The 56770-nt window shown below is 42.5% G+C and carries 49 protein-coding genes, 15 tRNA genes, 1 rRNA gene, 2 pseudogenes and 3 riboswitches; of the genes and pseudogenes, 50 read left to right on the top strand and 17 right to left on the bottom strand.

All coding sequences use genetic code 11. The features are described 5' to 3' along the window. The first annotated feature begins 189 nt into the window (after positions 1-189). The 17 genes and pseudogenes from rrf to TY16_RS26545 all read left to right on the top strand — a co-directional run. Positions 190-306, top strand: a 5S ribosomal RNA gene (gene rrf, locus TY16_RS08755). A gap of 8 nt (positions 307-314) precedes the next feature. Further along, positions 315-389 (top strand) — tRNA-Asn (locus tag TY16_RS08750). Between the two features lie 4 nt (positions 390-393). Continuing rightward, a tRNA-Ser gene (locus TY16_RS08745) sits at positions 394-484 on the top strand. 19 nt (positions 485-503) lie between these two features. Beyond that, a tRNA-Glu gene (locus TY16_RS08740) sits at positions 504-578 on the top strand. Positions 579-583: 5 nt separating this feature from the next. Then, a tRNA-Val gene (locus TY16_RS08735) sits at positions 584-659 on the top strand. Between the two features lie 14 nt (positions 660-673). Then, positions 674-747, top strand: a tRNA-Met gene (locus TY16_RS08730). 3 nt (positions 748-750) lie between these two features. Next, positions 751-827: transfer RNA gene (locus TY16_RS08725), tRNA-Asp, on the top strand. Between the two features lie 52 nt (positions 828-879). After that, positions 880-955, top strand: a tRNA-Phe gene (locus tag TY16_RS08720). 31 nt (positions 956-986) lie between these two features. Beyond that, a tRNA-Thr gene (locus TY16_RS08715) sits at positions 987-1062 on the top strand. Positions 1063-1068: 6 nt separating this feature from the next. Beyond that, positions 1069-1153 (top strand) — tRNA-Tyr (locus TY16_RS08710). Positions 1154-1158: 5 nt separating this feature from the next. Then, a tRNA-Trp gene (locus tag TY16_RS08705) sits at positions 1159-1232 on the top strand. A gap of 14 nt (positions 1233-1246) precedes the next feature. Beyond that, positions 1247-1319: transfer RNA gene (locus tag TY16_RS08700), tRNA-His, on the top strand. 20 nt (positions 1320-1339) lie between these two features. Further along, positions 1340-1411: transfer RNA gene (locus TY16_RS08695), tRNA-Gln, on the top strand. Positions 1412-1418: 7 nt separating this feature from the next. After that, positions 1419-1493: transfer RNA gene (locus tag TY16_RS08690), tRNA-Gly, on the top strand. Between the two features lie 8 nt (positions 1494-1501). Further along, positions 1502-1576 (top strand) — tRNA-Cys (locus tag TY16_RS08685). A gap of 24 nt (positions 1577-1600) precedes the next feature. Then, positions 1601-1682 (top strand) — tRNA-Leu (locus TY16_RS08680). A gap of 538 nt (positions 1683-2220) precedes the next feature. Continuing rightward, positions 2221-2423 (top strand): annotated as a pseudogene (locus TY16_RS26545) (alpha-glucosidase/alpha-galactosidase); the annotation flags it as partial. A 47-nt stretch (positions 2424-2470) separates the two neighbouring features. On the opposite strand, the gene TY16_RS08675 reads toward TY16_RS26545, so the two are convergent. The 6 genes from TY16_RS08675 to TY16_RS08650 form a co-directional block, all read right to left on the bottom strand. After that, positions 2471-4756 (bottom strand): Ig-like domain-containing protein, encoded by a 2286-nt coding sequence (locus TY16_RS08675; protein WP_052342656.1) that lies wholly within the window; start codon positions 4754-4756, stop codon positions 2471-2473. 402 nt (positions 4757-5158) lie between these two features. Continuing rightward, the gene (locus TY16_RS08670; RefSeq protein WP_043931472.1) at positions 5159-5980 is read right to left on the bottom strand and encodes a carbohydrate ABC transporter permease; all 822 of its coding nucleotides are present in this window, start codon (positions 5978-5980) and stop codon (positions 5159-5161) included. A 12-nt stretch (positions 5981-5992) separates the two neighbouring features. Continuing rightward, positions 5993-7318, bottom strand: a complete 1326-nt coding sequence (locus TY16_RS08665) for a carbohydrate ABC transporter permease (RefSeq protein ID WP_043931471.1) — start codon at positions 7316-7318, stop codon at positions 5993-5995. 74 nt (positions 7319-7392) lie between these two features. After that, a complete protein-coding gene (locus TY16_RS08660) occupies positions 7393-8700 on the bottom strand; it encodes an ABC transporter substrate-binding protein (protein WP_043931470.1) in 1308 nt (435 codons plus the stop codon). Between the two features lie 174 nt (positions 8701-8874). Next, positions 8875-9111 (bottom strand): transcriptional regulator SplA domain-containing protein, encoded by a 237-nt coding sequence (locus TY16_RS08655; protein WP_043931469.1) that lies wholly within the window; start codon positions 9109-9111, stop codon positions 8875-8877. 411 nt (positions 9112-9522) lie between these two features. Continuing rightward, complete coding sequence (locus tag TY16_RS08650) at positions 9523-10194, bottom strand: B3/B4 domain-containing protein (RefSeq protein WP_043931468.1); 672 nt, start codon at positions 10192-10194, stop codon at positions 9523-9525. A 107-nt stretch (positions 10195-10301) separates the two neighbouring features. On the opposite strand from TY16_RS08650, the gene queG reads away from it, so the two are divergent. The 7 genes from queG to yhbH all read left to right on the top strand — a co-directional run bounded on the left by queG (position 10302) and on the right by yhbH (position 17931). Then, the gene (gene queG / locus TY16_RS08645) at positions 10302-11432 is read left to right on the top strand and encodes a tRNA epoxyqueuosine(34) reductase QueG (protein ID WP_043931467.1); all 1131 of its coding nucleotides are present in this window, start codon (positions 10302-10304) and stop codon (positions 11430-11432) included. 88 nt (positions 11433-11520) lie between these two features. Next, on the top strand, positions 11521-12399 hold the full coding sequence (locus TY16_RS08640; RefSeq protein WP_043931466.1) for an amidase domain-containing protein: 879 nt from the start codon (positions 11521-11523) through the stop codon (positions 12397-12399). A 270-nt stretch (positions 12400-12669) separates the two neighbouring features. Continuing rightward, entirely contained in the window at positions 12670-13143 is a 474-nt protein-coding gene (gene trmL / locus TY16_RS08635; RefSeq protein WP_043931465.1) for a tRNA (uridine(34)/cytosine(34)/5-carboxymethylaminomethyluridine(34)-2'-O)-methyltransferase TrmL, read from the top strand. A 63-nt stretch (positions 13144-13206) separates the two neighbouring features. After that, the gene (gene nfsA, locus TY16_RS08630; protein ID WP_043931464.1) at positions 13207-13956 is read left to right on the top strand and encodes an oxygen-insensitive NADPH nitroreductase; all 750 of its coding nucleotides are present in this window, start codon (positions 13207-13209) and stop codon (positions 13954-13956) included. A 405-nt stretch (positions 13957-14361) separates the two neighbouring features. Further along, positions 14362-16257, top strand: a complete 1896-nt coding sequence (locus tag TY16_RS08625) for a PrkA family serine protein kinase (RefSeq protein ID WP_043931463.1) — start codon at positions 14362-14364, stop codon at positions 16255-16257. A 101-nt stretch (positions 16258-16358) separates the two neighbouring features. Beyond that, the gene (locus TY16_RS08620) at positions 16359-16559 is read left to right on the top strand and encodes a hypothetical protein (protein ID WP_043931462.1); all 201 of its coding nucleotides are present in this window, start codon (positions 16359-16361) and stop codon (positions 16557-16559) included. A 205-nt stretch (positions 16560-16764) separates the two neighbouring features. Then, positions 16765-17931 carry a sporulation protein YhbH gene (gene yhbH / locus TY16_RS08615; protein WP_043931461.1) on the top strand — a complete coding sequence of 389 codons (1167 nt, stop codon included), beginning with the start codon at positions 16765-16767 and terminating at the stop codon, positions 17929-17931. A 106-nt stretch (positions 17932-18037) separates the two neighbouring features. On the opposite strand, the gene TY16_RS08610 is transcribed toward yhbH, so the two are convergent. The 3 genes from TY16_RS08610 to TY16_RS08600 all read right to left on the bottom strand — a co-directional run bounded on the left by TY16_RS08610 (position 18038) and on the right by TY16_RS08600 (position 19987). Next, entirely contained in the window at positions 18038-18751 is a 714-nt protein-coding gene (locus TY16_RS08610; RefSeq protein WP_043931459.1) for a hypothetical protein, read from the bottom strand. 90 nt (positions 18752-18841) lie between these two features. Continuing rightward, positions 18842-19408, bottom strand: coding sequence for a hypothetical protein (locus TY16_RS08605; protein WP_043931458.1), 567 nt, complete (start codon positions 19406-19408; stop codon positions 18842-18844). A 12-nt stretch (positions 19409-19420) separates the two neighbouring features. Continuing rightward, complete coding sequence (locus TY16_RS08600) at positions 19421-19987, bottom strand: hypothetical protein (RefSeq protein WP_043931457.1); 567 nt, start codon at positions 19985-19987, stop codon at positions 19421-19423. A gap of 123 nt (positions 19988-20110) precedes the next feature. Here TY16_RS08600 and TY16_RS08595 point away from each other — a divergent pair, with 123 nt between their 5' ends. The 3 genes from TY16_RS08595 to TY16_RS08585 are packed head-to-tail and all read left to right on the top strand — an operon-like array spanning position 20111 to position 21938. Next, positions 20111-20869 (top strand): NRDE family protein, encoded by a 759-nt coding sequence (locus tag TY16_RS08595; RefSeq protein WP_043931455.1) that lies wholly within the window; start codon positions 20111-20113, stop codon positions 20867-20869. A gap of 45 nt (positions 20870-20914) precedes the next feature. Further along, the gene (locus TY16_RS08590; RefSeq protein WP_043931454.1) at positions 20915-21292 is read left to right on the top strand and encodes a PH domain-containing protein; all 378 of its coding nucleotides are present in this window, start codon (positions 20915-20917) and stop codon (positions 21290-21292) included. A gap of 52 nt (positions 21293-21344) precedes the next feature. Next, on the top strand, positions 21345-21938 hold the full coding sequence (locus TY16_RS08585; protein WP_043931452.1) for a class I SAM-dependent methyltransferase: 594 nt from the start codon (positions 21345-21347) through the stop codon (positions 21936-21938). A gap of 1 nt (position 21939) precedes the next feature. Here the strand turns inward: TY16_RS08585 and TY16_RS08580 are convergent, their stop codons facing one another. After that, positions 21940-22968, bottom strand: a complete 1029-nt coding sequence (locus tag TY16_RS08580) for a potassium channel family protein (protein WP_043931450.1) — start codon at positions 22966-22968, stop codon at positions 21940-21942. Between the two features lie 154 nt (positions 22969-23122). Between TY16_RS08580 and TY16_RS08575 the strand changes: the two genes are divergently transcribed. Together TY16_RS08575 and TY16_RS08570 are read left to right on the top strand one after the other, a co-directional pair. Continuing rightward, positions 23123-23866: a hypothetical protein gene (locus tag TY16_RS08575; protein WP_052342655.1), complete on the top strand. Its 744-nt coding sequence runs from the start codon at positions 23123-23125 to the stop codon at positions 23864-23866. A 72-nt stretch (positions 23867-23938) separates the two neighbouring features. Then, positions 23939-24250 (top strand): heme biosynthesis protein HemY, encoded by a 312-nt coding sequence (locus tag TY16_RS08570; RefSeq protein ID WP_043931449.1) that lies wholly within the window; start codon positions 23939-23941, stop codon positions 24248-24250. Positions 24251-24447: 197 nt separating this feature from the next. Here TY16_RS08570 and TY16_RS08565 read toward each other — a convergent pair whose 3' ends face one another. Continuing rightward, positions 24448-25230 carry an alpha/beta hydrolase gene (locus tag TY16_RS08565; RefSeq protein WP_043931447.1) on the bottom strand — a complete coding sequence of 261 codons (783 nt, stop codon included), beginning with the start codon at positions 25228-25230 and terminating at the stop codon, positions 24448-24450. Positions 25231-25334: 104 nt separating this feature from the next. Further along, positions 25335-25435: riboswitch (SAM riboswitch) on the bottom strand. 112 nt (positions 25436-25547) lie between these two features. After that, positions 25548-25649, top strand: a riboswitch (SAM riboswitch). Positions 25650-25829: 180 nt separating this feature from the next. Next, positions 25830-25935, top strand: a riboswitch (SAM riboswitch). Positions 25936-26022: 87 nt separating this feature from the next. Between TY16_RS08565 and fbpA the strand changes: the two genes are divergently transcribed. Continuing rightward, a complete protein-coding gene (fbpA, locus tag TY16_RS25650) occupies positions 26023-26190 on the top strand; it encodes a Fur-regulated basic protein FbpA (protein ID WP_081772934.1) in 168 nt (55 codons plus the stop codon). Between the two features lie 33 nt (positions 26191-26223). Here the strand turns inward: fbpA and TY16_RS08560 are convergent, their stop codons facing one another. Then, positions 26224-26502 carry a hypothetical protein gene (locus tag TY16_RS08560; protein ID WP_043931446.1) on the bottom strand — a complete coding sequence of 93 codons (279 nt, stop codon included), beginning with the start codon at positions 26500-26502 and terminating at the stop codon, positions 26224-26226. 13 nt (positions 26503-26515) lie between these two features. Continuing rightward, positions 26516-27795: pseudogene (locus TY16_RS08555) on the bottom strand (ArsB/NhaD family transporter). A 258-nt stretch (positions 27796-28053) separates the two neighbouring features. Here TY16_RS08555 and TY16_RS08550 point away from each other — a divergent pair. Both TY16_RS08550 and TY16_RS08545 read left to right on the top strand, forming a co-directional pair. Continuing rightward, positions 28054-29208 (top strand): S1C family serine protease, encoded by a 1155-nt coding sequence (locus tag TY16_RS08550; RefSeq protein ID WP_043931445.1) that lies wholly within the window; start codon positions 28054-28056, stop codon positions 29206-29208. Positions 29209-29487: 279 nt separating this feature from the next. Beyond that, positions 29488-31632: an EAL domain-containing protein gene (locus TY16_RS08545; RefSeq protein ID WP_231505587.1), complete on the top strand. Its 2145-nt coding sequence runs from the start codon at positions 29488-29490 to the stop codon at positions 31630-31632. Positions 31633-31998: 366 nt separating this feature from the next. Here TY16_RS08545 and TY16_RS08540 read toward each other — a convergent pair whose 3' ends face one another. Next, entirely contained in the window at positions 31999-33258 is a 1260-nt protein-coding gene (locus TY16_RS08540) for an ATP-binding protein (protein WP_043931444.1), read from the bottom strand. Positions 33259-33475: 217 nt separating this feature from the next. Between TY16_RS08540 and TY16_RS08535 the strand changes: the two genes are divergently transcribed. The 7 genes from TY16_RS08535 (at position 33476) to TY16_RS08505 (ending at position 37739) form a co-directional block, all read left to right on the top strand. Then, complete coding sequence (locus TY16_RS08535; protein ID WP_043931443.1) at positions 33476-33793, top strand: hypothetical protein; 318 nt, start codon at positions 33476-33478, stop codon at positions 33791-33793. Positions 33794-33951: 158 nt separating this feature from the next. Then, positions 33952-34614, top strand: a complete 663-nt coding sequence (locus TY16_RS08530; protein WP_043931442.1) for a hypothetical protein — start codon at positions 33952-33954, stop codon at positions 34612-34614. 12 nt (positions 34615-34626) lie between these two features. Then, a complete protein-coding gene (locus TY16_RS08525; protein WP_043931441.1) occupies positions 34627-34857 on the top strand; it encodes a 4Fe-4S dicluster domain-containing protein in 231 nt (76 codons plus the stop codon). A gap of 16 nt (positions 34858-34873) precedes the next feature. Continuing rightward, complete coding sequence (locus tag TY16_RS08520) at positions 34874-35938, top strand: 3-methyl-2-oxobutanoate dehydrogenase subunit VorB (protein WP_043931440.1); 1065 nt, start codon at positions 34874-34876, stop codon at positions 35936-35938. After that, the gene (locus TY16_RS08515) at positions 35935-36696 is read left to right on the top strand and encodes a thiamine pyrophosphate-dependent enzyme (protein ID WP_231505586.1); all 762 of its coding nucleotides are present in this window, start codon (positions 35935-35937) and stop codon (positions 36694-36696) included. The genes TY16_RS08520 and TY16_RS08515 overlap by 4 nt, the downstream gene beginning before the upstream one ends. After that, positions 36689-37243, top strand: a complete 555-nt coding sequence (locus TY16_RS08510; RefSeq protein WP_043931439.1) for a 2-oxoacid:acceptor oxidoreductase family protein — start codon at positions 36689-36691, stop codon at positions 37241-37243. The genes TY16_RS08515 and TY16_RS08510 overlap by 8 nt, the downstream gene beginning before the upstream one ends. Positions 37244-37397: 154 nt before the next feature. Further along, the gene (locus TY16_RS08505) at positions 37398-37739 is read left to right on the top strand and encodes a cupin domain-containing protein (protein ID WP_043931437.1); all 342 of its coding nucleotides are present in this window, start codon (positions 37398-37400) and stop codon (positions 37737-37739) included. A 102-nt stretch (positions 37740-37841) separates the two neighbouring features. Here the strand turns inward: TY16_RS08505 and TY16_RS08500 are convergent, their stop codons facing one another. Next, the gene (locus TY16_RS08500) at positions 37842-40019 is read right to left on the bottom strand and encodes an MMPL family transporter (protein ID WP_043931435.1); all 2178 of its coding nucleotides are present in this window, start codon (positions 40017-40019) and stop codon (positions 37842-37844) included. A 438-nt stretch (positions 40020-40457) separates the two neighbouring features. Between TY16_RS08500 and TY16_RS08495 the strand changes: the two genes are divergently transcribed. The 4 genes from TY16_RS08495 to TY16_RS08480 all read left to right on the top strand — a co-directional run bounded on the left by TY16_RS08495 (position 40458) and on the right by TY16_RS08480 (position 42773). Beyond that, the gene (locus TY16_RS08495) at positions 40458-41408 is read left to right on the top strand and encodes a sugar-binding transcriptional regulator (RefSeq protein WP_269320340.1); all 951 of its coding nucleotides are present in this window, start codon (positions 40458-40460) and stop codon (positions 41406-41408) included. Between the two features lie 82 nt (positions 41409-41490). Further along, a complete protein-coding gene (deoC, locus tag TY16_RS08490; RefSeq protein ID WP_043931433.1) occupies positions 41491-42165 on the top strand; it encodes a deoxyribose-phosphate aldolase in 675 nt (224 codons plus the stop codon). Positions 42166-42186: 21 nt separating this feature from the next. Continuing rightward, complete coding sequence (locus tag TY16_RS08485) at positions 42187-42357, top strand: XapX domain-containing protein (RefSeq protein WP_043931431.1); 171 nt, start codon at positions 42187-42189, stop codon at positions 42355-42357. A 20-nt stretch (positions 42358-42377) separates the two neighbouring features. Continuing rightward, the gene (locus TY16_RS08480; RefSeq protein WP_043931430.1) at positions 42378-42773 is read left to right on the top strand and encodes a cytidine deaminase; all 396 of its coding nucleotides are present in this window, start codon (positions 42378-42380) and stop codon (positions 42771-42773) included. A gap of 148 nt (positions 42774-42921) precedes the next feature. Here TY16_RS08480 and TY16_RS08475 read toward each other — a convergent pair whose 3' ends face one another. Beyond that, positions 42922-43209 (bottom strand): hypothetical protein, encoded by a 288-nt coding sequence (locus tag TY16_RS08475; protein WP_043931429.1) that lies wholly within the window; start codon positions 43207-43209, stop codon positions 42922-42924. Positions 43210-43380: 171 nt separating this feature from the next. Next, entirely contained in the window at positions 43381-43986 is a 606-nt protein-coding gene (locus TY16_RS08470) for a DNA-3-methyladenine glycosylase (protein ID WP_043931428.1), read from the bottom strand. Between the two features lie 269 nt (positions 43987-44255). On the opposite strand from TY16_RS08470, the gene TY16_RS08465 reads away from it, so the two are divergent. The 7 genes from TY16_RS08465 (at position 44256) to aspA (ending at position 56437) form a co-directional block, all read left to right on the top strand. Next, entirely contained in the window at positions 44256-45860 is a 1605-nt protein-coding gene (locus TY16_RS08465; RefSeq protein WP_043931427.1) for a diguanylate cyclase, read from the top strand. Then, positions 45860-46894, top strand: coding sequence for a HEAT repeat domain-containing protein (locus TY16_RS08460; protein WP_043931425.1), 1035 nt, complete (start codon positions 45860-45862; stop codon positions 46892-46894). Before TY16_RS08465 ends, TY16_RS08460 begins: the two co-directional genes overlap by 1 nt. A gap of 2 nt (positions 46895-46896) precedes the next feature. Then, the gene (locus TY16_RS08455; protein ID WP_043931424.1) at positions 46897-48309 is read left to right on the top strand and encodes a glycosyltransferase family 2 protein; all 1413 of its coding nucleotides are present in this window, start codon (positions 46897-46899) and stop codon (positions 48307-48309) included. Beyond that, on the top strand, positions 48306-51524 hold the full coding sequence (locus tag TY16_RS08450; RefSeq protein ID WP_043931423.1) for a hypothetical protein: 3219 nt from the start codon (positions 48306-48308) through the stop codon (positions 51522-51524). The genes TY16_RS08455 and TY16_RS08450 overlap by 4 nt, the downstream gene beginning before the upstream one ends. Then, positions 51524-51895, top strand: a complete 372-nt coding sequence (locus tag TY16_RS08445) for a response regulator transcription factor (RefSeq protein WP_043931422.1) — start codon at positions 51524-51526, stop codon at positions 51893-51895. Before TY16_RS08450 ends, TY16_RS08445 begins: the two co-directional genes overlap by 1 nt. After that, on the top strand, positions 51882-54740 hold the full coding sequence (locus TY16_RS08440) for an ATP-binding protein (protein WP_081772932.1): 2859 nt from the start codon (positions 51882-51884) through the stop codon (positions 54738-54740). Before TY16_RS08445 ends, TY16_RS08440 begins: the two co-directional genes overlap by 14 nt. Positions 54741-54994: 254 nt before the next feature. Beyond that, positions 54995-56437: an aspartate ammonia-lyase gene (gene aspA, locus TY16_RS08435; protein ID WP_043931420.1), complete on the top strand. Its 1443-nt coding sequence runs from the start codon at positions 54995-54997 to the stop codon at positions 56435-56437. Positions 56438-56770: the final 333 nt, after the last annotated feature.

Here is a 56770-nt window from a genome sequence, read left to right as displayed (position 1 = left end):
AGGTTGATAGGTCAGAGGTGGAAGCGCGGCGACGTGTGGAGCTGACTGATACTAATAGATCGAGGACTTAACCATATTTGATTGCTTCGTGTTCTTCTAATTCTTCTTTTACGATTACCCAGTTTTGAGGGAATAAATTTCCCCTTGAAAAAAATCAAAAAGACATTATAATAATATATGTCTTCATTGTCTGGCGACTATGGCGAGAAGGTCACACCCGTTCCCATCCCGAACACGGAAGTTAAGCTTCTCAGCGCCGATGGTAGTTGGGGCGTAAGCCCCTGTGAGAGTAGGACGTTGCCAGGCTTTAATATTCCGCAGTAGCTCAGTGGTAGAGCAATCGGCTGTTAACCGATCGGTCGTAGGTTCGAGTCCTACCTGCGGAGCCAAAATGGAGAGCTGTCCGAGTGGCCGAAGGAGCACGATTGGAAATCGTGTATACGCTAACCGCGTATCAAGGGTTCAAATCCCTTGCTCTCCGCCATTACATATTTAATAATATTGGCCCCTTGGTCAAGCGGTTAAGACACCGCCCTTTCACGGCGGTAACACGGGTTCGAATCCCGTAGGGGTCACCATAAATGGAGGATTAGCTCAGCTGGGAGAGCATCTGCCTTACAAGCAGAGGGTCGGCGGTTCGATCCCGTCATCCTCCACCATAAGTTTTTATCGTCGCGGGGTGGAGCAGTCCGGTAGCTCGTCGGGCTCATAACCCGAAGGTCGCAGGTTCAAATCCTGCCCCCGCAATACGGTCTGGTAGTTCAGTTGGTTAGAATGCCTGCCTGTCACGCAGGAGGTCGCGGGTTCGAGTCCCGTCCAGACCGCCATTTTTACTTGTAAAAATTGGCGCTTTAAATATGTTGTCAAAAATGGTATTATGGCTCAGTAGCTCAGTCGGTAGAGCAATGGACTGAAAATCCATGTGTCGGCGGTTCGATTCCGTCCTGAGCCACCATTTACTCAAATGTAGTTGTATATTTCATATTGCCGGTTTAGCTCAATTGGTAGAGCAACTGACTTGTAATCAGTAGGTTGGGGGTTCAAGTCCTCTAGCCGGCACCATATGATGGAGGGGTAGCGAAGTGGCTAAACGCGGCGGACTGTAAATCCGCTCCCTCAGGGTTCGGCGGTTCGAATCCGTCCCCCTCCACCATTTATAGGGGTATAGTTTAAAGGTAGAACGAAGGTCTCCAAAACCTTTGGTGTGGGTTCGATTCCTACTACCCCTGCCAATTTTATTTTTATGGCGATTGTGGCGAAGTGGTTAACGCACCTGATTGTGGTTCAGGCATTCGTGGGTTCGATTCCCATCAGTCGCCCCTTTTAATTTTTGCAATATTGGGCTATAGCCAAGCGGTAAGGCAACGGACTTTGACTCCGTCATTCGTAGGTTCGAATCCTGCTAGCCCAGTCATCTTGCGGAAGTAGTTCAGTGGTAGAACACCACCTTGCCAAGGTGGGGGTCGCGGGTTCGAATCCCGTCTTCCGCTCCATTTAGTCCGGCGGCATAGCCAAGTGGTAAGGCAAAGGTCTGCAAAACCTTTATTCACCGGTTCAAATCCGGTTGCCGCCTCCAAAAAGACCAATTTCCTTTTATTATGCCGGTGTGGCGGAATTGGCAGACGCGCACGACTCAAAATCGTGTTCCTCACGGAGTGCCGGTTCGACCCCGGCCACCGGTATCAATAAACAGCAGGAATGTTGTTGTAAAAAGGCTTCCCACTATTTAGTGGGAAGCCTTTTTACTTTTCTTCACACTACAGAATATCCACAAATTGTGTACGGAGGTAGTGTGGAATGAGTAAGAGAAGAAAATTACTATGAATTAAAAATTTGCCAGCAAGGAAACCTATATAACGATAGACCAGGAAGCACTTGTTAAGGTTTAATTATAATCAACGAAGTTAAGATGTTTCGACGTGTCCCTGAATTCTTTATTTTTCAAAATCCACTTTTGATAATTATCCCCTACTTTTTCCAAAATGTTCCATAATCCGAAATGAAGATCATCCGCAATAAAATTGCCCCAATCTAATACTTGCCCCTCTTCTAAAACATCTTTTTATTCACTAGATCCACTCCTGTACAGAAGTTATATTCATAGGCTAAGCTTAGCTGCACCAGCGGATTTACCCAAAACATAAAAATCAGTTCCGTATGCCATAGTAGGATGGATAAACAGTTGGGGACGAGTAATGGAAATGGAAAGGATTTGTACCAATCAAGAAAAAAGCAAAGGAAAAATAAAAGACGCAGCATAATGATATGGTTCGCTTTGAACTAATGAACCATTTTGGTTATTATGTTACCGAATCCTCGGAGCATAATGCCGAGTATCATCCGTACTTTATAAAAGCAGGCACCCGGAGTTAATTAATCGTTTTAATATCCCATTGGATGAAAAAGGTTGGGGCTGTTCCAAAAGTCAGATTAAATGACTTATGGAACAGCCCTATTTAGCTACATTATTTTATTTAGGCTTTTTTCCATTGTTAATGATAATGTGTGGAATTGCAGCCATATCACTTTCATTTCCGGCTTTATCCACAACATAAGCCTTCATCTTATGAATCCCCTTTGTGAGTGATTTTGTTTTAATTACCGCAATACCTGTTTCATCCGCTTCACTAATACCGACTTCTTCGCCTTTATCAATGATGATAACTTTTGCCCCAGGCTCAGTCTCAACCGTTATTTCTGGAGACCTGTTATTGGTTGACAATGGCGCTACTGGGTTCAAAACGGTTGGAACATCTGGAGCATCACTATCTCTTACGTATACAAATAATTCTGCTCCGCGGGCAAAGTAGATATTCCCTTCTTCATCCTTTGCGTAAAGTGAAGCTTTGTCGTCCAAAATTTCTAACTCCCAGTTATCGGGATTGAATTTAAACAATTTACCTAAAGAGGAACCATAGAAGTTGCCATCTTCGTCAAAGTCTAAGAATGGACCTCTCCAAAAATGACTAATTCCTTCCCAGCTATAGCTAAACAACTCTTTGGACTGAAGGACTTCACGGGATTCTGGATCAAATTTAAAAATTTTTCCTTGGGTCATTCCCCATAAATAACCTTCGTCATCAAATTCAAGTGTTCCAATTCCTCTTTCTCCTGGGATCGGAGTCCCTTCGTATACCTTTTCTTTTGTTTCTGGGTCAAAAATAAATAGCTTTGCATCTTCTGCGGTCGGTTTACTATCTAAACCACCATATACGCTTGTACCGCCATAGATTAATCCATCTTTGTATTGGAGAGAAATAATACTCTGATCTTGGACAACATTTCTAAATGTTTCGTGCTCACCTGTAGCTTCGTTTATGATGGATAGTGTTCCACCAAGTACACCATAATCAGGAACAGTCCCTACAAAAACATGGCCATCACCCTCTGCCCAGGCAAATGGGCGATCCTGTTCCATTCCTTTTAATGAAAACAAGACCTTTGGATTGGTTTGCTTTTCAGGCACTGTCGGGTCATGTTCATAAGGTCGTGTTGGATCATATTGATAGATATTGGCGCCAGGATAGACACCTAAATATAAATAATCCTCAGTTGCGATAATACCTTCACCTTGTCCAAATCCAGTGAAACTTGTAATCTTATCATCTGTTGGAGAATAATAGGCAAATCCCCCCGAATGGTAGCCACTGGAATAGATATTTCCATCCGGTCCTAAGGCAATAGAATGAATGCTAATCGGTTGCCCTTCAATTTGTGCTGTGATTTCTTTTGATTGACCGGTGGTTGGATTATAAATCCAATAGGTTCCATTAAAACGCAGGCTTGTTAAATTCAGACCTTCAAAGCCTGGTTCATCGAGTTCAATCCAACCGAACCCTTTGCTGCTCCATGTGTCATTAAGCTCTGTTGCGGATAATTCAAGAGTATCTAAATCATAGGAATGGAGTGTAGTTCCTTTGTGAAAATATACCTTATTATCTTTATCTGGAGGGGAAACCATGCTTCCCTTTGCTTGCGTAATTTCGTCAACCCAAGCTTTATTTACAAGATCATAAACGAGCAGGGAACTAGAATTCGCTAACCGAGTAATTAAATAATCCCCGCGGATATCTACATCATAAGGGGTGCCTTCATCTTGGTTCTCTTCTGGTAGAAGGATTTCAGTTTTCTCTCCGGTGGCCAGGTCATACTCGATTAGGTGTTGCTCGATGCCGACACCAACATAAAGTTTTCCATTATAGACTTGAACATCTCTTGCATATCCTGCACCTTCAGCCATTGTGCCGAAATCTGTAAAAGCATCTGTTTCTGGATCATACATAAATACTTTTCCATTTGGCCATGTACCGCCAAAAATACGGCCTTTTTCATCAGATGTGATTCCCCATGTTGCTGCTTCTGTTTCTGTTGCCCGTCCAAGATCCTCAAGTACATCTGTTTGAGGATCATAACGGAAGAGGTTGGTCGTATCAGCAAGATAAACCAAACCGGAAGGATCGACGGTTATTCCCCAAATTGAGCTTGTGTTGTTTAGCTTATGGCTAGCCATTCTCTCACCAGTAACTGTATTGATCACGTTAAATACCCCGCCAGATGCAACAAAAGTAGCCTTTGTACCATTTGGGCCCTCACCATAAGCACTTGAGAAAATTCCAATTGTGTAATGAGGTACGCCTAATTTTTTCACAAAGCCTTGAGTACCGTTTGTTTCTGCATGAATTTTAATAGGTTGTGGAGTTATAAACATCGAGGCAAGCAAAACAAATGAGACAAGAACAAAAAATACACGTTTCAAATTTAGAACCTCCTTTTCATTTTTAGATTATTTCAAAATATTCCAACTATTATTAAGTATATAAGTGCTGGTTGATTATACAAGTCAGGAGGTTGTCCTTATTTAGACTAAAAGTGAGAGGGTTTCCCGTTGGTGTAAAGTTATTCGAACTATTGGAGGAATTCAATTAATATGAGAAGGATTTGCAAAAGGGGATGCACCCAAAATTGAAAATGGCCATTTGGGGTTTTAAAATGGCATTCGAAATCAATTAACATTAAGATTTTAATTATATCTATTCAAGAAAAAGGGTCTAACCAAGTCCATACTTATAAAGAGGAAGTTAGCGCCGAAGTATTTATCTTCAATTATAAAAAAAGCCTTACTTACTCGAGTAAGGCTTTCTTAATGGCTTTAGTTCATCTACCCTTTCACAGAACCGGAAGTCAGCCCGGAAACAATCTGCCTTTGGAAAATCAATACAAGGATAACAATCGGAATGGTTACAATGACTGTTGCAGCAGTAATATCTCCCCAGGGAACAGTATAATCACTCTGGTAAAGTGAAATTCCTACAGGAACTGTACGAGCCGTTTCTTTAGAGTTAATGGTAAGCGCGAATAAGTATTCATTCCATGCCGCGATAAAGACCAAGATGGCTGTTGTGAAAACGCCAGGAGCGGCGAGCGGAAAGATAATCTTTCTGAATGATTGGAATGGGGTCGCACCATCCATTTTTGCTGATTCTTCCAAATCGAACGGTATTTTTTGAAAAAAGGTAGAAAGCAGCCAGATTGCAAGTGGCAAGCTGAATGTAATATATGGGATGACAAGCCCGATATACGTGTTCCTTATATTAAAGTCAGTTACAAAATTATAAATTGGCGACATGATTGCGATATGAGGGAACATCGAAGACGCCAATACGATACCAAGGATGAGCCCCTTAAATTTAATTGGGAGTCGAGTCAGTGCATAGGCTGCAAAGGATGCAAAAACGATGGCAATCAATGTGGTCAAGCCAGCTACGATAAAGCTGTTTTTCATGTAGGTCAAAAGCGGCCTCGTAGTCAGGGCTGATTCATAGGATTCCATTGTTGGGTTATCCGAAAACCAGGCAAAGGATGAAAAAATCTCGCCAGGCGGCTTAATGGAAGTGAGAAAGACCCATAAAAAGGGAAACATCACAAAAAATATAAACACTATTAAAAATAGAAAAAATGGGATTCCAGCTTTTTTCTTCATTCCTCCACCCTCCTAGTTTTTCACTTTTCCTTCAAAAAGATCCGATCCGATAAATTTGATGTAAATCATACTAATTAAAGCAACGGCAAGGAAAACAATGACGGAAAGAACAGATCCCGCTCCAAAATTTTGCTGCGAGAAAAGAGTTTTATATGCATAAACCGTAATGGATTCTGTCGAGTTCGCGGGGCCGCCGCCGGTGAGTACGTAAATTAAGTCAAACACCCTAAAAGCATCCAGTGTTCTGAATAGCAGCGCGACTAAAATCGACGACTTAAGCAGCGGCAAGGTAATTTTAAAAAACTGCTGAAATTTATTTGCTCCATCCACCTGGGCTGCTTCATATAGGGATGAAGGAATCGTTTGTAACCCAGCCAGCAGGAGCAAAGCCATATACGGAGTAGTTTTCCAGACGTCTGTAAAAATAATTGAGAACATCGCTCCAGCTCCAGTTGTCAGCAAATCACCTGCACTTTCAATAAGATGGAATTTCTCGAAATAGTGGGCGATAATTCCGGATTGTCCATCATATAAATACTTCCACATCATAGCCGATACGGCGGTGGGAATAGCCCATGGAATCAGGACAGCCGCCCTGACAACGCCTCTCCCAAAAAACGCTCTGTTTATGAGCAGTGCAATCATTAAACCGATTACTAGCTCAAAAAACACTGAAACCACTGTGAAAATCGTTGTATTCCAAAGTGATTGCCACATTCGGCCATCCTGAAAGTAGTAGGAGTAATTTTTAAATCCGATAAAGTTGGATTTCAAAATGGAAGCCCTGGTTTCCTTGATTTGCTGTGTTAAATCATTAGCTATAGTGTCCTGTTCACTCCCTAATTCAAGAGAGGCTATCTTTTCTTCAGCTTGATCTAGAGCAGCAGTATAACTTTCGGCACTATCAGATTCAAGCTTTGTAAATTTCAATTCAGAATCAGTTACCGGCTTAAAGGATGCAATCAAATCGTTTACCTGGTCATATTTATTTTTTATTTCATTATCGCTCAAAAGGTTGGTGTGCTGGTTTTCAATATCGTTCTGGACAGCGGATAACGTCTGTTTCACTTCGGGTTTGTCACTATTCCCCGCCAATTCTTCAAGTGAATTCGATAAATAATAATAGTTGTTTGCATATCTCTCAAGGTCAATGTGATCCGTCAGCATTTTTTGTGACCTCGCTGGATCATTCAGGCGATAGTCAAACAAACTGTTCCAAAAAGATTGGGTAATAGGCCAAATGATGATTCCGATGATTAACAGCAAGGAAGGCAGAACCATCATATAACCCAGCTGCTTTTCATTTAGGCTGAAGCCCTGCCCAGGCTTTTTTGACATACCTAACACCTCTCTATACAGGAAATGTATTATTAAAAGAAAAAGGCGGGTGCGCGAAACACCCACCTCCCCGGTTACTTGTTCAAAGCAGCCTCCATTTTTTGCTGCATATTTTTAATTGCTTGTTCAGGAGTTATTTTCTTGGTCAAAGCCTGAGAAATTTCGATTTGCATGATATCCGAAACCTCCTGGTAATTTGGAGTAACCGGACGGGGAACAGCGCTGTGCAAGACATTGACAAATTCTTCATTACCAAACACTGGTGCTGCCTCCTTAACCTTTTCGTCCTCGTAAAGGGCTTTTAGCGTAGGGGCCCTTCCTCCTTCAACAGCGGATATGGTTTGGCCTTCCTTCCCGGTCATCCATTTAACAAATTCCCAAGCGGCCTCTGGCTCATCAGTGTAGCGGTTAATCATTGTCATGTACCCTCCTAGAGTGGAAGCCGAGCCTTTGTCGCCGGCAGGCAGAAGGGCAAAGCCAACCTTATCCAGGACCTTAGAACGTTCCTTGTCAGCTGCTGATCTATACATGTAGGGCCAGTTACGTGCAAGTGCAGTTTGTCCTTCAATAAAGGCTGTTTCAGTTTCAGTTTCCGTAAAGGTCAGGATATTGTTTGGAGTTATCCCGGTATTCACTACCTCTACCATTTTTGTTAATCCTTTTATCGACTCAGGGCTGTCGATGACTACCTTGTTGTTTTCATCAATAACTTGTCCGCCGTAAGAGGCGATGAACTCCATAGCGTTGACCACAAGGCCTTCATACTGGTTTGCCTGGAGAACAAAACCAAATTTTGTTCCTTCCTTGCCCTGCCCATCTTTTGCGGCAGCTATTAGTTCATCCCACGTTTTAGGAGGGGTTTGCACAATGTCTTTTCTATAGTAGAGGAGTCCGGCATCCATGTATTTAGGCATTGCCCATTGTTTTCCGCCAAATTTTCCAGCCTGTACTGTTGCAGGGAAATAATCATCCATTTTAATTCCGTCTTTCTCGATCAACCTGTCCAGCTCTAGGGCGTAATTTGCCTGGGCAAATTCAGCTGGCCAAACTACATCGGCATCAAATACATCAATTTCATCGCTCTGGGAGCTAAAAGCAGTAACGTACTGGTTATGCTGCTGTCCACTATCATTGGGCATTTCCTGGTATTCGACATCAATGTTCGGATGAGCCTTTTCGAATGCCTCTATTAATTTTTCCGTACTGCCGGTTGAATCAGCTCCGCGGGCGTATGTAATCTTAACTTTTTTGTCTTTATTTGCAGAGTCAGATTCTGAATCTTTTCCTGTAGTGTCGGATGAAGATTGGCATGCTGCTAATGATAACGCAAGTGCAGCCGAGGTAAGGGCAGTAAATAGTTTACTCTTACTCTTGTTCGGCATAACTTTCCCTCCTGATATCATGTAATTTTTTTGAAAATGTCCTTACCAATCTTCTTTAACCCTAAAGAAGACAAAATAAACCGATTTTTCCGAAAGTTAGCGGGTGAGGGTTTTAAGTGAAAATAAAAAGAGACCCATAAGCAGTATGGGTCTCTCTAATTCTCATTATGTTGGTCAAGAGTAGTGGTCATTGAAGGCCTTTTCTGCAGCCGCTTCTGATGTGAACAATGCATCATCATCTTCTATTACGTGAAGAGTCTCATTAATAAATAAAGCGAGTGCGTTTGGGTCTTTTGGATGAGGTACAATCTCTGCCGGGCGTATATTAGATACAGTTGGTGTATGAGGATTGTTATATATTACGTATACCTCATCCCCGGCTTTAAGGCTTTGTGGGTCAATCATATCCATACTTGTTCCTCCTTACGTAGTATATGGATAGGTTTGTCCTTAAGGTCCTTAAGTATTCCAGCCAAAACAGTAGAAAGTCTAATGCTATATAGGATATACCGAGGGACCGAAGAACCGAAGAACCGAAGAATACCTCTTCTGCCATTGCACTTGTCTTCTAAATAACTATATGGGTAATAGTACCAGGTTAATAATATTTTATGTAAGGCTTTTCATTCACTATTTTAAGTTGACATGGTTTTGTCATAAATGTATTATAAATATTGTCATTAAGATTTCGACAAAATTCGAGCATTCTTTAATCGGAGTTCCTGATTAAAGCTCCCCTAAAAAGCCAGACAAACTGTTTTCACTAACCATAGTTTACTAACGCAGTGTTTCGTGTAAGACGAGGCATTGCGTTTTTTAATTTTATTTTGATTCGACTATTATAAAATCGCCGTCTCCCCCATGAATTTGAACAAACATTTTCATCAAGGATTCTGTTAGTCTTTGCGCATCGTTATAGTTTGTTGATGGCCGTAAATAAATGAGCTGCAAAGCATTAGTTGTAATTTCTGAAACAGAGGCGCGGCTTGAATCCACAAACGGGCTGCCGAACGGGCCAAGTTGATCAGAGGATACGATTAACTTATCAAGTGAATTTGACCGTCCATTTAGACCTGTATATTCCTCATTTGATTTTCCGAGCCTTACAGAGATATCACCCTTGAGCTGGTCTATATCATAAATACCGATCGGCACTTGATATTGAAGCGAAAAGAAATTATTTAAGTCAATCGCGCTTTGTACCGAAGGAAGAAAATTTTGCTTCCCAATTCGTCTGTACAATGCCTCGACTGAAGGCCTGTATCGGTTTGGGTCTTTTCCAGTTGTTTTAAATATTTGCCGCCATTCTTTCAGTCCATCCAATTCTGCCACCGAAGACCCCTCAAGATCAAAGAAAATAGATTCCTGAAACAGTTGGAGTCTCCCCTTTAGCATTTGTGGTGATTCGCCAACCTTGATTCCGCTATAGAAAATCACCCCTAATTTAAAGTGGGGAATGAGCTCTGATAACTCCTTTGCAATGCGAATTTCCAATCAATACACCTCCAAATATCTGTAAAAATAGTTTATCATATAAAGGATGCCCTATAAAAACAAGCGTTTCATATAGATACAATATCTTGGAAGGGAGGTTGAAACCTTTGGATTACAAAAAACTAAAAGCAGACATAATTGCATATAGCAAGACGATTGGCATAGATAAAATCGGCTTTACGACCGCAGACCCTTTCACAGAGTTAAAGAATAGGCTGATCCGCCAGCAGGAATTGAACTACCAGTCCGGCTTTGAAGAACCTGATATTGAAAAAAGGACCAATCCTGGCTTGCTCATGGACGAGCCGAGGTCAATTATTGCAATTGCGCTGGCCTATCCTTCAAAAATGCATGACCGGCCAATAAGCACAAAGGGAGAACGCAGGGGAATATTCGCCCGTGCTTCATGGGGGCTTGATTACCATCATATTCTCCGGGATAAGTTAAACCAGCTTGAGCAGTTCATTTCTGAACAGGTACCGGGCGCAAGGATGAAGTCTATGGTTGATACTGGTGAACTGGCTGACCGTGCAGTTGCTGAGCGGGCTGGGATTGGCTGGAGCGGAAAGAACTGCTCGATCCTTACTCCTGAATATGGTTCATATGTGTACCTTGGTGAGATGATCACAAGTCTCCCGCTTGAACCTGATTTGCCAATGGAGGAACAATGCGGTTCCTGCACGAAATGCCTGGATGCCTGCCCAACTGGCGCTCTTATACAGGGAGGGCAGATTAATGCAAAGAGATGCATTGCTTTTTTGACTCAGACAAAGGATTTTATCCCTGACGAATTCAGAGACAAGATTGGCAACCGGATATACGGCTGCGATTCCTGCCAGACCGCTTGCCCGGTCAACAAAGGAAAGGACTTTCACTTCCACTATGAGATGGAGGCGGATCCAGAGGTTGCAAAGCCTCTTCTTAAACCGATACTGACCCTGAGTAATAAAGAATTCAAACAGAGGTTTGGTACTGTTGCGGGATCGTGGCGCGGCAAGAAGCCCATACAGCGCAATGCGATTATTGCACTTGGCCACTTTAAGGATGAGAGCGCTATTGGGGAACTTCAAGAGGTTATCAAAAAAGACCCTCGGCCAGTCATGAGGGGAACAGCCGCATGGGCGCTGGGCAAAATTGGCAGCGACGAGGCGAGGGAAATTCTCTCTTCAATGCTTACTATCGAGAAGGATGACGAAGTATTGACAGAGATTGAAAAGGGTCTTGAAATGATAAAATAAATGCAAGGATGGCACATTTGCCATCCTTATTTTTTTGCCTAAAATTGACTCCCTTTTCATATGAATGGTAGGAAAGGGGGCGGCAGAAGTGTTAAATCAATTACAGCAAATGCTCGAAAGAAGGGTCAACGAATTTGTAAGTGAACTTGAAGAATGCAAGGATGAAAAGGCAAGGAGAAAAATACAGTCCTGCATTGAACGGGATGCTGAAATAGTTAAAACCCACGGGTTTGGTCGAATCTGCAAACAATCAAAGGAGGCAGACGGGCAAAAGGTTCTTTATGAGGTGCATTTCCAAAACCTGATAAAGCAAGGCGGAAAGCTTTACATTGAAGAAGAGGTCGAAACGAGAGAAGCTTTCTTTAAGAGCGGAACGTTGTCCAGAGATAGTGAAGTTTTTCCTGTTCAACCAGCTTCAACTATTTCCACGGATTTATCGCTCGACTCTATAAGTGAAGGGGACCGTTCGTCTTATACGTATGACAGGCGGAAGGCGGTACAATACGCAGAGCGCTGGTGGAATTCATACAATCCTGCATTTAAAAAGTTCGAGGTAGATTGTACCAATTTTATATCCCAATGTCTCCATGCCGGCGGAGCGCCTATGAGGGGATACCCCAACCGTGGCCAGGGCTGGTGGATGCGCAGCAATAATTGGAGCTTCAGCTGGTCGGTTGCAAATTCATTGCGCTTGTATTTGGGTACTTCGAAATCAGGGCTCCGGGCGAGGGAGGTATCAAGTCCGGATAAACTGCTGCTGGGTGATGTCATTTGCTATGACTTTGAAGGAGATGGAAGGTATAATCATAACACCATTGTCGTTGCGAAGGATGCAAACGGGATGCCACTTGTGAATGCCCATACGTATAATAGCCGGATGAGATACTGGGCTTATACGGATTCGTCCGCGTATACTCCAAAAATAAAATATAAGTTTTATACGATCGTTGATGACAGCCGCGAATAGTTGTAAGAGGTGGTGGGAGTGGTATAATAACGGAGTAATTCTTTTTGCGGGGTTAGCCTGCAAAAGGTTGTTTTATAATATCAAAAAGTATATCTTTTTAAAAATGTCTAGCTCTAGCGCCTCGCTCCTAATGTACATCGGTCCCCTCGTTCCGATAAGTCAACATTGATTAGCTTCTGCTCATTGTGTTTACTTTATCTCCTTCGAGGTTCTCCAGTCCATACGGTGCTGATCAATGCGCTTGCGCTTTTCTTGTAAGGAGTGAACATCTTGGCTATTCACGTTGTCTTATATCAACCACTTATCCCGGCCAACACTGGAAATATTTCAAGAACATGTGCCGGTACAGGTACATATCTCCACTTAATCCGTCCTCTTGGTTTTTCAACTGATGACAAACAACTGAAAAGAGCGGGACTTGATTATTGGGAGCATGTGAAACTCGTTTATCATGATTCTCTGGATGACTTTTATAAGTCAGCAAGAGGCGGAGAGTTTTTTTATATAACTAAGTTTGGAGAAAAGCCCCATACAACATTTGACTTTAGTGATCCAGAAAAGGAATACTATTTTATTTTTGGCAAGGAAACGACAGGCCTGCCTAAGGAAGTGATAGAGGCAAATTTGGACAGGTGTCTTCGAATTCCGATGAATAGCCATATCCGGTCCCTGAACCTTTCAAATACGGCTGCAATTCTTGTTTATGAAGCATTAAGGCAGCAAAACTATCCTGAACTGTTGTAGGCCTGCCACCCGCGCAGGCTTTTTACATAACAGAATTATCTCTAGTGCAAAGGAGCGTAAATCATGAATCCAATCATTGAGACACTGCTTAACCACCGCTCAATCCGCAAGTTTGAGAACAAGCCATTAACGGACGATCAAATACGCGCCATTGTTGAGAGCGCTCAGGCTGCCTCGACATCGAGCTTCATTCAGGCCTATTCTATTATCGGTGTAAAGGATCAATCGAAAAAGAAACGATTGGCCGAAATAGTCGGAAATCAGGAGTATGTAGAGAAAAACGGACACTTTTTTGTGTTCTGCGCTGACTTATATAGACACTCTCTAATTGGTGAAACACAGGAGCGTGATGTACTCGATTCGATTGAAAGCACTGAGAAATTCATGGTGGCATTAATTGATGCTGCCCTTGCAGCCCAAAATGCGGCGACTGCAGCGGAATCAATGGGGTTAGGAATCTGCTATATCGGTGGGATCCGAAATGACCTGGAAGAAGTGAAGAAGCTGCTTTCGACTCCTGAACGGGTTATCCCCTTGTTTGGTCTTGCGGTTGGATATCCAGCGCAAGCGCCAGGAAAGAAGCCTCGGCTTCCTTTTGAACATATTTATCATGAAGATGGATACGAACAGGACAAAAAGATTTACTTACATCAGCTTGAAGAGTATGATCAGCTTATTTCTGCGTATTATAAGGAACGGACTGAAGGGAAGCGGCGTGATACCTGGTCCAGCCAGATAGCGGGAATGCTGGACCGAAAAAACCGAATGTATATGAAGGAATTTGTACAAAGAAATAAAATGAATTTAAAGTAAAATAAAGAAAAGAGCTGCCTCCAAGGGCAGCTCTTTTCCATTTCCATGCAGTCGTCCGCTTTAAAATAGTATCATTTGGTGAAAAACACCGACTGATTTCTTTTACCTATTTGCTATTTGTTCCCGGCTTATCATCATATCCGGATGTGAAAATAGCTGCGAGGAATGTAACGGTAACGCCAAGAATTAAAACTAGTCTCATGGTATTAATAAGCCCCCTTTGCCCGTCAAGAGATCAAAATAAATAATACAAGACCATTATAGCTTAACAAATCGTTTGTGGAAATGAATTACTATTATTTTTAGCGAGGATATTTCAGGAGGTCAGTTGCATGTTCAAATGGGTGGACGCATAGAGTATAGTAATCGTCTCTGATTTTAGCGACAGGGGGAGGACTTTACACTATGGATATTTTAAGAAAAATCGAGATGTACAGAGAAGAGGAAGAAAAGCTTCGCTGGGAAGGTACCTTCGGAGAGTATTTACAATTGCTGAAAGAGAAGCCATGGGTTGCCCAATCCGCACATTCACGGGTTTATAATATGTTGAAGGATGCCGGAATCGCAAAAGAAAAGGGCAAAAAATCGTATGAATTTTTTAATCAGCAGTTGTTTGGTCTAGAAGAAGCTCTGGAGCGCCTGGTTGAGGAATATTTCCATCCAGCGGCAAAACGCCTGGATGTGAGAAAGCGGATTTTGCTGCTGATGGGGCCGGTCTCAGGCGGTAAATCCACGCTTGTGACTATGTTGAAAAGAGGGCTGGAGGCCTATTCGCATACTGACAGGGGAGCTGTTTATGCGATTAAAGGCTGCCCAATGCATGAGGATCCGCTTCATTTAGTACCGCACTATCTAAGAAAAGACTTCTTTGACGAGTATGGAATCAGGATTGAAGGGAATTTATCTCCACTTAATATGATGCGTCTCCAGGAAGAGTATGGAGGCAGAATTGAGGATGTCCAGGTTGAACGGATTTTCTTTTCAGAGGATAAAAGGGTTGGAATTGGAACATTCAGCCCGTCAGATCCTAAATCACAGGATATCGCCGATTTAACTGGAAGCATCGATTTCTCAACAATTGCCGAGTACGGTTCCGAGTCGGACCCCCGTGCATACCGGTTTGATGGTGAATTGAATAAAGCGAACCGCGGGATGATGGAATTCCAGGAAATGTTGAAGTGCGATGAAAAATTCCTATGGCACCTGCTTTCCCTGACACAGGAAGGTAATTTCAAGGCGGGCAGGTTTGCACTGATCAGTGCTGATGAATTAATCGTTGCCCATACGAACGAAACTGAATACAGGTCGTTCATCTCAAATAAGAAAAACGAAGCACTCCATTCAAGAATCATTGTCATGCCAATTCCATATAACCTAAAGGTATCGCAGGAAGAGAGAATTTACGATAAGATGATTCGTGAAAGTGATGTTGCTGATGTACACATAGCACCTCATACATTACGAGTGGCTGCAATGTTTACGATTCTTACCAGGCTGAAGGAACCTAAGAAGGGCGACATTGACCTTGTTAAAAAGATGAGGCTTTATGATGGGGAAAGTGTAGAGGGATACAATGCCGCGGATGTAGCAGAGTTAAAAAAGGAATACCAGGATGAAGGAATGAGCGGAATTGATCCGCGATATGTTATCAACAGGATATCCTCAACAATTATTCGCAAAGAAATGACGTCCATTAATGCTCTTGATGTCCTTCGCTCGTTGAAGGATGGATTGGATCAGCATCCATCAATTACACCCGAGCTTCGGGAGAAGTATATGAATTATATCTCTCTGGCCAGGAAAGAGTATGATACGATTGCTAAAAAGGAAGTCCAAAAGGCATTTGTCTATTCGTATGAGGAGTCCGCAAAAACACTTATGGATAATTATCTTGATAATGTCGAGGCATATTGCAACAAGTCTAAACTCCGAGACCCGCTTACCGGGGAGGAAATTTCACCTGATGAAAAGCTGATGAGGTCGATTGAGGAGCAAATTGGCATTTCTGAAAATGCGAAGAAGGCTTTCCGTGAAGAGGTGCTGATCCGTATTTCTGCCTATGCAAGGAAAGGGAAGCGATTTGACTACAACTCCCATGACCGTCTGCGTGAAGCGATTCAGAAGAAGCTTTTCGCAGATTTGAAGGATGTTGTCAAAATTACGACATCCTCGAAAACGCCAGATGAGCAGCAGCTTAAGAAGATAAATAATGTTGTCGCCCGCCTGATTGATGAACATGGCTATAATTCAACATCTGCCAATGAACTGCTTAGATATGTCGGCAGCCTGTTAAACCGCTAGCCTATTAAAGTAAAGTTTTAAGTCGGATGCATGTAAATAGCATCCGGCTTATAGTTTATTAAAATGCATATCGGGGAATTAGACGGGTAGAGGTGAGACCAATGGAAAAGGATAAGAAAAATGTAGGCCTTGATAAAGACTATCAACCTAAAAATGGGTCTATGGCACCCGATATGGAAGATATTAAAAATCTGGGTAAACAAATGGAGAATCGCCGTTCTAATCAAGAATTAAAAGAGGAATATGGAAAGAATCCAGATCCAATACAAAATGAAGAAGAAGACGAAAACCTCCGCAACTAACGCGGAGGTTTTTTTGTCAGCTTATATTGTATACCATATATTTACTGTTAATTTTCAAAATAATTTGTAAATTATCTACTGTTTTCGCATAGTATAGAGTAATCAATCATTACTATCATTCATTTTGGGCACCATCATAGTTTATTCATAAAGCTGGAACATGTGAAGAAAAACTTTAAAAAAACTTAATAAGGAGGGGTTTGGAATGATCGATGAGAACAATCACCATTTTGTGATCTCAAAGGAAGATTGGTCCCTCCACCGAAAAGGCCACGATGACCAGCAACGGCATCAGGAAAAAGTCCAGGAGGCAATCCGCAATAATCTTCCAGACTTGATTACCGAGGAAAGTATTATCATGTCAAATGGCCGCGATGTAGTCAAAATACCGATTCGTTCATTGGACGAATACAAAATCCGTTACAACTATGATAAAAATAAGCATGTCGGCCAGGGAAATGGCAAATCCAAAGTAGGAGATGTTGTTGCCAGGGATGGGTCCGGTGACAAAAAAGGACCAGGAAAAGGGCAAGGGGCAGGCGACCAGGCAGGAGAAGACTATTTTGAAGCGGAAGTTTCAATGATGGAGCTGCAGGAAGCGTTATTTAAAGAGCTTGAATTGCCTAACCTAAAGAAGAAAGAACAGCAGGAGCATCAGGTAGAACACATTGAATTCAATGATATCCGCAAGACGGGGCTAATGGGAAATATAGATAAAAAGCGGACGATGATGTCTGCCTTCAAGAGGAATGCGATGTACGGCAAGCCAGCATTCCACCCAATCTACAAAGAAGATTTGAAATTCAAGACATGGAATGAAATTATTAAACCAGATTCCAAAGCTGTCGTCCTTGCAATGATGGACACTAGCGGTTCGATGGGACTATGGGAAAAGTATATGGCTCGCAGTTTCTTCTTCTGGATGACAAGGTTTCTTAGGACCAAATATGAGACAGTTGAGATTGAATTCATTGCCCATCACACAGAAGCAAAAGTTGTATCCGAGGAAGACTTTTTCTCGAAAGGGGAAAGCGGCGGTACCATCTGTTCCTCGGCATACAGGAAAGCACTTGAATTGATCAATCAAAAGTACGACCCGGTGAAATTCAATATTTATCCGTTCCATTTCTCGGACGGTGACAACTTGACCTCGGACAATGCAAGGTGCGTCAAGCTTGTTGAGGAATTAATGAAAGTATCCAATATGTTTGGGTATGGCGAGGTAAATCAGTACAATAGGCATTCGACCCTGATGTCAGCCTACAAGAATATTAAGAATGAAGATTTTAGGTATTATATCCTTAAACAAAAAGCCGATGTATTTAACGCCATGAAGAGCTTTTTCACAAATGAGGAACGGAAATACGCATAACCAATGAGCCAGCCGGAGAGGGCTGGCTCAAAACTTTATCCCGAAAAAAAGTGCAGTTTGGTACACTTCTCGGGGGAGAAATCACGCCCCAACAAAAATAGTTGCATCAAAGAGCCAGCAGCAGGATTGTGTAGGCAATCATTCCTCCAAAAAATGCCCAAAAGTTGCTTTGCCTTTGCTCCGGTAATTCCTCTTTCAATACATTCAATACGATAGCCCCTGCCAGCAAGGCAAAGAGTATTGCAATCGTATCTTTATCGATGCTGCTAAAATAGCCAATAACCCAGCCTGCCAATATAGAAACTGAAAGAAGCCATCGTCCATATGTATCGTATGTTCGCTTATGAGACTCGCGCATGCTGTGATCATTCGCGATAAAATGGACCGCCAATGCCAGGAAAAATGTGAATAACTCCGATAGTTTGCCGCTTTCGCCTCTAATTAATAAATAGCCGATCAGTCCATTGTATAGCGCGAATGATAGGACATGAGTCCAAAATATCCGTTTACTTGCACTCGTTTCTTTTTTTGAAAGGCGGGCCATTCGTTCGAGTCCATAGAACAAAGCAAGTCCAATCATTGATACAAGGTAAACATGGTGCTCAAGAAAGCTTAGTTCCGATTCCAGTCCGGATTCCCTAAGCTCAGACTGATGTTTGTTCAATTCGGGGAGTATGTGGATGAATACATATGCCACAGATACCCCGCCGCCTATTGATAATAGCTTGCTCCTTGGCATGAACCCGAGAAATCCCATATACTTTGAACCAAGGTGGACAGCAGTTAACCCAATAGCAAAAACCAAGCTCCACAAAATCACGTAATCACTATCCCTATATTGTCGTTATAACAACTATTCCTTTAAAGGAGATGAATTAAACTATTTAGATTGCCCAAACAACAGATTGCCTTATCTTCTTGATGAAGTCCTTAATCCAGCCAATACTGCAATTGCTAATCCACCAAGTGCATCTGAAATCAGGTCAATCATTGTATCCTTATTTCCTCCGCCTTGCAGGGTCATTCCGAAAAGTTCATCCGATGTAAATTCATATATCTCCCAAACTACCCCGCCAAAAACAGCAAAGGAAAACACAAAGAGGAATACAAACCATGCCGAAATTTGTCTCCCTGCCTCCCGGTGGATTAACCTCTCATAAATGGCTATCCCAGTGAAGCCGAGAAGTGCCCCGCTCAAACCATGAAGGAAGGTATCCCACCAGCCAAGCCCGTACCAGCCTGAAATGGAACCGAGATATTGAGAGCAAAATAAAAAGATGAGATAAGCAACTACCAGAGGAACGTTAAATTTCCACTTAGTAAAAATACCAAGAATGAGCGGTACAGCCCCACAGCCAATTCCGGCAGCGGCGACAGAAAACTTAAATGATTCTCCTTGCTCGTGAAAGCTAAAAGCAAGAAATGCCATAAATACACAATATAATAAACAAATTATAATAATAAACTTGCGTCCCATTTCAGCACCCCTTTATAGCTTTTCCTTCCTAACAAGTGAATACAGGCTAGCAGCCAGACCTCCAGAGGTACCGGCAAGTAAATCGAGCATGGTATCTTTGTTTCCGCCAAGCTGCATTGTATGGGTAAAGAACAAATCTCCCACATATTCGTAAATTTCCCACAGTACACTTGAGGTAACGGCAAGAGAAATGGTAAACAAACCAAGCAGGAGCTTGGAAACACCAGGGCGAGAACCTTCAGGAACAAGCAATTTGTATAAGGCAATGCCTATGAATACAACCAATATTCCTTTGTAAAGATGGATGGTAGAGTCCCACCATTTATATTTTAAATAAAATGTCGCGATAGAACCCAGAAACGTCGTGCAAAGAATCGCTATATAGTAGCCGATTATGATTGGGATATTAAAGGGATTTCTTTTTGTGAAAAGAAGGAGAACCGGCAGAGCACTTACTCCAAATCCTCCGGCAGCAACCTGCCACCGTGATGAATCTCCTTTGTTGAGATAGTATATGAATAAACATAATGCAGCTAAACAAAAAATCGTTGAAAGACAGATAATTACCTTACGTTTCACTTTCTTATCACCTCTGGAACTATTGTTGTTGTTAGTATCACCATACTGAGTAAAATAATGAGACAATGACTTCCAAATTGGGATACTATTGGTGTAAAGAGTAATGAGAAAGCAGTGATAACGATGTGTTTAATTTTATTTGCCTATAAAGTTCATCCCAGATATCCGTTGATTGTCGCATCCAATCGGGATGAAAGCTACGAACGGCCCACCGCTGCTGCTCACTTTTGGGAGGATCAACCACACCTCCTTGCCGGAAGGGACCTGGAAAAGCTGGGTACTTGGATGGGAGTGACGAAGTTGGGGAGATTTGCCGCCCTGACTAACTTTCGAGACCCTAAAGAGATGAAGGCGACTGGCCAGCTGTCAAGAGGAGAGCTTGTTGCGGATTTCTTGCGGGGAAAAGCTAGTCCTGAGAATTATCTGAAGGCTGCCGCGCAAAAGGGGAGTCTTTACCCTGGTTTTAATTTGCTAGCCGGAGACCAGTCGAACCTATATTATTATTCAAATATTGAAGGTGTCATCCGCGAGGTTCCACCTGGCATACATGGTGTAAGCAATCATCTGCTGAATACACCGTGGCCGAAGGTGGAACGAGGGAAAAAGGGGTTGGAATCCATCTTGGACAAAGAGGGTGCCGCTCTAAAAATTGCTTTATTTCAACTACTAAAAAATACCGACCCCGCTGAAGATGCCGACCTTCCTGATACAGGTGTAGGCCTTGAGCTTGAAAGGATGCTTTCACCGATGTTTATTAGGAGTAAAGGCTACGGGACGAGGTGCTCGACGATCCTGTTGATGGAGGGAGACAGACTTTCTTATACTGAACGGATATATGATCCTAAAGGTAATACAGAAAAGGACTTTTCAATAAACTTTTAATAGGGAATGATATAAAACAAGAAGCTACGCAAAGGAGGCATATAGATGGGATTTTTAGATGGATTGATGGGGAATGCGTCAGAAGTAAGCCTGCCCGAGGTTCAGAAGGAATATGCAAAAGTCCTGGCACCCGGAGAGTCGATTGAAAAAGCTTATAAGCTGCTCCGTGATATGTTTATATTTACGAACCGCCGCTTGATCCTTGTAGACAAGCAAGGGATAACCGGAAAAAAGACCGAGTATCATTCAATTCCTTACCGAAACATTACACATTTCAGCATTGAAACTGCTGGAAGCTTTGATCTTGATGCCGAGTTGAAAATCTGGATTTCAGGAAGCCAGCTGCCGTTACAAAAGCAATTTAATAAAAGCTTGAATATATACGAGCTCCAAAGCGTCCTGGCAGCTTACGTCTTAAAATAATATTGGGGGCGGCGGTCCTAACCGTTGCCTTTTTTCATGAGGAGAAATTGGTATGGGAAAATTATTTCCAGCAATATATGATGCAGCAATGAAGGGATTCGAAGAAAATGCTTTTAAAGTTATCCGAAATGGCCTAATACAAAAAGCGACAGGGAAAGTGATTGAAATCGGGTCTGGTTCCGGAATCAACTTTCCCCTCTATACAAGAGCAGAAAGTGTGGATGCAATAGAACCAAACCCTTATATGATAAAAAGAACGAAAAGCCGACTTGAAAAAGCGAAGGTACCCATCCGATCCCATATGCTTGGCGCGGAGAAACTTTCTTTTCCGGATAACAGCTTTGACACGGTGGTAGCAACTTTAGTCTTTTGTACAATACCTGAGCCCTATCGTGCGCTTGATGAAATTAAGAGAGTTACAAAGCCCGGTGCCAGGTTTCTAGTCTTCGAGCATGTTAGGATGCCCCAGCCAGGGATGGCAAAGGCACAGGAATTGCTGACTCCAGTTTGGAAAAGAATTTGCGACGGCTGCCACTTGGATAGGGATACGCTTTCACTACTAAAAGAACACGAGATCCATATTGATTATGTTCACACATATTACAAAGGATTGTTTCTGACTGTGGAAGGCACGATAATCAAATGATCTATAGTGTTTTATATGTTTTGCTGTCACAGATAACATAAAGCTTTTCATTCATAGGAAGCGATTTGTCGAGCCGGTCAAGAACATTTAAGTTTGAGCCATCAGCTATTAAATGCGCTCCTTTTGACTTAAGTTCTTCATAAGCATCACCATATGTCAGCCAGCCGGATCTTGCCTGGATTTCCCATAAATCATTTCCACCCTCGCCATCCTGTTGGCTTATCAGCTTGGTAATAATCTTACTTGTTCCGCGGCTCTGTGCGGTTTTTGCCATAAGATGGGATACGAAGGTGTGGGAGAGGATGAATTCATCTACCTTTACATGTTGAAAATTACGGACATGCTTATCATTGAGTACTTCGGCAATGGTGTAGATGTTTTCAGAAATTCCTTCATCATAGTTTTCGATACTTGAAGCAATCAACAGTGTTTTTCCATCCGCAAGGTCAGCCTGTTCAATTCCATTAGGGGCAAAAATCATCACGGAAGCTGCGGCCTCCAAATTAGCCTTTTTGAATGTCTCAAAATCTGTAGGGCTGCCATGGATATAATGGACCATCTCGTGATCTATCGGAGATTTGTCTAGTTCATCAATCAAAACAATAGCCTGTTGGGAATTTGCCGCGAGGATTTCCTTGATAGCTTCCTTTGATTTTGATGTCCAGCCAATAACGACATAGTGATTTTTTTCCTTGAAAGCCAACTTTCCTTCCTCCTTCAATAACCTGTATTGGCCGAACGAGTCGGCAATAACTCCAATAACGAGTCCGAAAAGGCCAATCCCCAGTGTGAAAACAACTAACATGACCCAAAGCCTGCCTGCAGCTGTCTGTGCAGAAACATCCCCATAGCCGACAGTGGTCATTGTGGTCATGATGTACCATGCTGCATGCAAGGGAGTAGTAAATGTTTCTGGCTCAATCAGTTGTATGATTAGAGCGTTAATGAGTATGTAGGCAATTGTCCCGAACAATAGTGCCCAATATTTCCGTTTCACAACCTGTGAAAATAATCTCCTCCAGACAAGCATTGATTGCTCCCCCTGCGTATATCTGTCATTTCTTTCAGTATACCATTTCAGTTTTCCTTAAATTGAAAATTTTTTCTAATATAAGGATTATGTGTTGGAAACAGCCCTTTTTGGGAATGGATAAGAAGATTCCGATGTTAGGAGTGCATGATCTTTGACTGAAATATTTATCCATATAGCGGTTCCGATTGAAAAGCCATTCGAAAACTATATCAAAAATTTCAAAGAGAAGGATGCGGAATCCTTCATGTTTGATCAGCCAGAAAGGTTCATTTTGTTTGAAAGGATAAAAGAGGGGCCAGAGGTATTTTTGGCAAGGGACGATCATGGTCAATGGTATTTTATGAGCTATTTTACGTCGAGCAAGCTTACAGGCCTGAAGTGGGCAAGGCAATCGGCACCCCCGTCCTATGTGGAAAAGGATGTTAAACTGCCGCTTGTCGAATTGCTCAGGGAAGAGGGGCTTAAAGCTGCCAATAGTGGGTTTGATAAAGCATTTGCGCATGTTGGTGCGTTCACCAGCAGGATTTCAGAGGTCCAGGCCCATATTCAGGCAAGATTGGCTAATGTTGATGGTGAGGATGACCCGACAGTCGTTACAAACATCCATTTCATCAAGAATTTGTTTAATGGATTGGAGACAAGGTACGTTGCCGGGGCGGAAACCTATTCGTTTGCGACGGTAACTGAAAATGAAGAGTACTTTAAAGATGTACACTTAAACTCGAATGCCTACCTCTATCTTCTTTACTTTGTTTATTTCACCAACTATCAAATCGTTCCATCCAACCAAATGGTGCCTAGGCTTCTCGGTAATCTGTGGGCATCGAAGCAAGCCTTGAACTGTCATTTCAACTCATCTTTATTTGTGTCCGAGCCATTAGATAAAAAAGCATGAAAGCACGCCAATTTTCTTTTTCAAAAAGAAATGCGATAATAGGGTGAAGAGACCCCGGAAGGAGAAATAGGAATGAAAGTTAAAATTAACCGAAATGCCGCGAAGGTTCTTAAACAAATGCTGAAAGATCAGGCGGAAGAAGGTAAAATGTTCCGCGTTATTATTACTCATATGCATGGCGACCATGCTCACTATGATCTGGTCATTGATTCACCTACCGAGCATGATGAAGTTGTGAAGACTGATAAAGATATTGATATCATCGTCGATAAACGCGAAGAATTCCTAGATGGTGTTTGGATCCAGTACTTCTACGTGCCGAAAGAGGAATTTGTTATTACCAACCCTAGCAAAGAAGGCCATGGCCATCACCATCACCATTAATTTTATGCGCCAGGGAAACCTGGCGTCTTTAATTTTTTCAGGAAGTCCTTTTTGTAGAATACCTAAAACATAACCAGTTTCGGTGCCCAATGGCAAGAACGCATCCGTGCCATACTCCGCTTTAGGGTTTCGTGGATTAATCTCTTGTTGACCTGCCAAGATTAATCCGCCAAATTGGGCGCTTGTCAATGTGTTCTTCAGTTAACATGCTCTGTGTCAGTTTTCAGGCAGTTCACAACACTTTCCTCGCTGGTTGCTGCGATAAAAGAGGCAATTTCATCTGCAATAATTCCCTTGTCATTGTCCATCGTAGCGACATGATAGGAATTTTCGAGTGTCACCAGCTTTTTAATTTTCGAGGCAATTGTAGCAAATGCAAAGTCTGAGCTGTAAGGAGGAACGACATTGTCAATTTTCGATTTAATAATGAGCGCAGGGCATGTCACCCTGCCAAGTTTTGATTTGGCTTCTTTTGAAAGGGCAAGCAGGTTTTTAATTGCGGAACGTGGGACTAGTTCATAAGCAATTTCATAAACATCCTGCGCTTTTATATCTGGTTTCCCTTCAGGGATATACCGTTGTTTGCTGTTTGCTTCTGTTTCATAACAGGGAATGTCGAGGGCCGCATTTATTGTGATGATGCCGTCTATTCCGGGTATGGAGGCGGCGCAATACAATGCACTGGCTCCGCCCATGGATTGGCCGGCAACATAAACTTGGGTACAGTTTTTTTGTAAAAAGGATATAGCCTCTTTTACAGAGGTTAGCCAGTCTTTGTAATCATACTGCTCCATATCCAGGTAATGAGTCCCGTGCCCATTGAGCCGCGGGGCATATACTGTAAATCCTTTTTGCCACAACATCTCTCCGACTTCCCGTACGCTTTGAGGAGTACCATTGAAGCCATGGCAAAGGACGATTCCAATCTCACCACTCTCCATATAAAAAGCCTCGGCACCATCGATTACTTTATAGTACATTGCATGTCCCTCCAATAAAGCATTCAATTATAGTAACTTAAACATTTTGTGCTTTTAAAATAAAAACCTCTTTTTGCCTTGGCTGCAAAAAGAGGTAATGACTGTTTTCATCAGTCAAGGCAGCAGCCTTGCTGGTAGGAGCACCTTGCTGAGCAGGTTGCTGTGAAGTCATTGAGCCAGATCTCTCGTTCACTCTTGATAATGTTATTTTGTTTAATTCCTATAGGAATAGTATAGATTGATTTTCGTAAATGTCAATCCTAGTGTTGACTTATTTTGCGTTTCACGGTAAATTGGAATTTAATAATTAAATAGCGTTCTTATCAAGAGAGGTGGAGGGAATGGCCCTAAGAAACCTCGGCAACAGGCCTAAAAAGGTACTGTGCTAAATCCAGCAGGCGAAGCCTGAGAGATAAGAAGAGATTAAACAAACCCTCTTCTATTTCAGAAAGGGTTTTTATTTTTATTTTGCTTTGTTAAAAAGGAATGCGAATTTCGCTCCATGGGCTTCGCTTTCCGTGGAGTCTTCGCGCCTTCCGCTCCAATCAACACTGCTATAAAATCAACATTATCAACTAACAAAGCCAAAAATTAAATAAATTTTATCAAGAGAGGTGGAGGGAATGGCCCTGTGAAGCCTCGGCAACAGGCCTGGAAAGGGTACTGTGCCAAGTCCAGCAGGACATATTTCCTGGAAGATAAGCATACTTTAAATACGTTGCCCTCTTCCTTTAGGATGAGGGCTATTTAAATATATATTTTGTAATACTTTAAGAAGTGGAGGAGAGTCAGATGGTAAAGTTATCCCAACTTGTGGAAAAGCGAAAGGAGGAATTGATTGAGGCACTCATTCTCAGGAATGTCTATAAAACATCGGATCACCAGCACTTATACGACGCACCTTTAAAAACATTGGAGTATGAATACAAGCTTGTTTTGAAAAAGGAGGAAAGTCAATAACCGGGCAGCATAGACTACTGCTGCCCGGTGATATTATTGCCACCTAATTGAATTAATAAGCTTGTGTTTAAACATTTGAAATAAGAAATCTATATAATACTCCTGCTTAAGAGCAACCATGATTTTCCCGTCCAGGCTTGTATGAAAAAAGGCATCCAAAAGGTCATCGTTGTGATAAAAGAAATCACGTACCTGATCAATTTTTCCTAAAACGGCCGAATCCCAAGTTTCAATTGTAAAAACAACATCCTCCCCATCCTGTTCCTCATTTATTAGTAATAAATCTTTTTCGAATTCATATTGTACCTTCACGTATTTTCCTCCTCTAAAGCAGATACCTGAGATAAACATAAATCGTACAAATCACGATCGAAAGAATCATTAGCGGAAAAGCAACAATCATGAACCTAACAAAAGAAATAGGATGCTTTTCTTTTGCGGCCATTCCCGCCACAATGACATTCGCACTAGCACCAATTAACGTTCCATTGCCACCGAGGCAGGCGCCTAAAGCAAGGCTCCACCAAAGCGGTTCAAGATTGGATATTCCCATTGAGCCCATATCTTTTATCATTGGGATCATCGTTGCCACGAACGGAATGTTATCAATGAATGCTGAGGCAATCGCACTAACCCAGAGTATTAAAAGAGAAGCGACTGTTACATCACCGCCAGTCCAGTTGACCAGCCTTTCAGCTATAAGAGAAATTACACCTGTTTCCATCAGGCCGCCAACAAGGACGAATAGACCGATAAAGAAGAAAAGTGTCAGCCATTCTACTTTTTTCATGGAATCTTCGAGATATTCTTCTCCCGTCAAAAGTAGCAGCAGGAAAGCACCCGCCAGAGCAATGGTTGCATTCTCCACATGAATGACCTGATGGAGGAAGAAACCGACGATAGTCAAGGCAAGAACAACCAGCGATTTTTTTAACAAACGGCTATCGGTTATTTCGGCCTTCTCGTTTAAATTCATAATTCCAGACTTTAGTTCATCCGTTGTGGTTAGTGAATTTCGGTAAAGGAATGCGAGTATGGCAATATTCACGATAAGAACAATAATAGCTATTGGAGCCAAGTTAAATATGAATGCTGAAAAGGTAAGTTCCTCGACCGCGCTGCCAAGCATGATATTTGGCGGGTCACCGATTAAGGTTGCGGTCCCGCCAATATTTGAGGCAACAATTTGGGTAATAAGGTATGGCATAGGATTAACCTTCAATTGCCTAGTAATGCTGAAGGTGACTGGAACAATTAAAAGGACAGTCGTGACGTTGTCAAGAAAGGCAGATGCACCTGCAGTGATAAATCCCAATACAACTAATAATTTTAGAGGATCTCCCTTCACTTTCTTTGCTGACCAAATGGCGAGGTAGCGGAACAGCCCGGTCTCAGCAGTGATCGCGACAATGAGCATCATTCCTGTTAAAAGTCCGAGGGTATTGAAATCAATATGATGCAGGGCCGTTCCTGGTCAAGAATGCCCAAGAGAATCATAAGAATCCCACCCGCCATCGCAACGATTGTTCTATGAATCTTCTCCGTCACGATAAACGCGTATGCAATCAGAAAAATCCCGATTGCCAGTATAGTCTGACCTTCCAATATACACATCTCCTGAAATATGCAAATTTTAAAAATATTATATAAAAATTATAATTTACTATTTTTGAAAATACAATCGTCCATCTTACTATGGAAGAATATATTAGTTTTGGTCCAACGATTAATAGGGAAGAGATAATGTGACGAATTGGCCGCTTCAATAGACTGTTCCTTTTTGCAGATAGAGTACACCACTTTATAAAAGTTGAGTACTACCTGCTCGTCTATTAAAGCAAAATTACGGAAGGAGTCGAGGAAATGAAGGATAGAGAAAGGAACGACAAAAAAATAAGCTGGCTATGGCCGGGCTTAATAGGGATGGCTCTAGGCATTTTGTTAATCTTATCATTAAATGGGAAGTTTTTTGAAACAGAAGCGGAAAAGGCCGCACCGCCTTTACAACTTGCGGAATCTGCAAAGGCAGATGATGATAATCGTGAATCAGAGGTAACAGCAGCTGTAAAAAAGGCAAAGGATTCAGTCGTCAGTGTAGCGAATTTCCAGGGAGGCAACATATGGGAAGGAAATACAGTGGCCAAAGCAGGTTCTGGCTCTGGTGTCATTTATAAGAAAGATGGTTCAAAGGCATTGGTTGTAACCAATCACCATGTTATTGAAGGAGCATCCCAGCTTGAAATCACTTTAAACAACGGCAATAAATTACCTGCCGAATTGCTGGGGTCTGACCCTCTAACAGATATGGCCGTCCTTTCTGTTGATGCGAGTGAAATTGAAGATGTGATAGAATTGGGCGATTCAGAAAACCTTCTGCCAGGTGCTTCTGCAATTGCGATTGGAAATCCTCTGGGCTTCCTTGAAGGTACTGTAACAAAAGGGGTTATCAGTGCATCTGAGCGAACAATGCCTGTCGATATCGATCAAAATGGAGCGGTTGATTGGCAGACTGAGGTTATTCAAACTGACGCTTCCATTAATCCGGGAAATAGCGGCGGGGCCTTAATTGATATTAATGGTGAGCTAATCGGAATCAATTCTTCAAAAATTGCTCAGGATGCTGTAGAGGGAATTGGTTTTGCCATCCCTATCCATGTTGCATTGCCGGTATTGGAGGATTTGGAACAACACGGTGAAGTCAGAAGGCCGTATCTAGGTGTTGGACCAGTCTCACTTCAAGATATACCATCACAATATTGGGAAGAAACCCTTAGGCTTCCGGGCAATGTCACAGAGGGAGTTATCATCATGGAGGTAAGTCCAGGATCCCCAGCGGCTGAAGCAGGTCTTCAAAAACTGGACGTTATCGTTGAAATTGAAGGAAAAAAGATAAAAACTGTTCCGGATTTACGCAGTTTTCTTTATAAAGATGCAAAATCGGGTGATACGATTGACATCACATTCTACAGGGGCGGAGACAAGCAGGAGGTTAAAGTTACACTAGAGAACGGAAACTAGGGTTTAAGAACAGGAGATTAGTTAGCCAGGGCCGGACAAGCCCTGGCTTCTATTATGGATAGAACTATATAAGTAAAAGAATTGGAGGAGTGCAGGTGCGGTAAGGGCAAAAGATATTGTCTCTTTTCATTAATTTGTAAAGACATCCACAGTTTATGTTTATTCTCCCATTATAAAATATGAGTATAGCAATTTATGCTTTTAGATATGAATGAGGGTTGCTAATCCGATAAGGACTTATTACATACTACAGAAACTAGAAACGAGGCAGGGCAGCCTATGACAATGAACAAACAAATACTGGTAAAAAGCCAAGTTAAACTAACATATAACGATTTGCTTCGCCGTGTCATTGAATTGGAGAAAAAAGAGAAGGAGCTGGCAAGAAAGCTAAAAGCCAGTGAAGCCTTGCACTTAAAAATCCTTGATGCTTTGCCTATGAACATTTTTTTGGAGGACAAAGAGGGCCGGACGTTATTTGGGAATGAACAGGTGCTTAAGGTTCACGGAATGACACTGGAGGAACTGAAAGGAAAAACTGTTTTTGATTTTTTTCCACCTCATATTGCTGAGATAAATAAGCAGAATGACCTTGAGGTCTGGAAACAGGGTACCCTCATTACAAAGGAAGTGCCTGTGGATTTTCAAGGAGAAGAAAGGATGATGTTTACTGGAAAAACGATCATCCATACCGAACATGACGATTTTCTGCTTGGATTTGGTCTAGATATTACTGACAGAGTGGAAGTAGAGGGAAAACTTCGTGAAAGTGAGGAGAGGTTCAGGAATGTTGTAGATCAGGCTGCTGATAGCTTGTTCCTGATTACTCTCGAGGGGAATTTTGTAAACGTAAATCGGGCAGCTTCTTACCTGCTGGGGCTCTCACAGGAACAGTTGCTTGCAAGGAATGCAGGAATGCTATTTGGAGCTCTCCCGGGAAAAATGGCTGGGATAGTGAAGGGCATTCATCCTGATTTATCATGCCAGTTTGAAGATAGGGTTGCAGCAGTGAATGGAGAGGAAATTCCAGTTGATATTAATATCAGACTGATTGAAATAGGGGATACCCCTCTGTTTCTTGCCCTCTGTAGAGATATCAGAGATAGGAAGAAATCTGAAGAAGCAGTTAAACATATGGCATTTCATGATGCTTTGACCGGACTGCCAAACAGATGGTTCATCGAGTCATTTATTAAGGGATATTTTGAAGAACTGGCTAAGGGTCAGTTAGGTTTTTTATTGTTGGATCTCGATCATTTTAAAATTATTAATGACAGCCTTGGACATCAGGCAGGAGATCTTCTGCTCAAAAAGGTAGCAAACAGGCTCCAGTCGGTATGCGGCCAGGGGAATATTGTTGCGCGGTTCGGCGGAGATGAATTTGTAGTCCTGATGCCTGGCATCCACTCTACGGAAGAAACCTTCTTAGCCTGTGAAAAAATCACCTCGATTATGGAGCATCCATTCTCGCTTAACGGACAAAAGTTTTCAGTGACAACTAGCATTGGCATTAGCATAAGCCCAAATGATGGCAATGACATGAATAGTCTGTTCAAAAGAGCTGACCTTGCTATGTACAAGTCAAAGGAACATGGCCGAAATGGCTACAAGCTTTATGATCCTTCAATGGACATTCAGGCAATGGAGAGAATGCAAAAGGAAATTATGCTGAGGCAGGCACTTGAAAAAGAAGAGTTTGTGCTTCATTACCAGCCCAAATACAATATTGAAACGAACACAATTTACGGGATGGAAGCCCTCATTCGCTGGAAGAGGGACGGAAAGAATCTTCTATATCCCGATGAATTCGTAGATGTGGCTGAAGAAACAGGCCTGATCGTTCCTATTGGTGAGTGGGTGCTAAGGGAAGCATGCCGGCAATGCAAGGAGTGGCACAACATGGGGTTTGAGGAAATGTCGGTAAGTGTCAATCTATCCCCACTCCAATTCCAAAAGCAAAATCTGGTGAAACTCATTGATGAAATTCTTGAAGAAACCGGCCTGCCACCTCATTCACTCGAAATAGAGCTAACTGAATGTACTGTTATGAAAGACCCGAAAGCTACCGCGCAAGTGCTTAATTTTTTGAAAGAATTGGGTGTTTCAACCGCAATAGATGACTTTGGAACCGGATTTTCTTCCTTAAGCTATTTAAAGCATTTTCCCATAAATGTGTTGAAAATTGATAAATCCTTCATCTTTAACCTTGAACGGGATAATGAAAACGCCTCAATAGCTACAGCCGTTATTTCACTTGCTCATAGCCTGAAGCTGAAGGTAGTGGCAGAGGGTGTAGAAACCAGTGAGCAGCTCGAGTTTTTAAAAAGCGGGTTATGCGACTATGCTCAGGGATATTTTATTAGCAAGCCTCTGGAACCAAAATCAGCAATGAAATTTTTAATGAAACTATTAATCCCAGTATAAATATCACTAAAAAACAGAAGGCAGGCCACTATACACGTGTGGCCTGCTCTTATTTTTGTATATTCGGAAGGTATCTCCGAAGATGCATCGAACGAAATTACGCGGTAGCATAATGAGGATTTTCGAGAAGCGCGTACGCGAGCGCAAATTTCAGGCCTCCCTACAAATCAGGCACGAATGTGCTGTCACTCTTCGTGATTCCCATCCCCCTGCAAGTAATGGAATATTTACCGAAAAATTGTTCCCCTCACATACTTATCATGAAAGAGGTTTTAAAATAATTCACCATATTGTACGAGACATATGGCTAATCTGTGGATATCCAAAAAAAAAAGCATCCAAAAGGATGCCGAGAAAATGAAATACTTAAACTACACTTTGAGACGGCAAGATAACTGTAATATCTGTACCCTTGCCAAGTTGACTTGTTGCCTGGATTTTGCCTCCCATTGATTGGACAATTCGCCAGACTACCATCATTCCGAGGCCCGTACCTTCTGTTTTGGTGGTAAAGTACGGTTCTCCAAGTCTGTTTAACTGGTTTTGATCCATTCCACAGCCATTATCTTGGAAGGTTATTTCAATGGTATTGCCCTTCCTCGTTAGACCTATTAAAACTGTACCCCCATCCGGCATTGATTCGATAGCATTCTTTCCTAGATTCACAAAAACCTGGCGGATTTTTCTCCGCTCACAATCCAGCAGGATTGAATCGTGTGCCTCGGTACGTATTAATACACTGTGCATATTAGAATATGGCTGAAGTATTTCTTCGAGCCAGTGAAGCTCATCTGTTAAATTTACACTCTCTTTTTGTTCGGGGTATGGATTAGCCAGCACTAAATAATCGTCTATGATTTCCGTAGCACGGTCAATTTCTTTAATGGCAATTTTTATATACCTTTCACGGTCTTCCGAATCAAAACCGGGTTCCTGAAGTAATTGTAAAAAGCCTCTCGAAACAGCAAGTGGATTCCGGATTTCATGTGACACGCTTGCAGACATTTCGGCCATTGTTTGAAGTTTAGCTGCTTTAATCAATTCCTCCCTCAATTGCATGTTTTTTATTATATATTCAAAGATTAATGAAACGAGCAGCATGCCGGAAAGCTGTATTCCCATAAACGTATATACAAAAACCCCATAAATGAGAGGGACCGTTGCTATACTTTTCGCAAGTGCTAAGGCCATGGCCGAAAAGAATACTGATAGCCCTGTAATAGTCATCACTTTCATGGTCAGGCCTAACTTAAAAAACAAATGATGGAACCAGGGGACGACAAGGTAAATGGATAGTGAGACTAGCAGATATGATTGGAAGCCTTCGCCGCCTAGAGTAAAACGAAAGAGCAGTGGAAGTATAATAAGGATTATGCTATTTTTATACCCCAGATAAAGACAACCTAGAATGATTGGAATTTGTCTAAGGTCAAAAATAAAACCGCTAACTAAATGCACAGGGAACATCATACAAAGAATCGCAGAAAATGCAGCAACAAGGTTTCCTATGATGGTCCTGTTCCGGAGGTTTAACCTAGTCAATTTTTCGCCAAGCGTACTTACAAACAATAATGGTAAAAAAGTGATGAAAAATATATTAAGAAGCAAATCTTCAAGGATTGTCACGACTCTCTGCCTCCGTTTCCAAACCTGAATTAGTTTTCACCTATAATACTCTAATAATAGTGGAATTAATAAGTGAACCCCATCTTTTTTTTCATAAATTTAAAAATGACATAAATTTGCCAAAAACATATGAAGAAAATACGAAAACCTACGTTTTATTGGTCCAACATTGTGGAAGTTTTTTATAATGGACATATCAAATACGGAGGTGGAATGGATGAACATCACCACAATCATTGAATTGGAAAACCGTGAAGTTGAAGATATGGCACGTGGCAGGCTGGTATTCTCACAGGAACAGGTTGATCTAAATATAGTTGAAACATGCGTCGAGTACTTTGAATCAGAAGATACAAAAGAAGAAATTTCAACAGAGGATGCAATGCAAAGGGTGTTTGAGCACCTGAAGGAAGTTGGTGTCATTCCTTCTGAGGTTGAAGATTTTTCATTTGAAATGCCTTCCTGCGGACAATTGAAAAAAGCGGAATCAAGTTACGACATTCCCCAAAAGGTAATATTGACTTATATGAGCTAAGAATTGCTGTGAAAGATGGTTCCTTGTAGGGGAACCTTCTTTTTATGTCTTCTTTTGGTGTGATAAAGGTCAAAGCCAGGAATGAATGATTGATTTATAATGACGGTGAAGAAGTTTAATTTTTTTGGAAGCGTTTACATTAATGGAGGCTGGCGTAAATGAAACTAGATTCGAGAATTACGATTATGGCCGGTCATTTTGGGAGCGGGAAGACTGAACTAGCTTTGAATTTTGCGTTAAGGGGGAAGGGCAGGATAGCGTTAGCAGACCTTGATGTCATTAATCCGTATTTTCGTTCACGGGATATCACTGCCGAGTTGCAGAAAAACGGAGTGGAACTGATAGGCCCTCAAAAGCGATTGGCAAGCTCGGATTTGCCAATCGTCTCCGGTGAATTGTATAGAGTGATTCATGACGACTCTTACACAATAATTATTGATGCTGGAGGGGAAAAGGACGGGGCAACTGTTCTTGGCCAGTATTATCATGAATGGAAAAATATTGATATTTCAATGGTCTTTGTCCTGAATGCCAAACGGCCTTATGTCAGTAACCTGGAAGGGGTTATTGAAGCAATTAGAGGAATTGAAAAGGCAGCTAGAATTCGGGTAAGTGCCATCATCAATAATACTAATCTTGGTGTAGAGACATTACCCGCAGATATAGTGGCTGGTAAAAGCCTTGCTCAAGCTGTCTCAAGCAAGCTCGGAATCTTATTTTTGGGGAGTGCCGTTGAGCGAAGGCTTACTCACAATCCTGAGTTGGCTGGGATTGACGATATTGTTATGATCGACCGTTTTATGAAATTGCCGTGGGAATAAGGAGGAGAACGTATGGAGCCGAGGGTTGTGTTTAACGAGCACTATTGCAAGTCCTGCAGTTTGTGTGTAGAAGTCTGCCCTGTAAATGTTATTTTTCTTGCTGTCTACCTGAATGGGAAAGGATACCGCCCCGCAACGGTAACCGATCAGGAAAAATGCATCAGTTGTGCGAAATGCGGACAAATCTGTCCGGATGGGGTCATTAGTGTATACAGGCCTGATAAGAAGCGGGCAACTGTTTAGGAAAGGGGTTCCGAATATGGCAAAGGTTTTAATGAAAGGCAATGAAGTGATTGCAGAAGCCGCTGTTCATGCGGGCTGTAAGTATTTTTTCGGATATCCTATTACTCCGCAGAGTGAACTAGTTGCCTATATGGCGAGAAGGCTCCCTGAAGTAGGAGGGTTATTCCTCCAGGCTGAAAGCGAAGTAGCAGCTATCAATATGGTTTACGGTGCTGCAGGTACCGGTGTCAGAGTGATGACGTCTTCGTCCAGCCCGGGTTTCAGCCTGAAGCAGGAAGGAATATCTTACCTTGTTGGCGCGGAACTTCCAGCGGTAATTGTCAACGTTGTTAGGGGCGGCCCTGGACTTGGGAATATCCAGCCAGCGCAATCGGATTATTTTCAAGTAACAAAAGGCGGAGGCCACGGAGATTATAATACACCTGTGCTTGCACCAGCTTCCTTGCAGGAAATTGTTGACTTGACACAGGAAGCCTTTGATATTGCCGATCGCTACCGAACACCGGTCATCCTGATGGGCGATGGGATGCTCGGACAGATGATGGAGCCGGTCGAATTCACTGAAAGAGTTGAACGGGCGTTGCCTGAAAAAGATTGGGCGACAACAGGAACAAGAGGAGATGGCCCCCGGAGAGTGATTACCTCGCTGGAATTGGATGCAGAAGGTCTCGAGCTCAGGAATATCGAGCTTCAAAAGAAGTTCGCGTCAATCAAGGAAAACGAAGTGCGCTATGAAACGTATTTGATTGAGGATGCCGATTTTATTGTGACGGCATTTGGTACGGTTGCCAGAATTGCTACAAATGCAATAAATAAAGCACGCCAGCAGGGGATTAAGGTAGGGCTGATCAGGCCAATTTCACTATGGCCATTTCCTGATGCCCCTTTCATTGCAACGAGAAATCGTGTCAAAGCCTATCTATCTGTGGAGATGAGCGCCGGGCAAATGGTTGAAGACGTCAGGCTTGCAGTTGAGGGCAGGGCGCCGGTAGAGTTTTATGGGAGAAATGGTGGAATTGTACCGACCCAGGAAGAGATATTTGGAAAAATTGCCGAGCTGGCAGATAGGATTTCGGTATGAGCATGAAAACAGTATTTGAAAAAACGACTGGTTTAACCGACAATCCGACTCACTATTGCCCCGGCTGTACACATGGAATCATCCACAGGGTTGTAGGCGAGGTTCTTGAAGAGATGGATATCCTTGAAGATACAATCGGGGTTGCGTCGGTTGGCTGCTCGGTTCTTTCGTATGAATATTTCAATTGTGATATGACACAGGCAGCGCACGGGCGTGCCCCCGCGGTTGCAACCGGTATCAAACGTGTGCTGCCCGGCCGGTTTGTTTTTACCTATCAAGGCGATGGCGATCTCGCTTCAATCGGTATAAGCGAGGTCATCCATGCTGCGGCAAGGGGAGAAAACATAACCGTCATCTTTGTCAATAATGCTATTTATGGAATGACAGGCGGCCAGATGGCTCCAACCACACTGATTGGACAGAAAACCGCAACAAGCCCGTTTGGACGTGATAAAGCCTTGCAAGGTTCCCCTATTCGGGTAAGTGAGATGCTGGCGACCCTGGATGGGGCGGCATACATCGAACGAGTTTCATCCCATGATGTGCCAAATATCATTAAAACAAAGAAGGCAATCCGCAGAGCCTTTGAAACGCAGAAAAATGGCCTTGGCTTTTCACTTGTCGAGGTGTTGTCGACGTGCCCTACAAACTGGGGGCTTGACCCGAATGAATCGCTCGATTGGGTCAAGGAGAAGATGGTTCCAGTCTATCCGCTTGGTATTTACAAGCAGGCTGAAGGGGGGAAATCTGATGCTTGAGGAAATTATCATTGCTGGTTTCGGTGGGCAGGGTGTCATGTCCATGGGCCAATTAATTGCCTATGCCGGAATGCATGAAGGCAAGAATGTTTCCTGGCTGCCTTCCTATGGACCAGAGCAAAGAGGCGGCACGGCAAACTGCGCCGTTGTTGTGAGTGATGAGCCCGTAGGTTCTCCACTAGTCAGTGCTCCGTCAGCTGCAATTGTCTTGAATATCCCATCCTTCGAAAAATTTGAGCCCAAAGTAAGGCCTGGCGGTTTGCTAATTGTTAATAGTTCATTAGTTGGACTAAAATTTACCAGAAACGATCTCACCATTATTGAAATCGATGCGACGGCCATTGCCAATGAACTTGGCAATGGCAAGGTTGCCAACATGGTTTTGGTGGGGGCTTTTGTTGAATGGACTGGGATTGTCTCGGATGAAGCGGTGATTGCTTCTTTAAAAAAGGTACTATCTGAAGAAAAACACTCACTTATCCCAGTAAATAAGTGTGCGCTGGACAAAGGAGCCCTTATTGCGCAAGAAAAATATATGAACATATAATTCCATTCAGCCAGGGCAATCAACTGCTCTGGCATTATTTTTTTATAAGAGGGAAAAAGAAGCACAGTACGACCGTGATTTACCTCACTAAATATCCCGCGGTAATGAATTAGTATGAGGGTAAGAAAAAAATCTTGAAAACGGAGGCGCTATAATGGAAAAACAATCACTGTCATCTTACATTGAATACAGCGAAGAGAAGTTTACGAAGAGAATCATTTTTAAAAAAGGGGAAAGCACTGCGTTTGTCCTGAACTTCAACCCCGGCCAGCAGCTTCCTCCCCATAAGCATCCAGGAACGGAAGTATTCCTGTTTGTGGTATCTGGAAACGGAACATTCATCATTGATGGAGTTGAGCAGGAAGTATCGGCTAACGACGTGATTCATTGCGGCGGCGATGAAATGATGGCATTCAATAACAATGGTAATGAGCCGGTCAGCCTTTATGTCATTCTCAGCAAAGTACCTTCACAAGAGTACGCGAAAAATATTTAATCCTTTGTTTTAACCCAAGATTATACCCATCCAGCAGGTTAAAGATCCTTTAATCAAACATGCCAGCCCTTTATACGAGGGCTGGCATATTAATTTTTTTCATTAAGATTCGTTTTGTACTGTCTTCTTCCCTTTTCCAAAAAACCACCAGTTCCAGTCGCCGAGCAGCTTCATCAGTGATGGTACCAGCACCATCCGGATTATGGTTGCATCAATGAAGATGGCAATTGCAATCCCGACTCCAAGTTGTTTGACCGGCATAACCCCAGTGAAAGCAAAGGCCCCTGTTACCACGATCATAATCGCGGCGGCTGATGTTATGATTTTGCTCGTTGTCGTTAATCCCAATATTGTTGCCTTACTGTTATCCTTTGTCTCAAGATAGTATTCCTGGATTCTTGATATCAGAAATACTTCATAGTCCATCGACAGACCGAATACGAGGGAGAAGACGAATACCGGCAAAATTAATGCGATGTCAACAGGCTCCATTCCAAAATGGCCCTGCTGGAAAATATAAACGACAATCCCAAATGTCGAGCTTAGGCTCAGCATATTCATCAGGATAGCTTTTATTGGAATTAGAAGGGAACGGAAGGCAAACATGAGAATAATAAAAGTTGAAATGAAAATTAGAAAAAGACCATACGGTGCCTTTTCGTATATTTCATCAAAAATTTCTTGCTCGAATTTGATATGGCCGCCAAAGCTGGTTTTCAATTCAAAGTCTTTTTCTGCCCATTTACTAACCCACTCCCGCGCATTCCCTGAATGCTCGTCAGCCTTAAGGAAAACATCAATCATCATTTTATCGCCACTAATATAGTAATCCTCCAGTGCCTGCAACTGTTGTCTCTGTTCACCAGTCCCTGAAGAGGAAAACTGGAATTGATTATACTCTTCTGCACTTGAGAAGCCAGCAGCACTAAAGAAGGATTCAACTGAGTCAACGAGGGAGTCATTCTCCAGCTCTGAAATGATAGACAACGCTTTATCAAGATTATCTGTTTCATTCATATTCCCATCTGATTCAAAAACAACGGTAACTTTTTGATAATCGCGCTTACCCTCGGGTTGGAACTGTTTCCTGAAGGTCTCATAAGCAACCCTTGACTCATAGTTAGCTGGAAGCGAATCTGTCCCTGGTATGACGAGTTTCATTTCGCGTGCCGGCATAAGGAACAGCAATAAGATTGTAAACGCCGCGAGCATCATTATGACAGGGTGTTTCATTACAAAACGCGCAAATTTATACCAGCCGGCTCCTTGATTCCTGCCCGGCTTAAGGATCGTAAACCGATTGATTCTCTCTCCCAACAATGAAAGGAAAGCAGGCAAGAATGTAATCGCGCATAAAGCCGAGACGAACACCACGGCCATACCGCCAAGAGCGACGTTTTGAAAAATATCGATCTGAATGAATAATAGGCCGGAGAGGCCAATGAATACACATAAAGCAGAAAATATGATTGACCTTCCTGCGGTTGCCACCGTTATTGCAATACTATCCTCGACAGAATGTTTCTTTAATTCTTCCTTGTAACGATTTATCATTAGCAAGGCAAAATCAATACTTAACGCGAGGCCAATCATAGGAACTATATTTAAGATAAAAATGGACAAATCTGCAGTATAGCTGAAAAAATACATAATCCCCATCGCTGTTAGGATTGAAACAATTCCGATGATTAGGGGGATTGAAGCAGCGACCAGGCTGCCAAATGCGAGGATTAGTACAATCAGGGCGATTGGGAGCCCAATCATTTCTGCTTTGGCAAGGTCTTTCTGGCTGGCTTCATTCAAATCTTTAACAATGACCGGTTCTCCAGTTAGCTTAACGGTCATGCCATCATCGTCCTTGAGTCTTGTTTCCAGTTCATTTATTTCATCTGAAAGGCTGCCTGCATCGGTATCAAAGGAAATCACCCCATAAGCATAATTGTCCTTTATCATTCCTTGCCCTTCAAAAGGGGAAGTCAAGGATGCCGCAGGGCCATAGTCTTCGAGACGGGAAAATGTATCATTTATGTAATTTTTCCATTCAGTCTGTTCCACTCCTAGCTCTTTTTCAAAAAGGAGCAGGATTGTGGACTCGGGTTGGGAAAAATCCTGTTCAAGTATAGCTCTAGTTTCATTATATTCCCCATCAAATTCAAAGCCGTTGCCGCTTAGTACTGTAGGCAGCTTAATTGCAAATATGGCAAATAAGATAATAGCAATAATCCAAACGGTTAGAATCGCAAATTTATACTTGCCCGTCAATCTCCCCAGCCGCTCCATAGTCAAACCTCCTCTAATCTATCCTTTTACTTTATCCCACTCTTAACGGGCAGTAAGCCTCCCACTAACCATCCGTGGAAGATCACCCCAGATGGAAGATTCACTTTATCCCACTCTTAACGGGCAGTAAGCCTCCCACTTTAGACTTCTAAAAAAACCTAAAGAAGATAAGTGGGAGCTTAACTGCCCCTAAAGGTCCGATTGGTTCATCTAACCATCCGTGGAAAATCACCAAGATGGAAGATTCACTTTATATTTTGTCATAGTTGCCGGTGAAAGTAGACTTTGAATTTGACAAATTTTTATATTCTCTTACCCCTTCAGCAAATCCTAAATCTTTAAATATGTTCAATATCTATTAAACAAATGTAAAAAGAATGGTTGATCGAGAAGTAATTTGGTACTATATAAGCATAAAGAAGGATGCAGGTGATGGATGTGGAAAAAGATAAGATAACCAAAGCGATAGAGGCAGCAAAGCTATATTATCTACTGGATTATAACCAAAACGAAATATCTAAGGTTCTAGGTGTATCGCGTCCCACTGTTTCACGGCTCCTTCAGCTGGCAAAAGATGAGGGCATTGTCCAGATAACGATTAAGGATCCGGTAGAGAATATTGAAAATCTGGCCGCGGCTCTAGAGAAAAAATTCGGTTTGAAAAAGGCCGTGGTCGTTTCTATTCCACAGTATGAGGGAACGGTAATAAAAACGTTCCTGGGTGAAAAGGCTGCTGGTTATTTGTATGAAATTGTAAAAGATGGAGATATTATCGGAGTGACCTGGGGAACAACCATCTATCATGTGGCTGTTGAACTGAGGCAAAAGGCTCTGAACAATGTGAAGGTTGTTCAGTTGAAGGGTGGTGTCAGCCACTCGGAAACCAATACGTATGCCTCCGAAATACTATATCTTTTTGGAAAAGCCTTTAATACCGCTCCTCATTACCTGCCTCTTCCGGCAATTGTTGATCATCCCGTCGTAAAGCAGGCAATGGAAGCAGACCGCCATATTAAGAGGATCCTGGAACTTGGCAGGAAGACGAATATAGCTCTGTTTACGATTGGACCAGTGAAAGAAGAATCACTTTTATTTCAGTTAGGCTATTTTTCAGAAGATGATTTAAACTCCCTTTACGGCAAGGCTGTCGGTGATATTTGTTCCCGGTTTTTTGACATCGAGGGGAATGTTGTTAATGAAAGCTTGAACGAAAGAACACTTGGCATCAACCTGGAGGATTTAAAAAAGAAGGAATATTCAATCCTTGTTGCAGGCGGGCAGAATAAAGTGGAAGGCATCTTTGGCGCATTAAACGGCGGCTTTGCCAATGTGTTAATTACAGATCAATTTACGGCTCAATTCTTGCTCGATAAAAAAGTTCAAAAATAATTACGTACATTTGTTCAATTATAAGGTTACATTTGTTCAGATTTTTGTTATAGTAATAGTGTAAGTAAAAGGAGGAATTAACATGGTTCAAAATATTGCAGCAATGATTGATCATACATTATTAAAAGCAAATGCTACAAAAGCGGAAATTACAAAATTGGCAGAGGAAGCACGTGAGTTTAAATTCGCTTCAGTCTGTGTCAATCCAACATGGGTGAGGACGGCAGCAGAATTGCTGGCAGATTCTCCTGAAGTAAAGGTATGCACCGTCATTGGTTTTCCTCTTGGAGCCAGCACACCAGAAACAAAGGCATTTGAAACAAAGAATGCGATTGAAAATGGTGCGACTGAAGTGGATATGGTCATTAACATAGGCGCGTTGAAGGATGGAAACGACGAGCTTGTTGAGCGCGATATCCGTGCCGTTGTTGATGCCGCGAAGGGAAAAGCGTTAACTAAGGTTATCATTGAAACTTCTCTTCTTACTGATGAAGAAAAGGTGCGGGCTTCCAAGCTTTCCGTTAAAGCAGGAGCAGATTACGTTAAGACTTCTACCGGTTTTTCCACAGGTGGTGCCACAGTCGAGGATGTTCGCTTAATGCGTGAAACCGTGGGACCAGAAATAGGTGTCAAAGCCTCGGGCGGAGTGCGCAGCCGTGAAGATGCTCTTGCAGTAGTCGAAGCAGGCGCGACAAGAATTGGCGCCAGTTCTGGTGTTGCAATAGTAAATGGTGAAACAGCTTCTGGATCATACTAACAAACGATTTGAGGTAGTAATATGAGAGAGGTTTTGCTAGCATTGATAGCAGGAATGGCAGTAGGTCTCCTTTTTAAATTTCTGAAGCTGCCCCTGCCTGCACCACCTGTTTTTTCTGCAGTGGTCGGGGTATTTGGTGTTTTCTTCGGCGGTGTCGTGTATGAATGGCTTATCAAAATTATCCAAAACTGACGTGTAGGGGGAACCGCAACATGGATGAAAAAGAATTGATTCAAGAGGCCATAAAAGCGAGAGAATTCGCATATATTCCGTATTCCAAATTCGGGGTAGGGGCGGCACTTTTGTCGAAGGATGGACGGGTGTTCCATGGCTGCAACATTGAAAACGCGGCTTATTCAATGGCCAACTGCGGCGAGCGTACAGCAATTTTTAAAGCTATTTCTGAAGGTGTAACGGAGTTCACTGCTTTGGCTGTCGTTGCTGACACTGACAGGCCTGTGCCTCCGTGCGGAGCGTGCCGCCAGGTCATTGCCGAACTGCTTGGGCCTGATGTCGATATCATTCTTAGCAACCTCAAAGGTGATGTATTGAGGGTTCGTTCCGAAGACATCCTTCCAGGAGCATTTATGCCAACCGACCTTGGCTAATAGAAGAAGATCCCTTTAAACTAGAAAATCTAAAGTATCGACCATAATACCAAAGTAATTAGCGTCATATTACCTAAATATAAAAGACATAAAGACATAATGAAACGCAAGGTTGTTTTTTAACCTTGCGTTTTTAGTGTTGAAAAATTCATTTGTTATTTTTCTTTGCCTCGTGGTAAAGAGCCACAATAACATCAATGTTATTATCAATAATGTTCAATCGTTCTCTAGAAATCTGTGACCATTCACTAGATAGATGTCTCGCCGAAATGATATGTCTGATGCTGAATGTATAGGTGTGGTGTAATTCTGAAATCACATAGCTAATACCTGCAGTAGGTTCCTTGCTCACAATGCTTTCGATATCATTCTTTAACCAGTCTGGTGCAACCTCAATAGATTTCTTCAACAGCTGTTCATACTCTTGGTTAAACATAACTTCTCCTCCTAATATAAGTTTGTACATGCTTTATATCATACATCATTTACATACAGACTTCTAAGGGAAGCTTTGAATGTATGACTAATCATTATTATTTTTCATTTAAATTACCTTACTTAGTCACGTAGTGTGGAAACATTCGGTTTACCAGGCCTTTAAAAATGCTTACCCTTTTCTTGATACAAAACGGTTATCCGTTATCCAGAATCGCCATGGGTAATCGCGTGCCTCTCCTGAATTTTCGATTCCAACCCTCTTGCCTTGTGATATGGAGGTAGGAATGTAGCCCCTGGCAATTAAAAGTGGAGGTTCGGTAAGTTTTCTTCCGTAATCCCTCATTGTAATACCCATAGCTTTTGTGAGCTTTCCGGGTCCATTCGTCAAATTGCGCCTGTCTTCCACGGAACGCCTGCTTCGCATTAAACCCTCTCCATAACACGGTTCGATTGCTCTTATTAAGACTGCTTCCGGGTTGCCCGCACCCCCGCTCACAACATTGACGAGGCAATGTGTATGCATTACATATGTGTATGCCCTTCCGGATTCGGCAAACATTACTTCCGTTCGCTTTGTCCTCCGGTTCATGTAGCTATGCGCTGCCTGGTCACCAGGGCCAATGTATGCTTCAGTTTCGACAATATAGCCGGCCGCTAGTCCTTCAGTAGAATGATATGCAAGTATGCAGCCCAGTAATTTTCGTGCCAATTCAAGGGTTGGCTGGTTGAAAAATTCATCGGGTAATGGTTCAAGATCAAAATCGAAATGATTCATCCAGTTTCTCCTATTCATTAACTTCATTTTTAAACCTTCCCTTTATGAGGTGAAATTAATCTTAACTCACCAATTGTGTTTAAGACTATTCATCTCCCTGAAGTCATAATAAAAACTTGTTCACTAAATCTTCAAACTTAGGCTTCTTTTAGTAAGAGCTTGTTATTGTTTCACCTTTCGGCAACAAATAAACTAATATGTAGATAGTGTTATCTATAAATAGACTTTATTCGATTTTTTCCATAAATGCGATTGTTGGAGTTGGTATGATGGATACTAAAAAATATGCAAAGCTAATTTTTGAAAAAGTGAAGAATCAAGTGGTTGATTGGTTTGATGTTAGAGAAGTAAACCTTCCTGATGATGATGAACTCTTCCGGTTTCTTCATTCGATAAAAGGGACTGCCGGAACTGTCGGGCTTACCAGCCTTGCGGACATGGCTGATACCATGTTGGAAGATGTCAAAGAAGGCGGAAAGAAGCAATGGAAGCGAGAGCAATTGCGAGATTTTCTCTTTAATCTAATCAGCTATGTTTATGAACAGGAAAATATCTCGGATAAAAAGGGGAATAGTATTGGCGAAAGCCTGCCAATTATCCAGATCATTTCTGAGGATATTTCTGAAATTGTCCTATTAAAGGAGTCGTTGGAAAAACAGGGCTGGATGGTTATGGGTTATACCAGCTATGAACAAGCAATAGACAGCCCATTTAATTTTAAACCGGATTGCATGGTTATAGAGATAAGCGGAAAATCCGGGCTGTCAGTTCTTGATGAACTTAAAAACAACGGAGGAAAGCAGTACATTCCCAAATTAATTGTAAGTTCATTTAACAATGTAGAAACGAGGATCGAGGCTTTTCGCAAAGGCGCCGATGATTTTCTTGAATTCCCCTATGATTTGGAGGAACTGCAGGTCAGGATTGAACGCCAACTTGAAAGGAAGAGGCTGTTTGATGAATCAGCACTCCTTGATGAACTGACAGGCCTATACAACAGAAGGTTCTTGAAGGATACATTTTTAAGAAAAATAAACTCACTTTCACGGACAAAAAAAGGTTTTTGTTTGGCCATTTTGGATCTGGATTATTTTAAAAAGATAAACGACCGGTTCGGGCATCCTATAGGTGATAAAGTCCTTTTAGGTTTTGCGGGGTATATAAAGGATAGCATTCGAGGGACGGATAGTGCGTTCCGAATTGGCGGCGAAGAATTTGCACTTATATTACCCGATACGGATATCGAAGAGGCACAGCTGCTGGTAGAGCAGCTTCTGGAAGGCCTATCCAGCTACGGAATCAACCAGTCTGGCCAGTCTATATCCATATCTTTTTCCGCAGGTGTTACCGTGATTAATAAGGAAATCACATCACTTGAGGAGGCATTCGCAGCGGCAGACCAGGCGTTGTACAGGGCAAAGGAAATGGGCAGGTCCAGGATTGAACCAGCTATCCAGGAAGGAAGCGAAGTATACAAAAAGACTCTTTTTGTTTCAATCATTGATGATGATGCCATTATAAGATCACTGCTGGCAAAGGTATTGGAACGGATGGATGCTGCGAACTTCCAGCTTGATATCAAGTTATTTGAAGATGGGAGAAAGTTCTTTGAGGTAGACAGGCTTCATGCTGAAGGCGAGCATTTCATCATCCTTGATGGCATAATGCCGGTGATGGATGGAATTGAGGTCCTCCAAAAGGTCAGAAAAGAAAGTGGAGGAAGGCCTGTTAAAGTACTTATGCTGACTGGCAGAAAAAACGAGTACGATATCGCCAGAGCGTTAAGCCTTGGAGCGGATGATTATGTTACAAAACCCTTCAGTATCACCGAGCTTGAAGCAAGAATAAAGGTCCTGATCCAGAGGCAGTATTAATGGCTGTTGAACTGTATTATCTTTCAGTCCTGACAGCTGTGTTCATCGGTATCCTGTTTTTCATACTTTTGTATTTATCCGTCCGAAAATGGTCAGCAAACAAAAAACGTAGACAAATTGAGGATTTTAAGGAAAGTTACAATCCGCTTTTATTTGAATATATAACAACAGGTGAAATTTCAAGAAAGCTTGTTCCTCGAACTGATATTGAAAAAAAGGCTGTCGAGGAAATCCTGGCACGCTATACCGAAATTCTTGAAGGTGAAGAGGAAAGGAAGAATCTAACCAAGCTCGCATGTCTTTATTTAACTGATTATTACCGGGATAGACTTAAAAGCCGGAAGTGGAGTTCAAGGATGAATGCCCTTTATTATATAGAGGATTTCAAGATGGACTCTTTGTTAAAGGATATATTCACCCTGCTTGGAAAAAAGCGCACAAGCCGAGAGGAATTAATTCATAGTCTGCGAATATTGGCCAGCTTTCAATTTATTAATCTTTATGATTATCTAAATAAACGGTATACGTTTTTGTCAGAGTTTGAATGCCGGAATATTTTGCTCAGGCTGGAGAACGACCATTTTGACCAGTTCACGCTTGGTTTTCATCAAGCAAGGAAAGAGCTTCAATATGCGGTCCTGGATGTGATTGGTGTAAAAAAGGATATTAGACAACTTCGATTTTTGGAATCAATGTATAAAAAATATAATGGTGAAATAAGGCTTCGTGCCCTCAAAGCCATTGGTTCAATAGGTTATGTAAATCAGCTTGATGATTATCTGCCACTGGTGCATTCCCAAAAATGGGAAGAAAGAATGATGGCAGCGAGGTTAATTGGCACAATGAAGGATGAAAACGCAATAGGGCATCTCAATGGATTGATACACGACCGATCCTGGTGGGTGCGGTCTCAGGCAGGCCAAGCCCTGTCGAAGTTTCCAAATGGAAAGGCATTATTACAGGAAATTATTGAAACGACAGAAGATCCCTTCGCAAAAGATATGGCGATGGAATGGGTCAATAAAGGAGTATAGGGATGACAGATTTCGGTTGGCTTGATATTGTTACGTTCTTCGGCTGGTTTATTGCCATTTATATGACTGGAGTCATTGTCTTTTACTCTATTATTCTGCTTTTTTCAGTAATTCAGTTAAGGAAAGAATACCAGCTGGATAGAGACCAAACCTATATGGACTACATGAACGAGATTTATACAAAACCAGTGTCCATCATTGTTCCCGCCTATAATGAAGAGGCTGGAGTGGTCCAGAGTGTCAGGTCTCTTTTATCAATGAATTACCCGCTTTTTGAAGTAATAGTGGTGAATGACGGATCCAAGGATAGTACGCTTGAAAAAATGATTTCCCACTATGACATGAAGAAAATCAACAAGGTAGTCAGGAAACAGCTTGATACAAAACCTATTCGGGGTATCTATCAATCTTCCATCCTTCCTCACCTTTACATGGTAGACAAGGAAAATGGCGGAAAGGCAGATGCTTTGAATACAGGCCTGAACTTTTCGAATTACCCGTACGTATGCTCCCTCGATGGTGATTCAGTTCTTGAAAATGATGCATTCCTAAAAGTCATGAAGCCAATTATCGATTCCGATGAGGAAGTAATCGCGTCGGGGGGAAGCGTACGAATTGCAAATGGTTGTGATATCCGGGATGGGCACATCCTGAAAATCGGGCTTTCAAGCCATCCTCTTGTTGTTATGCAAATTATTGAGTATTTGCGTGCATTCCTGATGGGCAGGATTGGCTTAAGCCGCCACAACCTGCTATTAATCATTTCTGGGGCTTTTGGGGTTTTTTCAAAGCGCTGGGTAATGGAGGCGGGAGGCTATAAAACCGATACAGTTGGCGAAGATATGGAGCTTGTCGTCCGTATGCACAGGCTAATGAAGGAAAAGGGCTTAAAGAAAAAGATAGTTTATGTCCCGGACCCCGTTTGCTGGACAGAAGTACCTGAAGAAATGTCTATTCTTAGGAAGCAGAGGAGCCGCTGGCACAGGGGCCTTTTTGAAAGCCTCTGGACACACCGTAAACTAACCTTCAATCCTAAGTATGGTTCAATTGGCTTTATTTCATTTCCGTATTTTTGGATTGTAGAATTTTTAGGACCGGTTGTTGAACTTTTGGGTTATATTTTTGTCGTACTCTGCTTGTTCCTGGGAGGAATCTACTTGGAGTTTGCTATTCTGCTATTTCTATTGTCGCTCCTCTACGGTTCAATCATTTCAATGGCTGCCGTTCTTCTTGAAGAATGGACATTGACGAAATACCCAAGGGTCCGTGATAGTGTAAAACTCTTTTTCTATTCCTTGACGGAGACAATCTGGTATAGGCCTTTGACAGTATTATGGCGCTGCGAGGGTATTTGGAAGTTAATCAGAGGGGATAAAAGCTGGGGAGAAATGAAAAGAAAAGGTGTATCACAATGAAGTTACTTACTAACAAACCTCGTTCCTATGTTGTCCTGTTTACGCTCTTTTTTCTTACAGCTGTTACTGCTCCCTTTTGGCTCTGGCAGCTCGAGCCAAGCAAGCAGTTGGATGTTGCCATTATCGATAAAACTGTTCCGGATGAATCATATCGGGAGCATAACGGGTTAGTCTGGATTTTAAATAATGAAAAATATAAAAATGACGATAGTGAACGCTATTCAGCCAATAGCGACTACAGCGGTTTCAAGCCTGAAAAAGAGAACGAATACAGTGTACTCCCTCTTCCTGAAAATCTGGCTAGGCAGGACCTTATTTATCTCGCAGACCAATATGGTGTTTACAAGCAGGAATTCCTTGGCAAAAACGAAATGGGGAAGCGCTCGGAGATGCTGTATGGCGGACTTCAGCCAGAAGAAATGGATGTTATTGAGGAAGCGCTTTTTACCGGGAAGGAAAAGACCTTCATTGCTGAATTTAATACATTCGGAAGCCCCGCTTCTAACGAGGTGCGGTCAAGAATATCCAATCTATTGAATGCGGAGTGGACCGGTTGGATTGGACGATACTTTCCAGATCTTGCTGGAAAGGAAGTCCCAATCTGGGCAAAGGAAAACTATGAAAAGCAGACAGGGAAATGGAATTTCAAAAATGGCGGCTTTGTGTTTGTCGATCGGAACGATTTCATCGTCGTTGTCCCTCAAAATGAACTGACGGATAATGGCGCACGGTTTAAGTTCACAGAAGAAGGCAGAAAGAAATTTGGGGATGAGCTCGAAGCTGACTATCAATACTGGTTTGATATCATTGAAGCCCGTGACGAGTCGGAAATTCTTGCAACCTACAGCTTACCTTTGAAGAAGGAGGCAAAGAACAGGCTTGCAGGCTACGGAATTCCTGCACAGTTCCCAGCAGTCCTAAACCATGAAAATGCAAGGTTTTCTTCCTATTATTTTGCGGGGGACTTTGCTGATGAAGGGGAGGTTCCCTCTCTCTATCAGACAAGGGGAATTGCCGAGTGGAGGCAGTTTTTTGCTGCAAGAGACTCATTCTACTGGAAAGCATATGTGCCTATGATGAAAAAACTGCTCGAGCAAGGCCTTCATTCCGGTGGAGAGCAGAAACAGGTTGAAATCATTGAAAAGGCCGGCGTCAAGATCAATAGCAAAACTGGCGATAAGTATATCCAGATTCTTCAAGGCGGCAAATGGGAAGACGTCCTGATTAAAGGTGTAAATATGGGGATGGGGAAGCCGGGAAGTTATCCAGGTGAAGCTGCAATCTCCAAGGATGAATATACCCGCTGGTTCCGTGCGATAGGGGAGATGAATGCGAACGTCCTGAGGATTTATACACTGCATCCTCCAGCTTTTTATAAGGCTTTTCTTGAATATAACATGACAGCAGAAAAGCCCCTATATTTGCTTCACGGCGCTTGGGTGAACGAGGAAGAGCTTATAAAAAATCAGGATGCCTTTTTAAGCAGTGATGATATCAAAACTGAAATCACCTATATGGTTGATATGATTCATGGGAATGCGAAGGTCCCTGAAAGAAAGGGGCATGCTTCCGGAACGTACTCAGCCGATATTACAGAGTATGTACTTGGCTTCATTGCCGGCATTGAGTGGGACCCGCAAATGGTTGTTTCAACAAATGAAAAACATAAAAATATGAAGCAATTTAATGGGACATATTTCAAAACAAATAATGCCTCGCCATTTGAAATATGGCTTGCGGAGATTATGGATTATGCAGTTGCTTATGAAACCGAAAAATACGGCTGGCAGCATTCAATGAGCTTTACAAACTGGGTGACTACTGATTTGCTTAAGCATCCGGCCGAACCAGATGCACAGGAAGATCTTGTCTCAGTAAATCCAAACCATATTGTAAAACAGGATGCCTTCAAGGCCGGCATGTTTGCTTCCTATCATATTTATCCGTACTATCCGGACTTTCTCAATTTAGAGGAACGATACCTCAACTATACTGATAAAGACGGCAATAAGAACAACTATGCCGGATACTTGAATGATTTGGTAAAGGAACATACTATGCCAGTCGTTGTTGCTGAATTCGGTGTCCCGGGGTCACGGGGCTTGACGCATAAGAATCCGTTGGGAATGGATCAGGGAAACCACTCCGAGCAGGAACAGGGAAAAATCAATTCTGTGCTTTTCAAGTCGATTGTCGATGAAGGCTATGCAGGCGGGATGGTGTTTGCCTGGCAGGATGAGTGGTTCAAGCGGACCTGGAATACAATGCACCTTGAAGATGAGAACAGAAGGCCGTACTGGAACAACCAACAGACAAATGAACAGCATTTTGGCTTGCTTGGCTTCGATCCTGGAGCTCGGGGGGCTGCCATCTACACAGACGGAAACGATGCCGATTGGGAAAAAGCCGGTATTGAATCTGCCTATAAAGATGATCAAGGCCCAATTTCCAGCGCCTATTTTACAAGCGATGAAGGATATTTTCACTTTCTTATCAACATGCGTGAACCTCAAGACCTTAAAACCAACCCTGTCCATCTTCTTCTGGATACCGTTCCAGACCAGGGACAAGCCACAATTGGAGGTTCTTTCAAACCGGGAATCGGTGTTGACTTTAAGATAGATCTGGCGGGTGAAAATGATTCGAGGATTATGGTGGACAGCTATTATGATCCGTTCTATTACCTGTATGGGGAAAAGCTTGGGATGATACGTAAGAAACCTTATGCTTCAAAGAAGGACAATGGAATCTTCCATCCGATCATGCTGGCTTTGAATAAAAAAATGACACATCCGATTACAAAGGAAATTCTGAAATTTACTGATTATGAGGCAGGGAAACTCTCGTACGGCAACGCAAACCCAGCCAGCAAGGAATTTAACTCGCTTACAGACATCAGCATTAGTGCGGATAAAAAGACTCTCGAAGGAAGGATTCCTTGGCAGCTCCTGAATATGAGGGACCCAAGCCAGCGCGAAGCCATGGCTGATATATGGAAAATTGGAATGGATAAAAGTATTAAGCTGGATGGAATGAATATCGCTATTGCCCAGTCTGAAGGAAACAACATGAAAGCCGTATTCCCGGAAACCGGGTTGCCTTACAGCTTTACCTGGAAGGAATGGGAGAAGCCGCGCTACCATGAACGCTTGAAAGAGTCCTATTATATCTTAAGGGATGCTTATAGGAAAATTGGCATCGAAGGGGAGAAATAATGAAACGGATTTTACTGGCAGAGGATGAGGAAATCTTAAGAATGCTTGTTGTCGATACACTAGAAGACAGCGGTTTTTTGATTGACGAGGCTGCTGATGGTCAAGAGGCACTTGATTTAATTGTAAAAAATTCTTACGACCTGATCATTCTGGATTATATGATGCCTGTTTATACCGGGCTTGAGGTGATTGGGAAAATAAAGATCAAGGCAACCCGTGAAGGGACACGTATTGTCATGCTGTCCGCCAAAAGCCAGTCCTACGAACAGGAAAAGGTTCTTGCAGCGGGTGCCGATTATTTTATCTCTAAACCGTTTAGTCCGGCACAGCTGCTAGGAAAGATAGAGGATATTCTGAATGGGGAAGATTAGCGATTATTTGAACCGCAGCATGTTCAGGAGGTTCGGTGTGATGATGGGTGGATTTATGGCATTCTTCCTTCTGGGGACTGCCATTCTGCTTTTCATTATGAATGTCCTGAGCACCGACTATACAAAGGATCGCACCGCCTTAAAAGAAAAGACATTATTGGCTCAGGAAATTAATACAGCTTTTAATGAAGTCTTTCTTAATTCAAGGGGTTACCTTGCCTATGGGAACGTCGAGTTAAGGGATAGTGCTGTAGAGAAAAAAACAGAAATTCGAAAGATGACCAATAGGTTTGAAAAATTGGCTACAACCAGAAGTGACAATGAGGCACTCAGCCAAATTGAGGAGTTTACCGCTTATTACTTTTCAGAAGTATTGCCCTCGCTGTTCGATAAATATGAAAGTGGTGAAAAAGGACTAGCTCTTGAAGAGTCGAGCTGGGAGGTCATGGAGCCTGTAGGTGAATTTAGAGAGTATTTAACTAACTATATCCACGAGCTTGATAATGAGCTTAACAAACGATATGAGAAGCTCCGTAATACGCAGGAAACAATCATGATAGTGTTCATAGTGTTTATTTTTGGCATTCTGTTAACGGTCCTGGGTATCATCCGAATTATGCTTATCCAGGTCGGAAAGCCGCTTGCAGAATTAGCACATGCAGCAAATGATATAGCGAATGGCCAGCCAGCCTCAATTCTTCTTGGCCGAAACCGAAAGGATGAGATTGGCACTCTTTCAGCGGCTTTTCAGAAGATGGCTCAAAAAGTCCTCGAAAAGGAGCAGGATCTACTCGAGCAAAACTATACTCTCCTTGAACGAAAGGAAGAGCTTCATGCCCAGCAAGAAGAACTTGAAAAAACATTAAAAGTCCTTCAGGAGCATGACAGGAAACTGAGCGGCCGCAATGAATTAATCAATAACATGTCCAGATCGCTGAATAAGCAGAATGTGCTCGACAGTGTCGTCTCAAATATGAGCAGGATCCTGAAGGCTGACAGGGGCATAATTGTCCTGCCAACCGATTTCAGCTATGCATCAGAAGGCATATCTTCCCAGGGGAGAATGGGATTTGTTGAACATCTGAAATCAGGGATACTTGACCGGCTTGTTGCTTCGAAGGGCCCCTTGCTCACGGAGAGGCGAACGAGGCCTCAAGAAAATGGTTATCATACAGAGGAGTTTTATTGCCAGGACTTGTATTTGCCGGTTCTCACTGCAGAAGATGAACTCTCGGCTGTGATGTGTTTTACCCGATTTGGGGCTCCGTTTGAACAGGAAGTATATGAGGATTGGCGAGCCTTGTCGAGGAACATTGGGATTGCCCTTGATAAGATTGCTCTTTTCGAAATAACAGAAAAAGAACGAATGCTCAATCAGCATATTCTCGATACGATTCAGGAAGGCATTCAGCTTGTTGATAAGGAAGGAACTATTCTTCAGGTTAATGCCCAGTTTTGTGAAATGTTCGGTATTCAAAACCCAGACCCTGCCGGAATGCAATATAGCATCTGGAGTAAAAAGATGGCCGGGTTTATGGAAGAAGGACGAGCTTTCCTCGATTTTCTAAAGGACTCCGGCTCTATGGATACCTGCACATATAAAATGATGGAAACTGGCAGGGTTATAAAGGTTTACTGCAAAGAGGCCTGGCAGGGCAGTGAGCGGCTCGGAACTGTCTATGTCCATAGGGATACTACGAAAGAATTTGAAGTTGACCAAATGAAATCAGAGTTTGTCAGTACAGTAAGCCATGAATTGAGAACTCCGCTGGCAAGTATACTTGGTTTCAGTGAGCTGATGATGAATCGTGAATTAAAACCTGAGAGGCAAAAGAAATATGTGTCGACCATTTTTAACGAGGCGAAGCGCCTGACAGGATTGATTAATGACTTCCTTGATGTTCAAAAGATGGAAGCAGGGAAAATGACATATGAAAAAAAGCCGGTTGATGTTATACCGATCTTAAAAGACGTTGCAGCACTTCATCAAGAGGTATCGGACAAGCATCAAATCGTGTTGGAGGCGATGCTTGAGAAGGCTATAATTCTTGGTGATAGTGACAAAGTCGGGCAGGTGTTCCGGAACCTCCTTTCTAATGCAATAAAATATTCTCCAGACGGCGGGCGAATTAAAATCTCTGTTTATAAGGATATCAATGGATTCACGATTGATGTTGCCGATGAGGGTATTGGAATACCAAAGGAATCCATCGGGAAGCTTTTCACTAAATTTTACAGAGTTGATAATTCCGACTTGCGGAAAATAGGCGGGACAGGCCTGGGTCTTGCAATTGTAAACGAAATAGTAAAGGCGCTAGGTGGTGAAGTTACTGTTAAATCAAATCAGGGTGTTGGAACGACATTCACAGTGACCTTTCCTCACTATAGTCCGGAAACCGAGCAGCAATCCAGGGAAGAGGAGCAGCTGATTTCCGGTTACCGCGTTCTAGTCGTTGAAGATGACCCAAGTCTTGGGATCTTGATATGTCAGGAATTGGAGGAAAGTGGCTTCCAGGTTACTTACTTTTCAAAAGCCCTGCCTGCACTTCAATATATGGAACAAAATCCCCCGGACGCGGTTGTGCTTGATATTATCCTTGAGGGCGGCGGTTTGGATGGCTGGGCTATAATGAAGAAGATGAAGCAAAAGGAAGCACTGAAAACGATTCCTATCATCGTATCAAGCGCTCTCGATGAAAAAGTAAAAGGAATGAAGCTAGGGGCGCAGGAGTACCTGGTCAAGCCGTATAAAACAAGCCAGCTTTCCAAAACCATCATGCAAACACTGCTTGGTGTGGGGAAATATGGTCAAATTTTTATTCCGGGCGAACATACAAAAGAATAAAAAAGGGTAAGGCAAGTGAGGCATTTTGTTTAAGCCTTGCTTGCCTTATGTATTAGCAGGAATAATGAAAACGGTTACATTTATACACATGGTTCCTCTTTATAAAGGTATAATAGTAGGTGAAACTTTTAATCAGCGGAAGGACTTTTTCTCCGCTGATTGTTAGTTTTTGAAGGGCTGATGCAGAAAAGAAAAAATTTTTACTTAATACTTCAGACTACTAGGGGATAAAAAGTAACTAGGGGGCGGAAACGATGAGCACGATAAACACAAATAGAATAGAAAAGGATTTCCTCGGGGAAAAAGAAGTCCCAGCAGATGCGTATTATGGGGTCCAGACATTGCGTGCGGTTGAAAACTTTCCAATCACTGGCTATCGCCTGGATGCCAGCCTGATAAAGGCGATGGCTATTGTGAAAAAGTCTGCGGCGATGGCAAATAAGGCAACAAAGCAGCTGGAGGCTGAAATTGCAGATGCAATTATCGCTGCAGCAGATGAAATCATCGATGGGAACTGGCATGATCAATTTATTGTTGATCCAATTCAAGGCGGAGCCGGAACCTCTATCAATATGAATGCAAACGAAGTTATTGCCAATCGGGCCCTTGAGTTAGTCGGGAAGCTGAAGGGCAGTTACACGATTATCAGCCCAAACACCCATGTAAATATGGCTCAATCCACGAATGATGCTTTTCCGACAGCGATACATATTGCAGTCCTGGATTCCCTTAAAGGGCTGCTTGACACAATGGAGGAGCTTCAACAGGCATTTTTTGCAAAAGCGAATGAGTTTGATGATGTAATTAAGATGGGAAGGACACATCTTCAGGATGCTGTCCCTATCAGGCTGGGGCAGGAATTTATGGCTTGTGCCCGGGTGCTTGGCCGTGATATAGGCAGGATTCATACTTCCAGGCAGCATCTGTATGTAGTCAATATGGGTGCTACAGCCGTAGGTACAGGGCTGAATGCTGATCCTGTCTATGTTGAAAAGGTTGTTGGCTATTTAGCTGAAAATAGCAGCCTTCCTTTAGAAAAGGCGGACCATCTAGTTGATGCAACCCAAAATACTGATTGCTACCTTGAGGTTTCCGCAGCACTGAAGGTTTGTATGATGAATATGTCCAAGGTCGCTAATGACTTGCGTATGATGGCATCAGGGCCGAGAGCCGGATTGGGAGAAATTAATCTTCCTCCCCGTCAGCCAGGGTCTTCAATTATGCCAGGAAAAGTGAACCCGGTCATGGTGGAAGTACTAAATCAGGTAGCATTCCAGGTCATTGGCAATGACCATACAATCTGCCTTGCAGCCGAAGCTGGCCAATTTGAATTAAATGTCATGGAGCCGGTTCTCGTTTTCAATTTGCTTCAATCGATTAAAGTCATGACCAATGTGTTTGGTGTGTTCCGCAAGTATTGCCTGGAAGGTATTGAAGCCAATAGAGACCGGCTTGAAGAATATGTAAACAACAGTGTCGGAATCATTACAGCTATCAATCCCCATGTTGGTTACGAAACAGCAGCTGCTATAGCCAAGGAAGCGATTGAGACAGGTAAATCGGTCCGTGAACTTTGTGTTGAGAGGGGAGCACTGACTGAAGAGGAGCTGGATATTATCCTCCATCCATACGAGATGACAGACCCTGGCATATCCGGAAAGGAACTTCTTAATAAAAGAAACCTAATCGAGGCATAAGAGCCAAAGCGCAAGCGCCTTGATCATCGCCGTACAAAATGGAGGGACTTCGACTGAGATAAAGGAATCACGAAGAGCTTTAGCGTTCGATGATGACTTATCGTAGGGAGGAGGCCTGAAGTTTGCTAGGCGATAGGCGCTGGAGCTAGACGTAGACACGCTCCATTTATAAGTGATCCCCAGTTGAGAAATTCTTAATTACCTAAACGACAAGAAATGAGGCTAACCTGAAGCAAGTTTTCGGGGGCCTCTTTTCATTTGTTCCAAGACTCACCTTTTCCTATCTTGCACTGTTTTTTTGATATTAAATTCCATATATATAAACAAAAAAAA

The organism is Bacillus sp. EB01 (assembly GCF_000613125.1).
Taxonomy (GTDB): domain Bacteria; phylum Bacillota; class Bacilli; order Bacillales; family Cytobacillaceae; genus Bacillus_D.
The sequence above is the reverse complement of the archived record's forward strand: the minus strand, read 5'-3'. Positions and strand labels throughout refer to the sequence as shown.

Coding starts and splice junctions, on each gene's coding strand:
- TY16_RS08470 (WP_043931428.1), bottom strand. CDS start 43,986: ATGAATCATTTCGATTTTGATCTTGAACCATTACCCGATGAATTTTTC.
- TY16_RS08580 (WP_043931450.1), bottom strand. CDS start 22,968: ATGCTTGTCTGGAGGAGATTATTTTCACAGGTTGTGAAACGGAAATAT.
- TY16_RS08545 (WP_231505587.1), top strand. CDS start 29,488: ATGACAATGAACAAACAAATACTGGTAAAAAGCCAAGTTAAACTAACA.
- TY16_RS08455 (WP_043931424.1), top strand. CDS start 46,897: ATGACAGATTTCGGTTGGCTTGATATTGTTACGTTCTTCGGCTGGTTT.
- TY16_RS08530 (WP_043931442.1), top strand. CDS start 33,952: ATGAAACTAGATTCGAGAATTACGATTATGGCCGGTCATTTTGGGAGC.
- TY16_RS08465 (WP_043931427.1), top strand. CDS start 44,256: ATGGATACTAAAAAATATGCAAAGCTAATTTTTGAAAAAGTGAAGAAT.
- TY16_RS08570 (WP_043931449.1), top strand. CDS start 23,939: ATGAAAGTTAAAATTAACCGAAATGCCGCGAAGGTTCTTAAACAAATG.
- TY16_RS08450 (WP_043931423.1), top strand. CDS start 48,306: ATGAAGTTACTTACTAACAAACCTCGTTCCTATGTTGTCCTGTTTACG.
- TY16_RS08590 (WP_043931454.1), top strand. CDS start 20,915: ATGGGATTTTTAGATGGATTGATGGGGAATGCGTCAGAAGTAAGCCTG.
- TY16_RS08535 (WP_043931443.1), top strand. CDS start 33,476: ATGAACATCACCACAATCATTGAATTGGAAAACCGTGAAGTTGAAGAT.
- TY16_RS08510 (WP_043931439.1), top strand. CDS start 36,689: ATGCTTGAGGAAATTATCATTGCTGGTTTCGGTGGGCAGGGTGTCATG.
- TY16_RS08585 (WP_043931452.1), top strand. CDS start 21,345: ATGGGAAAATTATTTCCAGCAATATATGATGCAGCAATGAAGGGATTC.
- TY16_RS08505 (WP_043931437.1), top strand. CDS start 37,398: ATGGAAAAACAATCACTGTCATCTTACATTGAATACAGCGAAGAGAAG.
- yhbH (WP_043931461.1), top strand. CDS start 16,765: ATGATCGATGAGAACAATCACCATTTTGTGATCTCAAAGGAAGATTGG.
- TY16_RS08475 (WP_043931429.1), bottom strand. CDS start 43,209: ATGTTTAACCAAGAGTATGAACAGCTGTTGAAGAAATCTATTGAGGTT.
- nfsA (WP_043931464.1), top strand. CDS start 13,207: ATGAATCCAATCATTGAGACACTGCTTAACCACCGCTCAATCCGCAAG.
- TY16_RS08625 (WP_043931463.1), top strand. CDS start 14,362: ATGGATATTTTAAGAAAAATCGAGATGTACAGAGAAGAGGAAGAAAAG.
- TY16_RS08670 (WP_043931472.1), bottom strand. CDS start 5,980: ATGAAGAAAAAAGCTGGAATCCCATTTTTTCTATTTTTAATAGTGTTT.
- TY16_RS08515 (WP_231505586.1), top strand. CDS start 35,935: ATGAGCATGAAAACAGTATTTGAAAAAACGACTGGTTTAACCGACAAT.
- TY16_RS08460 (WP_043931425.1), top strand. CDS start 45,860: ATGGCTGTTGAACTGTATTATCTTTCAGTCCTGACAGCTGTGTTCATC.
- TY16_RS08665 (WP_043931471.1), bottom strand. CDS start 7,318: ATGTCAAAAAAGCCTGGGCAGGGCTTCAGCCTAAATGAAAAGCAGCTG.
- TY16_RS08520 (WP_043931440.1), top strand. CDS start 34,874: ATGGCAAAGGTTTTAATGAAAGGCAATGAAGTGATTGCAGAAGCCGCT.
- TY16_RS08525 (WP_043931441.1), top strand. CDS start 34,627: ATGGAGCCGAGGGTTGTGTTTAACGAGCACTATTGCAAGTCCTGCAGT.
- TY16_RS08500 (WP_043931435.1), bottom strand. CDS start 40,019: ATGGAGCGGCTGGGGAGATTGACGGGCAAGTATAAATTTGCGATTCTA.
- deoC (WP_043931433.1), top strand. CDS start 41,491: ATGGTTCAAAATATTGCAGCAATGATTGATCATACATTATTAAAAGCA.
- TY16_RS08565 (WP_043931447.1), bottom strand. CDS start 25,230: ATGTACTATAAAGTAATCGATGGTGCCGAGGCTTTTTATATGGAGAGT.
- TY16_RS08595 (WP_043931455.1), top strand. CDS start 20,111: ATGTGTTTAATTTTATTTGCCTATAAAGTTCATCCCAGATATCCGTTG.
- TY16_RS08620 (WP_043931462.1), top strand. CDS start 16,359: ATGGAAAAGGATAAGAAAAATGTAGGCCTTGATAAAGACTATCAACCT.
- TY16_RS08445 (WP_043931422.1), top strand. CDS start 51,524: ATGAAACGGATTTTACTGGCAGAGGATGAGGAAATCTTAAGAATGCTT.
- TY16_RS08655 (WP_043931469.1), bottom strand. CDS start 9,111: ATGGATATGATTGACCCACAAAGCCTTAAAGCCGGGGATGAGGTATAC.
- TY16_RS08480 (WP_043931430.1), top strand. CDS start 42,378: ATGGATGAAAAAGAATTGATTCAAGAGGCCATAAAAGCGAGAGAATTC.
- TY16_RS08605 (WP_043931458.1), bottom strand. CDS start 19,408: ATGGGACGCAAGTTTATTATTATAATTTGTTTATTATATTGTGTATTT.
- TY16_RS08660 (WP_043931470.1), bottom strand. CDS start 8,700: ATGCCGAACAAGAGTAAGAGTAAACTATTTACTGCCCTTACCTCGGCT.
- TY16_RS08440 (WP_081772932.1), top strand. CDS start 51,882: ATGGGGAAGATTAGCGATTATTTGAACCGCAGCATGTTCAGGAGGTTC.
- fbpA (WP_081772934.1), top strand. CDS start 26,023: ATGGTAAAGTTATCCCAACTTGTGGAAAAGCGAAAGGAGGAATTGATT.
- aspA (WP_043931420.1), top strand. CDS start 54,995: ATGAGCACGATAAACACAAATAGAATAGAAAAGGATTTCCTCGGGGAA.
- TY16_RS08485 (WP_043931431.1), top strand. CDS start 42,187: ATGAGAGAGGTTTTGCTAGCATTGATAGCAGGAATGGCAGTAGGTCTC.
- TY16_RS08550 (WP_043931445.1), top strand. CDS start 28,054: ATGAAGGATAGAGAAAGGAACGACAAAAAAATAAGCTGGCTATGGCCG.